Below are 57,671 nucleotides of genomic sequence, written 5' to 3'. Positions count from 1 at the left end.
CACATTAAAAATATCCGTGTATTGCCCGATCTGGAAAATAACAGGCTTCAGGTAAGTGTTGATGCGCTACCTTCGGAGGTTGTGGCAGTAGCGTTGGACGGCAAAAAAATAATTGCAGAAGCTCAGGGCAGTGCAGGGAAAACTTTTTATTTGCCAATTCCGAAACCCAGGGCCTGGTCGCCTGAAGATCCTTTTTTATATGATTTAAAAATCACTTTAAAAGCCGCCAATGGAAAAATTACCGATGAAGTAAGCAGTTATTTTGGTATGCGGGATATCAGGCTTGGAAAGGTTTCGGGGCTAGTGCGCCCGCTGCTGAATGGAAAGTTTATCATGCAGGTCGGCTTGCTCGATCAGGGCTATTGGCCAGATGGCATTTTGACTGCACCAACAGATGAGGCACTTAAATCAGATGTTGCATTTACAAAGAAAGCCGGCTTTAACCTTATCCGTAAGCACATGAAAACCGAACCTAAACGCTTTTATTACTGGGCCGATAAAATGGGGGTATTGCTTTGGCAGGACATGCCCGCAATCTGGTATCAGCATGAGGATACGGCAAGGGTACGTACGGCTTTTCGCAAGGAACTTAAGGCCATTATGGACGAACATTATAATTCGCCCTCGATCATTGCCTGGGTGCCCTTTAACGAAAACTGGGGCGCTTTTGATGTGCCCGAAATTACGGATTGGGTGAAAAAATATGATCCATCCCGGTTGATTAACGGAAATTCTGGTTTCAATAATAATCCGGGTTACCAGAAAGCTGCCGGTGACCCTGGTAATGGTGATTTTGTAGATACACACATTTATGTTGGTCCGTATGGGGCGTCAAAACCCGACAATAAACGGGCAGCATCCCTGGGCGAATATGGTGGTGTTGGTCTTTTTGTAAGAGATCACATGTGGCCGGTAGAAAATAACGCCTATGCTTACGAAGCCACCAGCGAAGCACTAACAGACCGCTATGTACTGATGATGAACCAGGTTGAGCAGCTGATGAAATATAAAGGGCTAAGTGTTTCTGTTTACACTCAAACAACCGATGTTGAGCATGAAGTGAATGGTTTGCTAACTTACGATCGCGCAGTTGAAAAGATGGATGTCAAACGCGTTAGTGAGATTAACAAAATCATCATTGAAGAAGGCAAAAAATTAAATGTGGAGTAACTCATACCACAACAATTTATTAGCAACCGTAATTGCATAAAATAATCAAAAATTACAGTTGATCTTACAGCGTGATAACCGGAATATCGGTTATCACTTTTTTTAGTGCGCCGGGCATGGCAATCGACTATAGGGTTAGAGTCCCGAACACGCTTAGCAGTAGGAAGTGTTAGCTAGAGACAAGGGTGTCGTGGGTGACTGCGGATCAGTAAAGCTGCATGGGAGCACATTGGCGATGAAAACAAAATGATTGATAAAGCGGCCTGGTCTACCCGCAGGGATCGTGAGTTTGCTGAAAAACCAAGAGAAGTAAAACGTCATCGCATGGTGCTTAAATACGATACTACTGATGGTTCGAGGGTGATCCTTTCGGGTATTAACGAACGTAAAGATTCTATTTACGTGGTGCTCGATCGTTACGACAGGCAATATGTATTACCAAAGAGCACTTTGAGTGCAGGTAAATATTAAGGCGATGAACAAAAAAACGGTTCTCATACTGGCATTTCCTGTAGCCTTGTTATTGATGTCGCTAAAAACGGCATTCGTACCCATGCAGGCTCAATTGCCCTTAACTGACAGCTTAAAGCGGCCGGCTAAATTTGGTTTTGGCCGGCCGGCTACCACTCAGGAAATCGCAGCCTGGGATATCGACGTTCGTTCGGATGGGAAGGGATTGCCGGCAGGGCAGGGCGATGTAAAAAAGGGCAAGACATTGTATGCGCTTAAATGCGCCGTATGCCATGGTGCTGAGGGTACCGAAAAGTCCGGCGTAAAACTCCCTGGGAATGCTTTGGTAGGCGATACATCGGCCACCAGCAAGTCAAAAACCATCGGCAATTACTGGCCTTATGCCACAACTTTGTTCGATTATATGCGCCGCGCCATGCCTTACAATCTTCCCGGATCCTTAAGTAATGATGAGGTTTACAGCATAACGGCCTATCTGCTCAATGCCAACAAAATTATCAAAGCAGATTTGGTGCTCGATGCCAAAAACCTGTACAAAGTAGTAATGCCAGCTAAAAAACTGTTTATTATGGACGATCGTAAAGGAGGCCCCGAAATAAAGTAATGGAAAAGAGCAGGAATAATAATCAGGAAATAGCCACTGGTAAAATCAGCAGGCGTACTTTATTGGGAGGAGTAATTGCTGCTGCAGTTTTGCCTGTACAATCGCTGTTTGCTGATGAAATACAAACTGAAACAACTACGCTGCCGGATATTGCCGACGATCCAACCAAAATCGTAGGCCCCGGGCCAAGCCCTTTGGGTAAACGCTCAACATTTGAGCAGCCGGTACGTAAACCTTCCGATATTTCTTCGCGTACCCCTTTGCAGGATCTGCACAGTACCATTACCCCGGCCGATCTTCATTTTGAACGCCATCATGCAGGTATTCCAACCATCGACCCGGCAAAACACGAACTGCTGATCCATGGTCTGGTCGATAACCCGATGAAGTTTAACCTTGCCGATATCAAAAGGTTTCCATCTGTTACCCGTACCTGTTTTATCGAATGCGCTGGTAACTTCCGTACGGGCAAAACCGAAATGACTCTGCAAGATATTTTAGGCCTAACCAGTCAAAGCGAGTGGACGGGCGTAATGCTATCAACCATATTTAACGAAGTGGGCATTAGCGATAAAGCCAAATGGTTTTTGGCCGAAGGCTCGGATGCTGCCGTAATGACCCGCACCATCCCGATTGCAAAAGCCTGGGATGATGCCATGATAGTTTATGCACAGAACGGTGAAGCCATACGGCCCGAGCAGGGTTATCCCATCAGGCTGCTTTTGCCCGGTTTTGAAGGCAATATGAACATTAAATGGCTAAGGCGTATCGAACTTTCGGAAGAACCCTACATGACCAGGGAAGAAACGTCAAAATATACTTACGCGGTAAAAGATAAAATCAGAATGTTTAGCTTTGAGCTGGATGCGCGTTCCATTATTACCTATCCATCTTACCCGCAACAGGTAAATAAGGGCTGGGTAGAAATACGTGGAATTGCATGGAGTGGCAGGGGGAAGGTAGAAAAGGTAGAAGTAAGTACCGATGCCGGAAAAACGTGGCAGTTGGCCAATTTGCAGGAGCCAGTGCTCAGTAAGGCACATACTTATTTTAGGCACCTGTGGAATTGGAAAGGCGAGGCTACTGAAATCTTAAGCCGCGTTACCGACGAAACCGGCTATTTACAGCCCACTTTAGCACAATTGGTAGAAGCCCGTGGCGTAAACCTGGGTGGTTACCACATGAATCCAATTACTGCATGGCAGATCAAAAATGACGGAACCGTTTTATTTAAACCGGAAACCATAAAATAACCAAATGAAACCAGAAAAACGGGATTATGATGCAATTGTAGTAGGATCGGGGCCAAACGGACTGGCTGCGGCTATCCTTTTGCAGCAACAGGGGCTTTCCGTTTTGATAATAGAAGGTAAAGAGGTGATTGGGGGCGGACTCAGCTCGGCCGAACTCACTTTGCCTGGCTTTACGCACGATGTATGTTCGGCTATTCACCCCATGGCGTTGGCTTCGCCCTTTTTTAAAACCCTGCCTTTGGCTGAGCATGGATTGGAATACCTGCAACCTGTTTTGGCTGCGGCCCATCCTTTTGATGATGGTAGTGCTGCCATACTGGATCATTCCATCCAAAAAACTGCTCAATACTTGGGTACTGATGCCAAAACCTATACTTCCCTGATGGAAAACATCACAGCAGCATGGCCACTGATTGATGAAGATGCTTTGGGACCTTTACATTTCCCTAAGCACCCATTGGCAATGGCAGGTTTTGGATTAAAAGCCCTGAGCAGTGCTACAGGTTTTGTAAAACGCTTTAAAGAAAAGCACGCCCGCGGACTTTTTGCCGGAATGGCTGCACATGCCATACAACCCCTAAGCAATTTAAGCACTACGGCCATTGGCTTGGTATTAATGGCCAGCGGACACCTTAAAGGCTGGCCGATTCCCAAAGGCGGATCAAAATTTATTGCGGATGCATTGGCTGGTTACTTTAAATCGCTGGGCGGAAAAATCGAAACCGGAACCTTTGTTACTGCTTTGGATCAATTGCCTTCTGCCCATGCGGTGCTTTTTGATGTAACCCCGAAACAATTGTTGCAGATCGCAGGGCATAAATTCTCCAGTATTTACAAATGGCAGCTCGAACGTTACCGTTACGGTATGGGGGTGTTTAAAGTAGATTGGGCACTGGACGGACATATTCCATTTACTGCCGAAGCATGCCGTACCGCAGGAACCATACACCTGGGCAATACTTTCGAGGAAATAGCCGAAGGCGAACTGATGACCAGTAAAGGCAGGCAGGCAGAAAAACCTTTTGTGCTTTTGGCACAGCAGAGTTTGTTCGATCCATCGCGTGCACCCGAAGGAAAACAAACGGCCTGGGCCTACTGCCATGTTCCCAACGGATCGAAACAGGATATGACAAGTCTGATCGAAAGTCAGGTAGAACGTTTTGCCCCGGGTTTTAAAGATTTAATCCTTGCAAAACACACCATGAATACCGAACAGATGGAAGCGCATAACCGAAACTATATCGGCGGGGATATAAACGGAGGAATATTAGACCTCGGACAATTGTTTACCCGTCCGGCCTTAAGGTGGTCGCCATATAAAACCTCTGCCAAAGGCTTGTACATCTGCTCGTCGTCTACCCCGCCTGGAGGAGGCGTGCATGGCATGTGTGGCTATAATGCCGCAAAAAAAGTATTAAAAGATATTTTCAACATAAAAATCAGATAACCACAAAGAAAAACTATGTCAACACAGAACAGTGCTACGGGAACTACCGGAGCTTTAACAGATGCAGGTATAACTCCCGACAAAAAAACATTTTTACAATCGCTTACCGAAGATTGGTGGGCGGTAATATTAGGAACAATCATTATTGCCACTGTACTTTATTTAACCAATAACGGTACTACAATTACTTTACCTGCCTACAAATGGGCTACTTCCGAAGACCTTTTTGGTAAAATCCTTTCAGGCCAGAATTTATTACTCATTTTAGAAACAGGCGCAGTTTTTCTGGCACTTGCTGCTATTGCCATTGGCCTTTCAGGCGGTAATGTAGCCAGGTTTGCTGCAGGTTTTTCACTCATTTACTTTTTTGCTATTATTTCATTCATTATAGGTGGCAACAAAAACGTATCTTATTTCGGATTGGAATATGTGGTGTTCGCCCTGCTTATCGGTATCTTTTTGGGCAATGTGGTAAAGCTGCCCGATTGGTTAAAAGAAGCCGTTCGCTCTGAGTTTTACATCAAAACCGGTCTGGTAATTTTGGGTACTACCATTTTATCTGCCGATTTAATTAAAGCCGGTTTACCCGGTATTGTACAGGCTGTTATCGTGGTAACAGCCGTTTGGTTTTTCTCCTTATGGTTAAGCCGTAAATTAAAAGTGGATGATGAATTCGGTGTGATTTTAGCATCTGCCGTGTCCATTTGCGGAGTTTCGGCAGCGATTGTTGCCGCAGGCGCGATTAATGGCGATAAACGTAAGCTATCTTATGTTACTACACTGGTTTTGATTATGGCCATCCCGATGATGATCATCCAACCCTGGGCTGTAAGGTATTTTCATATTCCGGATGTAATTGGCGGTGCCTGGCTGGGCGGAACATTAGATACCACTGCAACGGTTACTGCAGCTGGCGATCTGGTTGGGCCAATCGCGGTTAAAGCCGGGGTAATTGCTAAATTTTCGCAGAATGTATTTATCGGGGTAGCGGCGTTTTTTATCGCCATCTGGTGGGCCTATAAAAAACCAAAAGGCGAAAAAGGCGAGGTATTGGTTAAAGCAGAAAGCCCGGGACTTAAAATTGTATGGGAGCGATTCCCGAAATTTGTACTGGGATTTGTTGCCGCATCGCTGGTATTCTCTTTCCTGCTGTCGCCGGCAACCGCAAAAAGTGTTGCGCCAACCTTAAACGGATTGCGTACCGTTTGGTTCGCCATTGCCTTTATCTCAATCGGTATGGAAGCTAAATTTTCATCGCTGGTAAAATTACAGGGCGGCAGGCCGGCATTCACTTTCGTAACCGCGCAGATTTTTAACATCTTCTGGACATTGTTGTGGGCTTATATCCTGTTTGGCGGTTATTTGTTTCCTGTACCAGATTTCAAATAATAAATAAATAAACCTCGTGTAATATGTATAAAAGCTGCTATAAATTTTATCAGGACTTTTGACCAGAAGATTAGGCTGATCTGCTTGTTTAAACGTGTATGTTTAAAAGTTCTTAATTGCGCATAATTAAAACTACATACATTTTGATTTTTGTCAAAATGAATATGAGAATTTATTGCTGTTAAAATAGAGATTAACATTATTTTTGTTGCACATGAATTTGATTGTCTATCCAGTTCACGTAAGTAGTATTTGTCTAACTTGTGATGACTTTAGATAAAGGAAGGGTGGACATGCGAGTGTTTACCCTTTTTTATTTCAACTGGATATAGTGAGACCATTCCAGTGTTTTGGAGTGCTGGTTATGAGTTTTACATTTTAGAAAAAAATTATACATATTAATTTACAATCAGGCATTTTAAATCATGATTGAGCAAAAAATAACTAAATTTATAAAGTAAGATTAAATCAACGGGACGATTTAGAAATTACGAATTGGCCATCCTTTATGGGTGGCCTTTTTTGTATTAACTGATTTCAAGCTGTAGGATGATACATAGGAAAACGGCTCTCAGAAATTGTACTGCTAAAACCGCAGATAATAATTTATAAAGCGCTGCTATTGTCCATGTCTGGATTGAATTACAACATTAATTTCATGAATTTTAACGATTGTCTCTATAAAAAGACCACTTTTCTACATTAAACATTGTATTTTCGGGAAATAGATAGTCTAAATCTGTAGGAAAAACTTTAAAGCACTATCTTTAATCCCGAAATAAAAGGCTGAGCATGTATAAGTGTATAATAGTTGATGATGAGCCCCATGCAGTAGCAGGACTAAAGCGGTATATTGATACCATTCCTCAAATGGAGTTAGTTAAGAGTTACACAGATCCCCTTAAAGCACTTATGGAAATAACTGCTGGCGACCCTGTTGACCTTATTCTGCTGGATGTTGATATGCCTGGAATCACCGGAATCGAGCTTGCACAGGTGGTGCGACAGAAAACAACCAAACTAATCTTTACTACAGCCCATAAACAATACGCCTTTGAAGCTTTTGAAGCAGAAGCTGATGCGTTTCTGCTAAAACCATATTCCTTAGGCAAGTTCATGGTTACTTTTAACAGGTTGTTCCCTCAGAAAACAGATGGGGAGAAACCGGAGGATGATGATTTCATGTTTATCAAGAGCAAGGAAGAAAACCTCCGCCTGATTAAGGTCAACTACAGCGATATTGTTGCTGTAGAAAGTAAGCTGAATTACGTACAGGTACATACCCTGAACAAAAGTATATTAACCTATACAACGCTTAGCGAGATATCGAGGAAGCTCCTGGCACATGATGGCTTTCTGCAATTTCAGCGAAGCTTTATTCTTGCACAGGATTATATCGACTACATTGAGGGGAATACAATCCGGATGATGAATGGAACCAAAATCAGTGTGGGAGAATACTACAGGAAATACTTCAACGAATTCGTTGATAAAAAACTTTTCAGGGCAAAACGGAAGGGATAACCGATGCCCTGAAATGAAGTTTAGAAGGAAATTAGACCAGTGCCTGTAGCTGTTGTTGAGTAGGTGCTACTAGAAGTGTCGGTAGGGGTTGTTCCGAACGCTAGCTGCTGGTTTTTAACTGATTTAAAGATAAATACAGTTTTGGTTCTCAAAGTGATTTTTAGCTTTTTCATAACTTTTTTTTATGAAAGCTAGGGCTGGGAAACAGGCGTAAAAAAGAACTTATATAGTACCCGTACTATTCTATTTAGAAAGGAAAAAGCACATGAAAAAAACTATTTCAGCATGGTTTGGAGAATATTGGATGCATATTCTGATCTGGTCGATCTTTATTTCCTATGAGGTGATCGCCATCGGTTTATTGGTTGGGGACTTTGGTCACCCTGTAAACTATATTTCGCACTATATCCTCACCATTGGAATGTTTTACTTATCGGCGCTTGTAATATTGCCTGCCGGGTTAAAAGATAGAAATGCGGTGATCTGGAAATTGCCACTGGGGGTGATGTTTCTTTTTGTGAGTTTTCTGCTCACCAACTTTGCGGTTGATTTGGTAATGATTCATTATAAATTTGCCATCCGTGCTGAAGGTTTTAACCTCAGCAGAAGTTATACGGGTAAAATCCTCTATCGCTGGGTTTATGTTTTTGGCCTTTCAACTGCGTATTTCTTTTTGCGGGGTTTTATTGCCGAACGTGCCCGTACAGCGGCAATGGAAAAGCAGCGGCTCGAAAAACTAATCGAAGAAGAAAAAATGAAACGTTCTCTTTCCAAGGCACAGAACGATTTTCTGAAAGCGCAAATCAATCCACACTTTCTGTTCAATACACTCGATTTTATTTATCACAGTGTTTCAGAACTTTCACACGATGCTTCCGAAGCTGTAATGACTTTGTCGGAAATGATGCGCTATGCAGTAGACTCGGGAGAGTTAGAAGAAACAGTAGTACTGGGAGCGGAGGTTGAACAGGTAGAAAAACTGATTTACCTTTACCAGTTGCGTAAAGAAATGGGGATTCCGGTGATGACTTATTTTGCAGATGAAGTGATGGAACTGCATTTTATTCCCCTGATATTACTTACCCTGGTAGAGAACATATTTAAACACGGAAACGTGAGCCCTGATAGTGCCGAAATTCAGATCAGTGCGGTAGTGGAGAATGAGGAGCTGGTGATCGAGACCAGTAACGGTGTTAATCTGAGGCCAAAACCAGCCAGCAGTGGTGCAGGTTTGAGGAATATCAGAGACCGGCTTCGTTTTGCTTATGGAGCGGATGTAGATTTTCAGTCTAAATTAGTAGGGGATCTTTTTAAAGTACGCATTGCTATTCCGCTGCCAAGGATCGAAACCCAGGAAGAACGCAAGGAACTTTTAACTACTAACCTAAATTAATCTTTATCCCGTAAATACCCTTGTTCGTGTAGAAACCTGCAGATTTAATCCCTGAAAAATGGATAGCCGGATTTTATTGATCAAATTGGAGCATCAGTCGCCCAGTTTATCATCATATGAAAAAGGAATCGGTTTCAGTAGGGAATTTGTTTTCTACACTATTTTTTCATGTAAGTAGTGCACGCCAGGTACGTGATGAATTTGATCTGTTCTGGAGAAGAAACCCGACCAGAAGGGGAGCGGCGGGTATGGCCTATTTTATTCGCCACAGCGCTTTACTGCAATGTTTCGACTGTATGCTTTTTTTGTTTAGCTCCAAACAGGTTTGGATGGATGGCGGCTTGGGCGCTTTTGCGGCTCAAAAAGGGGTAGTTGGCCCTTTGCTACCGCTCACATCTGGAGATCAGATCGAAAAGCTCTATTATTTACTTATTGAACACGAAAGTGAAATCAAAGATATATTCAGCATGCACAACAATGCTGCTGCTACCATGTGTTTTCTGAACCATCAGTTAATGCACATCGAAAATGTGTTGCACGACTTTGGAGAGGTTATGAAGCAGGTTGAACTTATTACCGTCTAAATTAAATTATTGACGGCGCGCTCAGTTAAAAACATTGCGGGATATGAAAATATCCTGCAGGTTTTTGACGTTTCAGTCATCAGCAGAAAAATGCATAGAATCACTTTCATCTATGGCAATTGGAGGCTGACTGTTGGTCATTATTCAAACTTAAAACCAGATGTTGCAGGCTTTCTGAGGGTTATGAATAAGGGTTTAAGCAGGTTTTATTAGAAGCGCTGAATATGCATTATCTCCGGTTTTAAGGCTGCAAATTGTGCATAAATAAAATGTTTCTCGTTTCCAGCTACTTACCCTGAAGGCATTTGTAAATGGTGCCGAAGATGGTAATTTTGTGCCATGAAGGTTACGGTAAATGCTATTTTAGAGACGGAATTCAGACAAGATCCAGCGCTGGCCAGGATCATGAACAACAGGTTACAGCGTGCTGCACAAGAACTACAAGACCTTCATCTTCGTGATTTATGCGGGCTAAGGTCCACAGTGCATAACCTTATCATCCATTTAAGTTATAACCAGAAATACAAAATCCGTTACCGGATACTAAACGATGTACCTGCTGCTGTAGAGTTTATGGTTGCAGAAAGGTCGGGAAAGCTGGGTTATATCAAACACAGAAACCTGTTGCCCCAAAACCAGTAAAGATATCGTAGTGGCGGATCTGTAACCGGAAAATAATTGCCTGGTGCTGATGCTAAAAACATTATCGATGCAGTAGCTGTTTTTCATTTATGAAAGACCTCGCCAGGAGATTCCAGACTAACCCAATCTTACTACCCCAAGACATTACACCCAATGGAAAATCCCTGCAGGTTGTTTGCCTGCTCAATCCCGGTGTGTTCCGTTTTGAAGGAAAAACCTGGCTGCTGGTAAGGGTTGCAGAAAACATTGCCAGCAAAGAGGGCTTTGTCTTTTTCCCGACAATGGATGAGCAGGGAAAGCTCGAAATCGTAACGGTGCCACTTAACGACCAGGAGTTAATTGCAACTGATGCCCGGGTAATGAACTATCGGGGGCTGGATTACCTGACTACCATTTCGCACCTGAGACTGCTGAGTAGCGACGATGGGATCCATTTTTCTGAAAGCGAAGCATACCCCGGGCTGTTTGGAAAAGGTGAATTAGAACGTTTCGGGATTGAAGATTGCAGGGTAGTGGAGATAGAAGGTATCTTTTATCTCACCTACACGGCGGTTTCGGCATCAGGAGTTGGTGTTGGCCTGCGCAAAACTACTGACTGGAAGAATTTTTCGTTGCCGGTGATGATGCTCCCGCCACACAATAAAGATTGTGCGCTGTTCGACGAAAAAATAGGTGGGAAACTTTTTGCCTTACATCGTCCCAGTTCGAAAGAAATAGGCGGTAATTTCATCTGGCTTTGCAGCTCTCCCGACGGTGAACACTGGGGGAATCATAAATGCATCATCAAAACGAGACCGGGCATGTGGGACAGTGCCAGGGTTGGTGCTGGCGCGGCCCCGATAAAGACCGAAAAAGGCTGGCTGGCTATATATCACGGAGCAGACGAGGCGAACCGGTACTGTTTAGGAGCATTCCTGCTTGATTATGATAACCCGGCCATTGTTTTGGGCAGAACCATCGAGCCAATTATGGTTCCCAAAGAGCCTTATGAGTTGAGTGGATTTTTTGGAAAGGTGGTTTTTACCAACGGGCATGTAGTAGAAGGAGATAAGTTAACGGTTTATTATGGCGCGGCAGATGAATTTGTCTGTGGAGCAGTGTTTTCCATTTCAGAAATACTGGCTGTAACGGTTGCGGTTGGCTGAACGGATGATTGAGCGCATACTTTGCTTTAAACGGTAACGAATACAAGCACAAAAAAAAAAACCAGTTTTTACGAAAACAACATTCTATTTAATTAGATTTGAAATGTATCTTAAAAAATACCCCCTTTTAACAGGGAATTAGTTTTATGCCACATTCAATGACCCGGATTGCCCTATTTTTTATTTTTCTTTTTGCTTCTTTAAATGTCGTCCACGCGCAGGAGAGTTTTATCGGAGATATCAACTACCAGCTACTGGAAAAGTATGTTGATCTCGCCCTGAAAAATTATCCCAAAAGGAAAATGTATAAAGCCAGCGAACTCAGTGCAAAGGCAAAAATTGGTGTTGCAAAGGCAACCTATCTGGATGCCTTTACCGCATCTTACAATTACAGCCCAAACAATGCTGCCCGTTATAATACAGCAAACCCCTATACATTGAACGGTATACAGTTCGGGATCTATTTTAACGTAGGGATTTTATTCCGTACACCAGCGCTGGTGCGCCAGGCCAAAGAAGAACATAATGAGAAATTTTATCAGGCCCAGGAATACGATATCCTTTTGAAATCCGAAGTTAAAAAAACATATTTCGAATATCTTCGCGAGGCTGCCGATTTAAGGGTTAAGGCGCAGACCTATATAGATAACAAAGCGGCGAGCGATGGCCTTCGTTACAAATTTGAGAAGGGAGAATCGACTTTAGACGATTATACCAAAGCCAAAACCTTAACCTCCTACGCTAACTCCGAAAGATTACTGGCAGAGCTCAATCTCTTAAAAGCGAAAGAATCGCTTGAAGCATTGATTGGCGAAGTTTTGGAAAATGTGAAATAATACAGAATGAACATAAAGAAATCCTTAGAAACAATTAAAAGATACAGGTGGATTATCATCGCTATCTTCATTTTGACAACGATTGCAGGTTTTTTCTTTCTCAGAAACCTGCCAAAAGACTATAAATCCGAAGCCAAACTTTCAACTGGCCTGCTTGATCCGTCGAGGCAACTGGCGCCTGATAATGCCAGCTATACAGGGCCTGATATCATTATAAAACTTAACCAGCAGTTTTCTACCATCATGGACATCATGAGGATGCCCAAAAATATAAGTCTGCTTTCTTACCGGTTGATATTGCACGACCTGAAGGATGAAAAAGGTTCGTTTAAGCCGTGGAGTGAAGAAATTAAGGCATTAACCGATGCGCAAAGAAAAGAGGCTATTGCCATTTATGAAGGCCGCTTAGCCAAACGGCAGGTACTCACGCCACTCGATAATGGTAACATTCAGCTTTATAAGATTGTTACTTCGATGGGCTATGATGAGAAGAGCCTGAACAAAAAACTGGACATCAACCACGAACAGAACAGCGATTTTATCTCAGTAGCTTTTACCTCGAACAATACCCTGCTTTCGGTTTTTGTTGTAAATACGCTTTCCAAAGATTTTATCAATAATTATAGCCTCGAACAAATCGGTAATAAAAATACAGCTATTCTGGTACTCGATTCTTTGCTGAAGAAAAAAGAGGCAATTATGAACGACCGGATACGCCAGCTGAAAGACTACAAGATCAGTAACGGCGTGCTAAACCTGGATAAACAATCTCAGATTGTTTATCAGCAGATTACTGATAATGAAAATAAGAAAAACCAGGCACTGATTGATAAACAAGCTGCGGAGGCCGCATTAAAAAGCGTTAATGAGAAGTTGGAGAGCAGAACCAACGATAAGTACCTGGGTGCTGAAGTGATTGAGGATAACCGCGCCATTATCAGCATAAAAAATAAAATCCAGGTGGCAGAAGATCACTATTTGCGCAACGGATATAAGCCGGCAGATAAAAAAACTGTAGATTCATTACAACTCTTGCTCAGTGCAAGGCTGGTCAAATCAAATGACCAGTATGTAAGCGATCCGCTTATTGCCAAACAAAGCCTGGTTCAGCGTCGTATTTCGCTTGGGGTAGAAATTGAAAAAGCGACAGCGGGTATAGGCGATATCGATCGGGAACTGGCTAAGCTGAATGCAAAATTCACCGGTATGGTTCCTTTTGATGCGGGGGTACAAAACCATGAACAAAAAGCTGATGTAGCAACCCGGGAATACCTGGAGATACTGGCGCGTTATAACCAAACCAGCCTGGATAAGAATATCGGTTTGCGTCTGCAATTGGTGCAAGAAGGAATTCCAACACTTCCCGAATCATCAAAAAAACTCATATACCTGGCCATGAGCGCTATTGCCTGTATCGCAATCTGTTTTTGTACGCTGTTTTTGATATCTGTTCTAGATCGTTCGGTTAATAATGCTGCAGAACTAAAAGAGGCTTTACCTGCAAAGCTTATTGGAGAGTTGGATTATATCAGGCCCGATAATGATAGCATAGCTAAAATATGGGGAGGGCAGCATTCCGAAAGCGAATATCTGGCTTTTAAGAACCAGCTGCGGCCCCTGCGTTTTGAGCTCGATAACAAGCTATTTAATAGCAACCAAAAGGTATTGGGGATTACAGGCTTTGGCTCAACGCAAGCTCAGGCATTTACCGTATTAAATTTAGCATACGCTTTTGGCCAAATGAATAAAAAGGTGTTGTTGATTGGAGATCAGGAACTGATACCAGCGTTGCAGAGGTTTAAAGTTGGTGTAAATCAGTCGGTAAGAGCGGTGTTGCAGGGCGAAAATGTGATTGAAAGCGAACCTTTTTCATTTATAAAAAATGATCTTGACGGCCAGTCCTTACTCGAAATCAAAGACCGGGAAGCACTTGCTGGAGTTTTTGGGTCGATCAGGGATCGCTTCGATTTAACCATTGTAGCGCTCGATCCTTTGAATGATGTTGCCCTAAACCGCGAATGGATGTCGTTTATAGGATTATACACTGCAGTATTTGTAGCCGGATCGGCATTGGATGATAAAGAGAAAGCGGCACTTGCTGCATTAAATGAGGATGAAAAGTTTACTGGCTGGGTAATTACCGGGGTAAAACAAAAATAGGCAGTCCCGATGCTCAAAAATTTAAATGCATATATTGTTGACCATAAAAAAAAGATCATATTTTTTATAGTTTCCTTGTGCCTTTCAGTCCTGGTGGCAGCTTCTACCTATTCATTTGGAATCATGGGTCCATTGGCTGTATTGGCCATTGTAGCACTGGGCATTTTCATGGTTAGTCTTTTTCGCGATCCCCGCACGGGTGTTTGGGTATATCTGGGCTACTGTTTCATCCTGGGCTTTTTAGTAAAATATTTTCTGAATATCCCTGTTGGACTTGCGCTCGACGGAATATTGATCCTCACGTGGGCAAGCATATTGATTCATGGAAAAAGATTCGATTGGGACCGGCTGAAAAATGAGCATGTTTTGTTTTCATTGGTCTGGTTTGTGATCAGCTTTTTACAGCTCCTAAACCCCTATGGGGCCAGCTTTACCGGCTGGTTTAACGAGCTCAGGTTTGCGGCCCTTAGCTGGTTGCTGGTAGCCCCATTTGTATTTCTGTTGTTTAACAAGAAGGCCGATTTAAACCGCTTTATCATAGCCATATTGCTGTTTTCTCTTGTTGCTACGCTTTATGGTATGAAACAGCTTTATTTAGGCTTGTTAACCGGAGAGCAATTGTGGTTAAATGCAGGAAATGCAGGTACGCACATCATTAATGGTAAGCTCAGGGTATTTTCCATGTATTCGGATGCAGGCCAGTTTGGCGCCTCGCAGGCAATTATGGCCGTTATAGCCCTAACGCTGGCTGCAGGGCCTTTCCATTTCGTTAAAAAAGTAATTTTTGCACTCTGTGCACTGGTTTTTCTCTACGGTATGGCCATTTCGGGTACCAGAGGTGCTTTGTTCGCGTTGGCGGCCGGTTTGTTTTCTGCCCTTTTTTTAAGCAGGAATTTCAAGGTCTTAATTTTAGGAGCGCTATGTTGTGCGGCAGGTTTTGGCGTGTTAAAGTATACCACAATAGGCGATCATATTTTCCAGGTTAACCGCTTAAGGAGCGCACTTAACCCGAAAGATGCTTCACTGGCCGTTAGGCTCGATAACCAGCATAAATTAAAAAGCCTGCTCGATGATTTACCCTTTGGTGCAGGTCTGGGTATGAGTGGGATGAATGGTACTACCTACAATGCCGGCAAGCCCATAGCCAATATACCCCCCGATAGTTATTGGGTTAAAGTTTGGGTAATGTACGGGGTAGTGGGATTGGTTATCTGGTTTGCGCTTACCAGTTATATTATCGGCAAGTGCGGTGGTATTGCCTGGAAAATCCGCGATCCGAGGCTGAGGGTAAAAATGATTGCCCTTACTGCCGGTACCGTGGCCTGCTTTATCTGCAGCTATGGCAATGAGGTAATGAATGGGATGCCATCCTCTATAATTATGTTTATGTCCTGGTCTTTCATTTTCATAGCACCGGGACTTGATGAGCAGCAAATGCAACTGAAATCGGATGGAACTGATATATAAAATTATACACCTTTTGTTGTGGATCCTGGCTGCTTACCTGTCATTTAATTGCCTGTACCTGGCATTTTTTGCACTTGCCGGGCTTTTCCCTTTGGCGGGCGCACAAAAAGATGCTATTGACTATAAAAAAATAGCCGTGCTGTTTCCAACCTATCATGCAGATGAAGTGATTATTGAAAGTACCCGGGCAGCGCTGGCACACGATTATAAAGGGGAGTTCGAAATTGTAGTAATTGCCGATGGACTAATGCCCGAGACAATCGAACAGCTCAAAGCAATGGGAGCAGAGGTAGTGGAGGTGTTTTTTGAGAAGAGCACTAAAGGCAAAGCACTGCTGTATGCCATTGAAAAGCTTAAAGATCGCGGCTTTGATATTGCTGTAGTGCTTGATGTGGATAATTTAATGGGACCAGATTGTCTGGAAGCAGTTAATAGTTCATTTCAGCAGGGGCATAAAGTTGTTCAGTTACACCGTACAGCGAAAAACCTGGATACAAGTTTTGCTTTTCTGGATGCCTGTAACGAAGAGGTGAACAATCACATATACCGCAAGGGGCAGGCAGTGCTTGGGCTTTCACCTGCGCTTATCGGCTCAGGAATGGCCTTCGATTACAGCTATTTTCACACGCTATTAAAAAATGTTGGAGATACTGTTGGCGAAGATAAAAAAATGGATTTCCTGATTGCCGGCGACAGGATAAAAGTTGCCTATTTGAACGATATTTTCGTTTACGACGAGAAAGTGAGCAGTGCCAGTGTGTTTACCACCCAAAGAACCCGGTGGATTGCTTCGCAGATTGAGTTTTTGCGAACATATACCATGGTAGGTGTTAGGGAGCTGTTTAAAGGCAATGTAGAATTTTTTAATAAAACGGTACAAACGATGCTAATGCCACGCATATTATTGCTGGGATTACTGTTTATCATGGCGTTTCAATCTTTTTTTAACCCTTTGGGGCCCGGAAAAGGATTATGGCTAACTTTATTCATGAGTATTTGCCTAACCTTGCTGATATCGGTTCCGGGACGTTTTTACCGGGATAAGAGGCTTTATCTCGCCATCTGGCAAATACCAAGGGCAATGATTGGAATGGTTATCGCACTGTTTAGCATCGGTAAGGTTAAAAAATCAAATTTAGCAACGCCTCATCAAAATACAGGTACAGGGGGAAATAAAACTTAAGCTATGCCGATATTATTATTGATTATTACCGGTGCAATTGCCGGCATTTTCGGATTTATTAAAGGAATAAAAACACCAAAACCATAAAACACAATTCAATGGCTATTTTAAATAACAGGGATATTATCATTGTGGGGCAACAACCCTGGGATATTCCCATTGGTAGCAATTGTAAGGATTTGGCGCTCGAGTTTAGTAAAAACAACCGCGTGCTGTATGTTAATGCACCATTAGATCGAAAAACGAGTGTGTTGCAGCGCGATACAGCTGGTGTTAAAAAAAGACTGCGTGTTATAGCTGGCAAAGAAGAAGCTTTAACGGAAGTATCGGCAAACCTTTGGGTGTACAATCCCCCGGTTATTATCGAATCTGTAAACTGGATCAGGTTCAAAGGCCTGTTCAGGTGGTTAAATAAAATCAATAATGCCCGGTTCGCCAAATCAATCCGCCGTGCGGTCGATCAGCTTGCCCTTAAAAATTTCGTTCTGTTTAATGATAACGATATTTTTAGGAGCTTTCACTTAAAAGAGCTTTTGAAACCTGCTGTAAGCGTTTATTATTCCAGAGATAATGTTGTAGCCACACCATACTGGATGCGGCACGGCACTTACATGGAGCCCGAGCTGATTGCGAAAAGTGACCTTTGTGTAGCCAATTCAGTTTATCTGGCTGGCTATTGCCGCAAATATAATCCGAATTCCTTTTACGTTGGGCAAGGGTGCGATTTGCAGCTTTTCAGTAACGGCGATGCACTCGAAATACCGTCTGATCTTTCCGCTATCAAAAAGCCGGTTTTGGGCTATGTTGGGGCATTGTTATCCATAAGGCTCGACGAGAATATTCTGCTCTACCTCGCAAAAGAAAGGCCAGACTGGAATATGGTACTGGTAGGGCCGCAGGATGAAGATTTTAGCAGAAGTGAGCTGCACAAGCTAAGTAATGTGTTTTTTCTGGGACCTAAAAAGCCCGAAACTCTTGCTGCGTACATCAAAGGCTTCGATGTTTGCCTCAATCCTCAGGTGATCAATCCGCTTACCATCGGTAATTATCCCCGTAAAATTGATGAGTATCTGGCCATGGGCAAACCTACATTGGCTACCAGAACCGAAGCGATGGATATTTTTGCAGATCATGTTTACCTGGCCTCGACAAAGGAAGAATACCTGCAGTTTGCCGAAAAAGCATTAACTGAGGATAGTCCGGCACTGGCGGGCGAGCGGATTAACTTTGCCGGCTCGCATACCTGGGAGGCCAATGCCAGGGATATCTATAAAGCCATAAATGCTGTAGAAGGTGGTTTGGTAAAAGCTGCGGATGTATAAGATTGAACCACCCATATTGTTCATCAAAATTGTAAATATTTAAGTCGGATATGCCATTGACCTCAATTATCACCGTTAATTTCCATCAAACGGCAGTAACTATAGCCTTACTGGAGTCTATCAGCAGGTCGTACCATGCAGCAGATGTTGAAGTTATACTGGTTGATAATGGTGCAGATCAAGATCAGGCGCATCTATTTGCACCCTATTTTAGCAATATCCACTATATCCGTTCGGAAGAAAACCTCGGTTTTGCAGGAGGGAACAATCTGGGAATCAGGCAGGCCAAAGGCGATTACATTTTGCTGCTGAACAATGATACCGAAATACCGGCAGGTTGCCTGGAAACAATGCATGCCGAACTTGAGGCCAATGAGAAAATAGGACTGCTATCGCCCTTATTGCTTTATTTCGATCAGCAGGATCTGGTTCAGTATGCTGGTTTCACACCCTTAAATTACATCACGGGTAGAAATGCCTACATCGGTCAGTTTGAACGTAACCATGGGCAGTTCGGTCAGAGCTATAGCACGGCGTTTTGCCATGGGGCGGCGGTGATGTGCCGCAGAGAAGATCTGTTAAATGCCGGACTGATGGATGAAAATTATTTTCTCTACTACGAAGAACTCGACTGGTGTGAAAAATTCAAACGGATTGGCAAAGAAATTTGGTTTACCGGAAAAACCCATGTTTACCATAAAGAATCTGTTAGTGTGGGAAAGGAAAGTCCGGTCAAAGTATATTTTATGACCAGGAACAGGATGCTATTTATCCGGAAAAATACAGGCTGGCTTACTACTTTGCTGTTCTCACTGTATTTTTGTTTTGTGGCCTGTCCCAAAGCAGTATTGACTAATCTAGCCAGGGGAAGGCGGAATTTAGCAAAACAAGTACTCAACGGACTTTGGTGGAATTTTACGCACAAAAAGCATAGCAAAAACCTGGGGATGGTATTACCCGGTAAAATCTCATCTTAATCTTTTCAGGCTGGCAGAAACAGCGTATCTACCAAGCAGGATTGCCGATCTGAGCAAACCTATGCCTTCACTTTCCCTGAATATTTTCCAGGTATAACCAATTGCCTTGAGTTTGTTTGATGAAACCGAATTTTGCCTTACACGGTAGTAGGCGAGAGGCTGGTTAATGCCATAACCCTGACCACATTGTTTGAGCAGTTTGAGTAAAAAGATCCAGTCTTCATGACCTGCCCGGCTAAACTTTAAGTCGCCAATGGCACTTCTTAACATCAGAGAAGTCGAAAATATCACCACGTTGTGAGCAAGGAGCGCATTATAATCCACGGTATGCGGCACCGGAACCTGACCTGAAATTACTTTTCCTTGTTCGTTAATGCGCTTATAGGCACAGAATGTTAGGGGCAGGAGTTCTTTTTCCATGTAGCTTACCTGTCGGCTAAGCTTATCTTTAAGCCAGATATCATCACTATCCAGAAACGCGATATATTTGCCTTTCGCTTCTGCAAGGCCAATATTTCTGGCATTCGATACGCCTCCGTTCTCCTTTAGTACTATCAGCCGGATACCTTCGTGGCGACTGGCAAAAGTTTCAACGATCCGGCAGGTATCGTCGCCCGAGCGGTCATCTACAACAATCAGTTCCCAGTTGGTATAGCTCTGGGCAAGTACAGCATTAAGGGTTTCTGTTATAAAGGCAGCTGAATTATAGCATGGGGTAACAATTGATACAAGTGGCTCCAATCTCTTTGGGTTATGTTTTTCGTTTGACCAAAATAGCTAAAAATTTTATGATAATGCATTCGGGCACCGATGATATTCAAATAAAACCATTACTTTAGGGCACCTATTGATATGGATAGAAGACGTTTTGTTGTTAACCTGGTCTCCAATTTTTTTAGTGCACTTTCGGGCGTAGGGATTTCTTTCTTTCTTACACCTTACATTGTGGCGCACCTGGGTAAAGAGGCTTATGGTTTTTTTCCCCTTTCCAATAACTTTGTGATGTATGCAGGGATTATTACAACTGCATTAAACTCCATGTCGAGCCGGTATATCACCATCAGCCTCGAGAAAAAAGATGTAAGGGAAGTGAATGTTTATTTCAACTCCATCTTGTTTGGTAATATGCTGATATCGCTCGGTTTCATTGTATTGAGCGCGTTATTTTGTCTGTTCATTAACAATATACTCGATATTCCGCCTGGTCTTTTTGATGATGTGCGCTTACTGTTTGTATTCATTTTCTTCAGTCTGGTGATCAATGTCTCTTCAGCTGTTTTTTCTGTCGCTGCATTTGCCGTCAACCGATTCGATAAGCTCGCCTACATCAACATTATATCTAATGTGGTGAAACTTTGTGCAGTTGCGTTTCTGTTTTATCTTTTTAAGCCTAAAATCTATTTTCTGGGACTGGTTACGGTGTTAACGGCAATTTACATGTGTTTTGCAAATTACAGGCTTACCAAAAGGCTCCTCCCCGAAGTGGTAATCGACAGGTCGCTTTTCTCCTGGAGTGCACTTTCGCTGATTGCTGGCTTCGGCATGTGGAATTCTATCATTGCCCTGTCGAATGTAATCAATACCCAACTGGACTTATTAATTGCCAACCACTTTTTTGGTGCCTCGGGCATGGGTTTTCTTTCATTAACCAAATTCATACCCAACGCCATTTATATCCTGCTTGGAATTGTTGTGCCCATATTTCTACCCGAAATGCTAAAAGCCTACGCCCAGGAAGATATGGGGAAACTTAAGAGTACCCTTAACTTATCGTTTAAGGCTATTTTTATGGTTGTACTATTGCCCCTGGCTGTATTTTTTGTGTATGGTGGCGATTTTTTCAGGCTATGGCTGCCTACCCAGGATTCAAGCGCGCTTCACCTGCTTTCGGTGATAACCTTATTGCCTTTCATTGTACATGGCACAGTAGAAACAGTACATCATGTTTTTATCATCACCAATAAACTGAGGATAGCTTCGATCTGGGGCATTTTTATTGCCGTGTTAAATTTTGTACTGGTGATATTGCTTTGCCTGTACAGCAGCCTGGGGATCTATGCCATTCCGGTTGCGGCAGCAATAAGCGGTGTATTCAGTCACCTTACTTTTACACCCATTTACGCGGCACATTGTCTGAAAGAGAAAAGAAGCTATTTCTTTTTTAAGATTGTGAGGGGATTAGCAGGTTTTACATTGCTGATTGCGATAACTTATGGGTGGAGAAGCATGGGGTTGATTACGGTTACATCGTGGTTTACCTTTGTCCTCAATTGCGTGCTAATTGGTCTGATTCTGCTTGTGATTACGTTATTTATGCAGTTTGACCGGGTTACGCTAGCAGAAGGTTACAGGAAAGTCTTAAATAAAGTGAAGTTATGATACCAAAAATAATCCACTATTGCTGGTTTGGCAAAGGAGAAAAGCCTGAGCTGGTGCTTAACTGCCTGGCTTCCTGGGAAAAATACCTTCCCGATTATCGCATTGTAGAATGGAATGAGGAGAATTTTGACGTAAACAGTTACCAGTATAGCGCAGAGGCTTACCGCGAGCGTAAATTTGCTTTCGTTTCGGATGTTTGCCGCTTATATGCCTTGAAAAACATGGGCGGCATTTATTTCGATACGGATGTGGAGTTTTTAAAACCACTGGATGAGGGCATGCTTGGCAATACAGCCTTTACCGGATTTGAAGATAATCTTTTGCTTTCATCAGCAATTATGGGAAGTATGAAGGATAGCAACTGGGTGAATGATTTATTGGCTTATTACAACAACAGGAGCTTTTATCTGGCAAACGGAAAGCCCGATACCATGCCGAATACCGAAAGTATCACTGCGTTTATGAAAGCAGAAAAAGGATTGCAGTTAAATAATTCTTTTCAGCAGCTTGATGGCTATTGTACTGTTTATCCCAGTGAGTTTTTTAGCCCCAAAAGCTGGAAAACACTGAAGCTAAAAATTACAGCGAATACCTACAGCATTCATCATTTCGCAGCTTCGTGGATTTCTGATGCTGATTATAGCCTTATGGGTAAACTATCCAACCGGTTATTGGGGAAAAGAGTATCCGATTCGCTGTCTAAAATATACAGGAAGCTCCTGGGGCGCTGAGATTCCCCGGATTCCGTTTAAATTGCTCAATGTGTGTTTTGTCAGGCTTGGTTTATTGACTATTTCTGATGGCAATTTCTTCACTGAGTTCGGCCAATACCCGGTTAAGTACATCGTTTACTTCCGCTATCATTTCAGCCAGTTTAGGAGCCGGAATATTTCCCTCATCTACTGCTTCAATTTCCCTTATAGTACGCTGAAGCGGTGAAATCGCCAGGTGATCGATGGTGGATTTGAGCTTGTGGGCAAGTTTAGATAACTGTTCATGGTCACCATCGGCACTAACCTGATTAAGCTGTTTTAAGGTATCTGGTATCTGTCCGCAAAACATTTCGATCATTTTCGTTACAAAATCCTCACGCCCTTTACTGATTACACGTAACCCGTCAAGGTTATACAATGGTAAATCGATATCTGGAGCAGTAACCGGTGTAGCAGTTTTTTGAATCCAGTTATCAATCACGCCAATCAGCAGCTCTTCATTTATAGGCTTGGTAATATAGTCGTCCATTCCGGCAGCCAAACATTTCTCCCTTTCACCTTCAATGGCCGAGGCAGTAAGTGCAATGATTACGCCCGTATATCCACCTGCCCTGAGGGCTTTGGTGGTATCATAGCCGTTAAGAACAGGCATCTGTATATCCATCAGAATGATATCATAAGCCTCTTCGTTAAGCATTTTGAGGGCTATTTCGCCATTTTCGGCAATCATTACCTGCGGACCATAGCCCAGTAAAACTGTACTGGCCACCAGCCTGTTCATTTCGTTGTCGTCTACAATCAGGATTTTGCGCCCTGCAAATAAATCTTCGTTGTGGGTAACCTTAGTTTCTGCAGGTACATCGGTTGTTTTGCCTTTTTCGAGTTTAATAACAAAGGAAATTTCAGAGCCCTGGCCTTTCTCGCTTTTTACATTAAAATAGCCACCCATTTGTGCAACCAATTTTTGCGAAATGCTCATGCCCAAACCTGTGCCGCCATATTTGCGCGTTACAGATTCATATTCCTGGCTAAAATTATCGAACAGGCGGCTTAAAAATTCAGGATCCATTCCAATTCCGGTATCTTTCACCAAAACTTCAATTTCCTGGTAAGCCTCGCTATCTTCCCGTACAATAGCCGTTAACAGGACTGAACCTTTTTCGGTAAATTTTATGGCATTGGTCATTAAATTAAGTACCACCTGGGTAATCCGGTAAGGGTCGCCAATCAGTACCGACGATATTTCAATATCCGCTGGCGGAAGGTAATTGATTTCCAGGCCTCGTTTTACTGCCTTGTGGGTAACTACCTGCATTACTTCGTTAAATACCATTGGTAAGCTAAAGCCAATGTGCTCCAGGTTAAGCTTTCCTGCATCAATTTTAGAGAGGTCTAAAATATCATCAATAATAACCAGAAGGCTTTTTGAAGCCGTTTGTACTGTTTGTATATAGTAATCCTGTTCTTCGGTAAGCGTGGTTTTAGAAAGCAGGTTAGCCATGCTGATAATGGCATTCATCGGCGTTCTGATTTCGTGGCTCATATTGGCCAAAAACATAGCCTTAATAGTAGCGGTTCGTTCTGCATCTTTCTTGGCTGTAATCAGTTCCTGCTCAAAGCTTTTGTGCTCACTAACATCAAAGCAGATGCTTGTCCAGCCTGTATTTTCGTTCTTTTCATTGTAATTTACCGCACGGCCGGCCAGCCATAGTCTTTGGTTGCCCTGAGCATCGGTAAATACAATCTCGTGTAATTCAGCATCTGTTTCTTCCGAATCCTCATCTGTATAATCTGCCGCGAAAAAATCGTTGCTAAACAGCACATCCGGCATTTGCTGGTACATGCTATCGATCGCATAGCCAGACAAGGTACAGAAACGTTTATTGGCATATTTTATTCTGCCTGCAGCATCCATCTCTATAAAACCAAAGCCCATATTGCCGAGGATCCTGTCGAAATGGTGGGTGTTGGGCAAAGGAAGCGCATCCGCTGTAGCGTTGTTTTTACCGTTTATCGTGCCCAGCCCATTTTCGATATAATCTGCGCCGGCAAAAAATAATAGTTCCTGTTCTGCAGATTTTTCCCAGCTACCCTTTATTTTTCCGCCTGTATGCTTTGGGCTGATGAGAAATGTTTCTCCCAGCGGAAGCTGCCCTTTACCGTTAAATTCAGAAAGTTCAAAATAATCAAACAGGTTCCCATTCTCACAGCCGGCATAAATATTTTTCAGTTTATCGCCAATATGCAATATCTTCATATCGCTATCTAGCAAGATAAAATAAGGAAAAAGCCTGCTCAATTGGGCGTGATCAAGGGATAAGGAAAAGCTGTTCATCAAGATAGATTTAATAACAGGCTAAATTTATAAAAAAATAACCCGCTAATACAGCACCTGAACGAATTTAGTATCTAAAAGCCCGATTGTTGCTCATAATGTACGGATTACGCCGCGGTATGGCTATCCGTACAGGGTTTAACTGCTTTCTGATACAGTAAATTTGGTGCTTTTTGTAAAATATATGACTCGTTTCCAGTGTTTTATTTATTCTTTCAACGTTAGGGAAAATAATAGGGATTAATCTGATTTTTTTTTATAATTGTACAACGACATTGATATCATCAAATACAGACTACTGTCATTTAAATTTCAGTTTTCATTTTTGATTGTAAAACTGACTTTAGTGATAGTAGAGAAAACCGTTTTCGTCTAGAATTGTTTAACTATTATCTTTTCTGAATCGGTTTTATAGAAAATCAATGCGTTGCAACAAGTCCCTATCATGACCCAAACCAACAACCCTAAAACTCGCTTACTCCTGGTTGAGGATGATGAGTTTATGCAAGCAATACTCGAGGAGATCCTCACTGCAAACTACCAGATAGATATACGGCCTGATGGCCTGAGTGCGTTAACTTTCCTGCAAAGTGGCAATATTCCCGACCTAATTATTTCTGATTTGAATACGCCGAACATGAACGGCCTTGAATTGATTGAACAATTAAAAGTGAGCGATTTCTTCCATTCCCTTCCGATTATGATCTTATCGGGTGAGGAGAGCTCGGATAAAAGGATTAAATGCCTTGATGCAGGGGCAGACGATTTTGTGATTAAGCCTTTTAACCCGGCAGAACTCGAGGCAAGGATAAAAATGGTATTAAGGCGCGCAGGTAAAAATCTTTCGTAATGGAGCATGCGGTGAAGCCCGACCAAATGAATAACCCGGTAATTGCCCTCGTAGGTTTTGAAAGGGATTTTCAGTACGTTGATTTTGATGCGTGCAATTTTGGCGATATGCAGATCGTTCGTTTTGAAAATGGATTGAGGCTTGTACAGGAATGGACGGAGCAGCAGCTAAACGTTGCCGCTGTGATTTCTAATAGCGAAATTCTATCGAACGGTGGACTTTCCCTGCTCGAAACGCTTAAAAAAAGACAAATGCCTTCAGTTCCTTTTTTTCTGGTTGTAAGGTACTTTAATGCAAATTTAAGGATACTGGCCTTAACAGCTGGCGTTTCTGATGTTTTCAGAGTGCCGGTAGAAAAAGAACGCCTCGAAAAACGGCTTGTATTTCTGGTTAACAATTGGACTTCCCTTAACCGTGAGGTGAAAGTAACCAGCAGGCCGGTTTATCATATCGGCTTTGCCAAGCGCTTGTTTGATGTGTTTTTTGCCGGATTAGCCCTGGTTTTGCTGTTTCCCTTATTCTTACTCGTAGCCATATCGATATGGGTAGAATCAAAAGGTCCGGTATTTTATTACTCGTTGAGGAGTGGTACGGGTTTCAAAGTTTTTCGTTTTTATAAATTCAGGTCAATGTATGTTAATGCTGATCAAAAGATTAAAGACCTCAAACATTTGAATCAATACGATGTTGATCAGGAAAAAAAGGAAACCCGTAAAACAGAATTTGCACTTTGCAGCTCCTGCATGTCACAGGGCAAATGCCAGTATCCTGTTTATGCTGATGGAGCACAGTGGTGCGAAAAGGATGATGTGTATTTAAGTTCGCAAAAAAGCGGGTCAGCGTTTTTTAAAATCGCGAACGATCCGAGGGTAACCCGGGTTGGTAATTTTATCCGGAATACCAGTATAGATGAATTGCCGCAACTTTGGAATGTTATAAAAGGCGATATGAGTATTGTGGGGAACAGGCCATTGCCCATTTATGAGGCCGAGAAACTAACTACAGATAAATATGTGCTGAGGTTTGCTGCACCAGCCGGCATAACAGGTTTATGGCAGGTAGAAAAACGCGGAAGGGGAGAAATGAGCGAAGAAGAGCGGCTAATACTCGATAATACCTACGCATTGAAGCAGAGCTTCTGGAACGATATCAGGCTTATTTTAAAAACCATACCGGCACTTTTCCAGAAAGAAAACGTATAATGGCAAACAACTTGCGGATGGGGACAGGTAATGGGCTAACCTATCCGGTTGCAAGTAAAAATAAACCCATAAAAAGAAAACCGGATGTGCTATACCTGCTATTTTTTTCTGATATTTAAGGACTAACCACCATTGATAAACCCTGTAGGCACAAGCGCTACAGAGGCCCTGGTGCAGTTAGCCGCTGAAAGGAAAGGTTGATTAGCTGAGCTGATCTGTGGCCGTTGAACATATAAAATATTGGAATGCAAGAAGATCTAACCGCACGTTTAAGGAAAAGCTACAGTTACGAAATAATAGGGAAAGACCGGGAAAGTGATTTTGACAGGATTACCGAAATGGCCGCCTTAATCTGTGAAAGCAAGATCTCGTTAATTTCCTTTTCAGATGGCACCAAACACTGGTGTAAAGCAGTAAAGGGCCTTAATGCTAAGGAGCTTAAGGCTGTTTTGCCTTTGTGCAATTATCCTTTAGCTGCTACCGGAGCTTTGATCATTCCCGATATACTCGATGATGAATGTTTTAAGGATCATCCAGCGATAGGTAGTGAAGAGGAAATAAGATTTTATGCAGCTTACCCGCTAACAGATAATAATGGTACAGTGCTCGGATCCTTGTCGGTGATGGATACGTTACCTAAAAAAATTACCTCAACCCAGCAAAAATTACTTTCACTACTGGTCGAAGAAATCAGCTCGCTCATTCAGGAGCGTGTAAAAAAGATTGAAGACAAAAATATAGGCCTGCTTTTCGAACATTCCGACGATCTGATCTGTATTCTGGATAAGGATTTGAAATTTAAGCGGATGAACACCAGTTTCGATATCAAACTGGGATGGACAGAGCAGGAACTCAGGCAAAAAACACTGCTCGATATTGTTCCGGCAGCCGGACTCGAACAAGCGGGCAAAATCTGGAAAAATCTGATAAACCGTACGCAAGAGGAAGATCCTACCCATCAGATAGCCATAAAGGATGGCGGATTCAGGATGATTGAATGGACGGCCACTGTTGAGGAAAGGGATGGCGATGTATTCGCAATTGGCAGGGATGTAACCGCCGAGATGGAAAAGAACCATGCCTTAAAAGTTAGCGAACAAAAGTTAAAGGCATTTTTTGAAAGCTCGCAGGGGCTGATGTGTACGCACGATGTTGATGGCAACCTGATTTCGCTGAATCCTGCAGGAGCCAGATCGCTAGGCTACAGAAGATCTGAATTGATTAAAAAAAGCCTTTTCGATATCATTCCCGCCGAAAGGCATGCCAATTTACGTCAGTATTTGTTCGATATAGTTGAACGTGGACATTCTACGGGCTACATGATCATTAAGCGTAAATCGGGCGAGGAGCGCTTATGGTTGTATTCAAATATTTTGCAAAAAGACCTTCAGGGCGAACCTTATATAGTTGGGAATGCGGTTGATATTACAGATCAGAAAAAACTGGAGGCCGATCTTATCCATATCAAAGATCTGCTCGAAGAAACCAGTGGTTTGGCAAGAATTGGAGGCTGGGAGCTGAATCTTAAAGATCAGCATTTACACTGGTCAAAAATAACCTGCGAAATACATGGCGTACCCGAAGGGTTTATCCCTACGATAGACAATGCCGTGGCTTTTTACGAACCGGGTCCAAACAGAGACCGGATTTTGCAAGCCATTGATGAATGTCTGAGCACCGGGAAAGAGTGGGATGAGGAACTTCAGATTGTCGATTTTAACGGTCGTAATCTTTGGGTTCGGGCTATTGGCAAAGCCGAAATGGCAAATGGTGTTCCGGTAAGGATATACGGTACCATGCAGGATATTGATGAGCAGAAACGTGCACAGCTTCAAGTTATCGAATCTAAAAAACTGCTTGATGAGGTACTTTCGGCAGCTACGGGGGTGAGTATCATTGCAACCGACCTCGATGGAACAATTACAGTATTTAATGAGGGGTCCGAACGCATGCTGGGCTATACAGCCGAAGAAATGGTCGGAAAACAAACACCCATCATGTTTCATGACGAGCAGGAAGTTTCGGAGATCTGTGCTGATTTTAGCGCCACTACAGAAAATGAAGTAACTGGCTTCGGTTTTTATGCGCAGTGTGCCGATAGTCCGGAAAGGGAGAGGATTTTTACTTTTATTACCAAAGATGCCAAAAGGGTACGGGTTTCATTGTCTATCACCTCAATCAAAGGCAGTAACGGCGATACGATAGGTTATTTAGGAATATCAATCGATATTACCCAGAAAGAAACAATCCAGCAGGAACTTGCCCTGGAAAAAGCATTGCTGATTGCTTTTATCGAGAATGCACCGGCATCGGTGGCCATGGTAGATAATAATATGCAGTTTTTAATTGCAAGTCGCACCTGGATAAAGGCTTATACCCAGATTGAAGGCGACATAAAAGGCTATTCTTATTATGAGGTATTCCCCGAGCTTTCTCAGGAACGCAAGTCTGTGCATCAGGAAGTTTTAAAGGGCAGAACCATCAAAAAAGATGAAGATATATATGTAGATCCGATAAATAACGGCTTACAGCATATTGCCTGGGAGATGACCCCATGGTACAAAGCCGATAAGGCAATCGGTGGAATGATGATCTTTACGCACGATATTTCTGCAGCGGTACAACACCGGCAGGAACTAACTGCAGCACGGTTACGCGCCGATATTGCCAATTTTGCCAAATCCGAATTCCTGGCCAATATGAGTCATGAGATCAGAACGCCACTAAACGGTGTAATTGGCTTTACCGATCTGGTATTGAAAACTCAGCTCAATAGTACGCAGCAACAATACCTTAAAATCGTACACCAGTCGGCCAATTCCTTATTAGGGATTATCAACGATATCCTTGATTTCTCCAAAATTGAAGCCGGCAAGTTTGAACTTGATATAGATCGCTGCGATTTGTACGACCTAGCCTGGCAGGCCAGCGATATTACCAATTATCAGATCCATACCAAAAACCTGGAAATGCTACTTAATCTTCATCCCGACCTGCCGAGGTTTATATGGGCTGATGCGCTGCGGTTGAAACAGGTATTGATTAATTTGCTGGGCAATGCGGCAAAATTTACCACAGAAGGCGAAATAGAGCTTAAAATCGAAACGCTGCAGAACGATGGCGGCAATCACTTGCTGAGGTTCTCGGTCAGAGATACCGGCATCGGAATTGCCAAAAGCAAACAGGTGAAGATTTTTGAGGCATTCTCGCAGGAAGATTCCTCAACTACAAAGAAATATGGCGGCACAGGACTGGGCCTCACCATCTCGAATAAACTGCTGAATATGATGGACAGCCAGCTTCGGTTGGAGAGTGAGCCGGGTGTGGGAAGTACCTTCTATTTTGATGTGAACCTGCGGTCGGAACAAGGTGGCCTGATTGAATGGATGGGAATGGAAAGCATCAGCCGGGTACTCATTGTAGATGATAACAACAATAACCGGCAGATACTGACTGACATGCTTGCGCTGAAAAATATTGCCTCCGATCAGGCAAAAAATGGTTTCGAGGCGCTGCAATTGCTGGCAGCAGGGCAAGTTTATGATGCCATTTTACTGGATTATCACATGCAGTATATGGATGGACTGGAAACTGCGGCCAAGATCAGGGAGAATTTCCCTTCTGCTGATGAAGGCGAAATTCCGTTAATCCTTTTGCACAGCTCATCTGATGATGGAAAGATAATTAAAGCCTGTAACGATCTTCGAATCGATAACAGGTTGCTTAAGCCGATTAAAATGAACGATCTTTATCTTGCGCTGACAAGAATAAGAACACGGGAAGCATCTTATCAAAACCGGCAGGATGCAACGTTATTTGCCTTAAAAGAAAGCCATGCATACCGGTTTTTAATCGTCGAAGATAATGCAGTTAACAGGTTCCTGACCCGCTCTCTACTTGAAAAACTCTATCCAAATAGCGTGGTAACAGAGGCCGAAAATGGCGTGTTGGGCATCAGTCTTTTTCAGCATGAAACCTTCGACCTTATTTTCATGGATATACAGATGCCCGAAATGAACGGATATGAATCTGCAAGGAAAATAAGATCGCTGGAGGAAAATACTCGGATTCCTATTATTGCCCTTACCGCCGCAAACGTGATGGGCGAGCGCGAGAAAAGCATTGCAGCAGGAATGGACGATTTTATTACCAAGCCGGTTTTAGAAGAACATATAGCGGCAATACTCGATAAGTGGCTGGTACGCCCGGCAGATTCCTTTTCGAATGAAGTGGATGTTGATAACATAAATCGGGACCTTTTTGACATCAGTAAGCTGGCGATTTATTTTGAAGGCGATAGTGTGAAATTGCGCAAGATCATTCGCATAACTATCGATCAGCTTCATGCTGCCCTTCGTGAATTGGATAAGGAGATTCGGCCTGCAGATTGCGAAATGGTGATTTCGCTGGCACACCGGCTTTACGGGATGTCAACCTCTGCAGGTTTGGAAAATCTGGCCAGGATCATCGGCAAACTGCAAAGTACTGCTTGTTCTGATTTTGTCGCTTTCTCGGAAGTAGTAGCTGAATTAAGAGATGGGATTACTTCCACTATCCCTTCGTTGCAGATATATATTCAGGAGGATAAAGGGTAGCCAATTGTTGCAAACTTGCATTTAAAAAAACTGTTAAAAATGCCATTCTGATTAACTTCAGGAACAGATAATACTGGCCGGAACTAAAAACTACTATTGGTTGCCGGAATACAACAAAAAGTAGCGTAAATACAACTAAAAAGCGCCATCTTTTTACTGATTTGGAGGAATGGCCTCACTAATTTTGAGCTGTCGAAAGATTAAAAAAGAAATTAGTATGGATACAAAAATGATCGGCAATAAAATTGCCATAGCAAGAAAAAAAGTAAGCATGTCGCAAGCCGGATTGGCTGGGCATGTGTTTGTAAGCCCTCAGGCCGTAGGCAAATGGGAGCGGGGAGAATCCCTTCCGGATATCATTACATTAAACCAATTGGCAACCATCCTGGGTGTCGACCTCAACTATTTTTCTGAAGGACTTTCTTCTTCAGATTCCAATAACGAGACTGTTCAAATCGAATTAGCGGCAGAGCACAATTTGAGTACTCCACAACCTGGATTGTTGACTAATTTCAGTGGCAATGATCTGGCCAAAAGTGATTTCGCCGGCGTTAAGGCACACGGGCTAAAGTTTAACGGGAGCAATCTTTGTGGTGCCGATTTTACTGGCGCAGACCTTACCGGAAGTTCGTTTTCTGGTAGTGATGTAAAGGAAGCTGATTTTACGGAAGCTGATCTCAGCACTTGCAACTTCTCGGCCAGTGAGCTAACAGGAGCGAAATTTGACAAGGCCATTTTGAACAATACAAGCTTTTATGCATTGGGGTTGGTCAGCGTAAGATTTGCCGATGCCAAACTAACGGGCGTAAAATTTAGCAAAACGGATCTTCGGGAAACTGTTTTTACAAACTGCAGCTTTGAAGGAGTAGATTTTGACTATTCAGATTTGCGCGGACTTAAGCTGGATAATCAGGTTTTTAATGGAGTGATGTTCCATAATGCGGCCTTGAATGAGGTAAGTTTTAAAGGAGCTTCGCTTAAAAATGTCTCCTTCCGTTCAACTTTTGCATTAACCAATAAATATTATCGTGCGATAAAAACAATCTGTTTTGAAGGCGCATCAATAGATAAGTTAACCTATGCTTCGCTAAAAGGACTGGGTGCAAATTTGGGGGGAGTTAAGCTGATTTAATACTTTTATCTCATCGCTTTAATTTGCTGTAAATAAATTTATTATGCCTTTTATGTGCTAAGGTAAAAAGGGAAACCTTCAGTTTCCCTTTTTAGTGGATCTGAATAGCTGTTTTTGAATTTTATTTAGTGGTAATTATTCCAAATTATTCATCAATCCACTTCAATCATCACTTTAATTACCCCGTTTTTAGGATCGAGCCAGTTTTCAAATTCATGTGCCACCTCGTCGAATTTTGTACGATGGGTGATATATGTTTTCGGATTTACAAGACCACTTTTCATGGCTGCAATTACCTGTTCAAAATCTGCGCGGGTAGCATTGCGGCTGCTCATTAAAGTGGCTTCGCGCTTATGGAATTCTGGGTGGGCAAAAGATATATCACCTTTTTGCAGGCCGATCATTAAAAAACGGGCACCATGGGCCATATACTGAAAAGCACCGTTAATGGCTTTTTGATTTCCCGTGGCATCAATTACAACAGTAGGCATACTTCCATTTGTAATTTTCATCAAAGCTTCGGTTAAATCATCATTTAGGGCATTAATGGTATGCTTAATTTTGAATTCTTCCCTGCAAAAGCGCAAACGGTCATCATTAATATCCATTACAATTACCTGGGCTCCGGCAATGCCTGCAAACGCAAGGGTTCCCAATCCAATGGGGCCTGCACCAATTACCAGTACAAATTCGCCATGGGTAATGTTTGCCCTTCGTACCCCATGCGCCCCAATAGCCAAAGGTTCTACCAGGGCCAGTTCATCAAAACTAAGGCCTTCGCCATGTATTAAGGAAGATGATGGAACAAGCAGATATTCGGCCATGCCACCATCAATATGAACTCCGCAGACTTTAATGCGGGTACAGCAATTCGGTTTATTGTTTCTGCATGCAATGCAGCGGCCACAATTAAAATAAGGGATAAATGTTACGCTTTCTCCAATTTTGAAACCTGTCGCCCCTTCTGCTTCAACTAATTCGCCTGAAAGTTCGTGACCAAGAATGCGGGGATAGCTAAAAAATGGTTGCGTACCCTCATAAGCATGGAGATCTGTTCCGCAAATACCTATCCTTTTTATTTTGAGGATCGAACATCCCTTTTTTAATTCTGGTTTTTCTTTGTTGGTGTAATAAAACTGGCCTGGTTCTGAACAAACTAAAGCTTTCATAAATTGGTAATTGTGTGTGTTTAAATGAATTTTACATAATCAGCAATTAAGGCCTGATCTTTCATGGCCTGCCAAAATTGAGCTGGTATTTTTTCTTCGGTCATATCGATATTTTCTTTTATCCTGGCTGCATTGGAGGTACTTAATGCAATGCTGGCTACCCCTGGCGCTGCCAGGGCAAATTGTATGCAGACTGATGCAGGTTTTACATTAAACTGCTTGCATAGCGCAAAGAAATCATTACGCCATTTAATGAGTTTCAAATCTTCTTCCGAATCTTTTACCAGCTTATAATCGTAATAGTCTCCACCTGTAAGAAAACCGGCATGAAATACGGCTGAATTAATGATTTTGACCCCTTTTTGATTCAGATCTTGCATAAATTTAATGAGCTCAACCGGATGGCTTTTAATGGTCATGCTGTTGGCAAACATTACCCAATCAAGCTCTACATATTCCGCTACTTTTTTAATTGCCCTCCAGCTTTTTGCCCCCACACCGATTAAGATATTGTGCTCTTTTTTCAGGTCTTGTAAAGCCCTGTAAGCTGCTATGATATGATTATAAAGTTCTTGCTTATGTTCGGGCGATTGCGCTGTAGCGAGGTATTCATCGCAATCGTGCACAGAAACCATTTTGGGTTTGTATTTTTCCAAAAGCGAGTTGCCCTGCTCAAAACAGTCGATAATCCCCTGATAACTGATTTTTTGTACGGCATCGTGTTTCAAATCGCGCCATACACCTGGCTCAAAGGTTGGTTCAGGCGTTTGCAGCGGCGTTCTGTACCAGCCCAGTTTATTACTAATCACTACATCTGCAGGATCGATGTGCAAACCTTCCAAACATTCGGCCAGGGCTTCGAGTGCAAGCCCTGCTCCATATTTTCCTGCTGAATCAAAAATCAGCGGACGCGGGGCATGTTTGAAAATCTGATATACAATTTCTCTTTTTTGTTCGATGGTAAGCGCTGTATACAGGTTACCGAGGGAACTGGTGCCAAAAATTACTTTTGGAAAATCGAATGTCATACTACTGGATTTATATTAATGTGAAGTGCTTAGTGTAATTTTACCTGCATTCAAATTTTTAATGGCGAAATAGAAAATGATAAAGAAACAACTTGCAGGAACTAAATAAGCTTTCTGGATATTGCTGGCATCAGAAACGGCACCCATTATCACAGGAAAAATTGCACCGCCAACAATCGACATGATTAATAGGGAAGAGCCCTGCTTGGTTTTACTTCCTAAGCCCAGAATGGCCAGTGAAAATATCGTTGGAAACATGATCGACATAAAAAACTCTACCCCGATAAGCGCATAAACTGCTGTTTTACCTGTTACAAAGGCAGCGGTAATCAGTAGCAGGATATTCAGGATGCTGTAGAGTGCCAGTAATTTTGCCGGGCTTATCAAACGCATTAACGCGGTGCCAACGAATCTGCCAAGCATAAACCCCAGCAATGCACCCGAGAGAAAGTAGGCTGCAGATTTCTCTTCAATGCCTGCCACACGCTCAGAGAAGCGGATAAAAAAACTACTTACGCATACCTGGGCACCTACATAGAAAAATTGTGCAACAACGCCAAGAACCAGGTTTTTCTCCTTCAATATACTGCCATCTTTGTTCGATTCGTTTTCCTCTTCTTTTATATCCGGGAGTTTGGTTTTCCACAACAGGATTACGATCAGCGACACCACTATTCCGATTAGAATAAAGGGTAGCCTTACAGATGATGCTTCGCGGTCGAGGTAATTGTTTAATTCCGGCAGGCTCATGGCCTTTTCCTGAGCCTTGCTTAATGTTTTTCCGGAAAGAATGAATATACCACCCAACAATGGAGCCAGGAAAGCCGCAAGTCCGTTAAATGATTGTGCAAAATTGAGCCTTTGTGTTGCCGTGGCAGGGTTCCCCAAAATGGTAATATAGGGATTGGCAGCTGTTTCAAGAAAGGTAAGCCCGCTGGCTATTACGAAAATGGCAAACAGAAAGAAGCCGTACTGCCGGTTAACTGCTGCCGGATAAAATAAAAATGCGCCGGCGGCGAATAGCAGGAGTCCGACAATAATTCCGCCTTTGTAGCCATATTTCTGCATAAACTTACCGGCCGGGATAGCCAATAAAAAATAGGCAATGTATGATGCTGAATCTATCAGTGCCGATTGGCTATCTGTTAACTGACACGCTTTTTTTAGATGCGGTATCAGTATTGGGTTAAGATTTAATGCAAAACCCCATAAAAAGAACAATGAAGTGATTAGCACGAAAGCAAATTGTTGTTTGTTGGTTTGTATCATAGTGTTAAAGTTGAAAGATTAGTGCCATTGATACCCATTTTTCTCCTTCTTTGGCCCAGGGCAAGGGTTGTTGGAATTTCCACATCAGTTGTTCCCATTCCTGTACCTTGGGGTTAGCAGCATCTTGTACAGCCTTTTCTTCAATGTTGAAATCGATGCTGGTTTCCATGATCATAAACAGCCGATTACCGGTACGGTAAATCTGCATATCCAGTATTTTATTATCGATGATGCTTTTTCGGATTTCAGGCCATCCGTTTGCACTTTTATGCCAAAAATCATATTCGGCAATAAGCAATGGATCTTCTTTAAGATCAAGGGCGAAGCATTGTCTTTTATTCATATTTCGTTCCAATAGTGATTATCAGTAATTACCCTGAATAGTTTAAATAATGCCCCTGACTTTAGTCTGGGGCATGTTAATCAGGACAATTATTTGTTTTGTTATTTTACTATGGCAGATGTAAGCAACTAGTTGCCCACACCAACCTCGCTGATTGTTGCATCTTCAACTGATGTTAAAATTTGCAGTTTAACATATCTTGCACTAACTGCAGGAAAACTGGTAATTTTTAAATCCGTGGTTTTTCTCCAGCTATCGTTGGTAATCTCCCGAAAGTTCTGGTTATCAGTAGAAACAAATAACTGGTATTGGGTAATAATACCACTGTAACCTTTCAGTTGGGTAGGTAAGTAGTAAAACTTGCTGAAGGTCTTTTCAGTGCCGAGGTCGAGAATCAGGTAGCGTTCTTTTTCAGGAGCGAATTTCCAATAGGTTTGAAAAGCCGCAAAGCCGCCACGGTCGCCAACTAAATCGCTTACACCATCAATGGTAACAGAAGCGGTGTTTTGATTGAGCAGGGCACTAATTGGCGATCCGGTTTTAGCCGGACCTTCAGGCTCAATAAATGCCTTTCCGGCTGAAGATGTGATGTTTTTTATCTCGAGGTAGGAGCGTGGTACAGGTAGTTGTTGTGGCAGTGCTTGTCTTTGGGATGGTTTCCACAATTTGCCAATCGCTTTGAGGTGTGCAACAACTTCCTCATCAAAAAGACCATCGCGGTTTGGTCCGATGTTAATCATGTAATTGCAATACAATGGAACTACTCTTTGTAGTTTATCCAGGGTAAAGTTTACGCTTTTTACATTTTTTGGCGAACTCGGATGCCAGAACCATCCGTTGGTTAATGTAAGCGCCATTTGCGAGGCATAAATATTGTTTCCGAGCGGATATACGCCTTTTGGACCTTCATAGTAGATGATGTCAGTTTGTAATACACCATTGCCATTGTGCTCGCTGATCAGACAATTGGGCTGCAATTTTTTAACGTGATCATAAATACGTTGATATGAAATGGCTTTATGCCCCATTTTCCAGTTCCAGCCATCGAAAATAATAAGCGGAATTTCTCCATAATTGGTAAGGAGCTCTGTTAACTGGTTCATTACAAATTCTTCCTGTTTTGTACCTCCGTTTTCTATACCATTATGCCTGTCCCACATTGAAAAATACAAGCAAGGTTTTAATCCCTGACTGCGGAATGCCTTTACATATTCGGCCACTACATCCCGCTTTGCAGGACTATTGCCAATATCATATTCTGTATATTTTGAGTCCCACAAGCAAAAGCCATCATGATGTTTGGTAGTTAATATACCGTATGTCATACCAGCCGATTTGCATGCTTTAGCCCATTGGTTGCAATCAAGTTTTTTAGGATCGAACTTTTGGGGATCTTGATTTGGGTTTGCCCACTCTTCGTCTGTAAAAGTACCCATGTTAAAGTGCATCATTACACCAAAACGCAAGTCGACAAAGTCTGATTGAAGTTGTTGCAGGCTTTTTTGTTGGTTTTGCTGCGCTTTGACCAAGATGTTACAGGCGCAAATAGAAAGGATTATTAAAATTTTTCTCATAATTGGTTATTTATAAATCGGAGTTCAATCAAAAAATGAAGCACCAGAATCAACTGGTATTTGGTTAGTTTATTAATGTAAAGTTACTTTTGGTTACAGAAAACAGATTTGTTTGGTTGCGTGGCTATTATTTACAATGAACATTGATTAATTTGGTTATAGCCAAAATTACAACAGCAAACCCCCATAAAATTTAGCCTAATAAGACTTTTTTTTGTACAAATCCGACTTTATGCTTTGTGTGTGTTTGGTACATAGCTTCATTTTTTATAATTTGTAGCCTATATCCGATTAATTTGATAGCACAATATTACCTGTCAGGTTTTATGCATTTTGTGTTACTTTTTATAATGATCATCGTCATTTTATTTCTGTTCCGAATAAATGAACTTTGTTTTACAGCCTTTAGATTGGCTTTTTCGCAAAAGGCGCTAATAGAGAGGAGACTTTAATTCAATCATAGAATTTACCATTTAAAAAGAATTGTTATGCTAGGTGATTTAAATAAAGGGGAAATCATTTCCCTGCTGGAAAGCCAGGTGATTGGCAGATTAGGATGCCATCAGGATGGTGAAACATACATTGTTCCTATTAATTATGTGTATCGGAACAACGCTATTTACGCACATTCCGGACCCGGTAAAAAAATCGATATGCTGCGTGCAGATCCACGGGTATGTTTCCAGGTCGACCAGATTGCAGATATCTTTAAGTGGAAAAGTGTGATTTTATGGGGCACTTTTAAAGAACTGCAGGGCGAAGAAAGACAACAAGCCATGCAGGGTATTATTCACCGGATTATGCCGCTCACTTACCGGCCTTCGCAGGAAACTTCGCATGGAATTGATGCAGGAGCACATCAAAATATAATCGTGTATAAAATCAATATCAAAGAGGGAACCGGAAGGTTTGAAGAGCACACGGAGCTATAGTGTGATTTGATATTTTAAGCTTCTTTTCAGACTGATTGCTTGATAAGCTTTCAGTCTGTTTTTCTTTGTGCAGGTATTTTTATAGCTGGCTGATTTCGCTTTCACTTTTTGCTATTTGCTGGCTATAATCATAGCGCATCTTCTCGTAATTTGTTGCCATTCTTCTCAATGTAGTAATCTCAGTCATTTCTTCGCAGGAAATCTTTTGACTGCCTTTATTCATCAGCTGATTAATCCTTAATAATGCTTTTCTATAGTCTTCTACGCTTGTAATCTGGCTCATGTCGTTAATTTTAAGCTAAGATATAAATTGAAGCTAAAGGCAAGTTGAAAAAATTGTACACAGCCTGTGGAAAAAAGAAACTGTAAATGATTTTGGCCAGAGATATTTTAATATCATGCACATTTCCAGTTGCTTCAATTTTAATTTTCTTAAGTCTAAACGATCAATTTTATGAGATAAAATGGCTGATGCCAATATCGCTTAATGATTTGACGAAATAATTAAACATTCAAATCAATAAAAAAACGCTATTTGATTAACCAAATATATAGCCCTTCGGCAGCCCGATATTTCTCCGCGTAAGCAATAAATATTTTAATAGCAGCAGTACTATAAATTTATTTGAAACAACAAACAACACAACAAAATGAAACTTAGAAAATTACAAATTCTATTGTTAACGCCACTGATCTTTTGCGGTACGCAAAGGGCGTTTACACAAACTATGTCAGGCCCTGATTGGCTGGTTAAACCAATTTCGGCAAAAGCAAAGGTGACTAAAAGTACCAACGGGAAAGATATTGTTTTACAAAACGGACTTGTAAAACGCGTATTCAGGCTTTCGCCTAATCTGGCCTGTACTGATTATACCAATTTAAGCACAGGGCAGCAATTGTTACGTTCGGTGAGGGAAGAAGCACGTTTAACCATCAATGGTAAAACCTATAATATTGGTGGGTTGACCGGCCAAACCGAAAAAGCTTATTTATTGCCAGTGTGGGTAGATGGATTTAAAGCGGGTACTACCGATTTTAAATATGTATCTTATGATGTTAAGCCAATCACTTCCCGCATGAAATGGAACAGTAGCCGCTTTTGGTCATTGGCTGCCAAACCTGCAACAGGTAAAACCGTTTCTTTTTTGTACAAGCCACAAACAGAAGAGCTTAGCGGGCTGGAAGTGACTGTGGTTTACGAAATTTACGATGGTATTCCTTTAATTGTGAAATCGTTAAAAGTAGAGAATAAAGGAAACAGGCAATTTATAATAGATCAGGTGGTGAATGAGGTTTTAGGCATGGTTGAAGAAGAAAGCTCGGTAGAAGGGAGTTTCGAAATCATGAAGAAACCCAGCGGAATATATTTTGAAACCAATTACGCATTTAATAACTCCATGAATTATGCCAACAGCGATCAAACCACACACTGGAAGCCCGATTCAACTTATACTTCTCAGGTACATTACCGCTACCAAACACCAGTGCTGGTAGAAATTTACCCCGAAAAAGCCAGAGGAATTGAATTAAAAGCCGGCGCAACGCTAAACTCCATACGCACACACGAATTGCTAATGAACAAAGACGACCGGGAAAGTCGTGGCCTGGCTGTTCGTAAAATGTACCGTATAGTAGCCCCATGGACTTCTGCCAATCCGATATTTATGCATTTGGTGGCCAGGAATGAAAACCAGGTGCGCACCGCCATCGATCAATGTGCAGCAACGGGTTACGAAGCTTTAATTATTAGTTTCGGCAGCAATTTAAATATGGAAGATACTACACAGGTAAACCTTAAAAGATGGAAAACACTTGCCGATTATGCCCACAGTAAAAACATTAAAATTGGCGGTTATTCTTTATTTAGCTCACGCAGTATTAGTTCTGATAATGATGTAGTTGATCCTAAAACAGGTAAACCTGGTGGTGCCTTTTTTGGTCATGCACCTTGTTTTGGTAGTAAATGGGGACTTTGGTACAGAGATAACATCAAGAATTTCTATACCCAAACTGGTTTCGATATTTGGGAAAATGACGGCCCTTATCCTGGCGATGTTTGTGCCTCAACCACACACCCCGGGCATACAGGTTTAGACGATTCGCAATGGAAACAAATGGAGATCCAGAAAGAATTGTACACCTGGTTAAACGAAAAAGGGGTTTACATTAATGCACCCGACTGGTACTTCTTAGATGGAACCCATAAAATTGCCTTAGGTTACAGGGAGGTGAATTTTTCATTGCCAAGAGACCATCAAAAAGTGCTTAACCGCCAGAATATTTACGATGCAACCTGGATAAAAACACCATCAATGGGCTGGGGTTTTGTACCACTTACCCAATACCAGGGTGGCGGCAGCGCAGCAACATTAGAGCCGCTGGCCGAACATTTAAAAGATTACGAGCAATTAATGATGCAGTATTATGGGGCAGGAGTGCAGGCTTGTTACCGTGGTCCGCGATTGTATGATACCGAAGAAACCAAACAAACCGTTATAAATGTAATTAACTGGTACAAAAAATACCGGAATATCCTCAATTCGGATATAATCCATTTACGCCGCGCCGATGGCCGCGATTGGGATGGTATATTGCATGTTAACCCCGATCAGAAAGATAAAGGCCTGATGATGCTGTACAATCCAACAAAAGAAAAAATAGTTAGAACCATTAAAGTGCCCTTGTATTATACCGGCTTAAGCGATATTGCGAGGGTTAAAGAAAAAGAAGGCAGCTTCAAAAACTACAAGTTAAACAGGGATTACACCATTGATCTCACTTTCAGCATCGCACCCGAAAGCTATACCTGGTTTGTAATTGAAGGCCTAACCAATAGCAAACATTCTGCCCTATAACTATAATCTATGAAATTTAATACAAATCTACATAAACAAATCAGCGCCATGAAAATAACAGGGGCGCTGATTTGTGCACTATTTACAGGTACCGGAGCCTATGCTCAGGAAGAAGCAAAACTAACGGCTGCCGATACTGCCGCATTTAAAGCTGTAATTTCCGGTTTAACAATAAGCGATCAACTGGCATCGGGTACCCACCAGTTCGTATTGCCGAAACCGGCTTCAGGCTATGTGCTTTCGCTCTATGGTTCGAGCAGAAAACCTGTAATCGATTTAAAGGGGAAAGTTTATCAACCCTTAACCGATTGCGAAGTTCAGCTGGTATTAAGGTTAAGGAATACGCAAAATAACCGCGCTTACGAATTTCCGCAAACCGTTAAAGTAACAGGGAAATATCGTCCGCAAACCGGTGAAAATCCACAACCTTTTGTAATTCCATCACTGCAGGAGTGGAAGGGAGGCAGCGGACACTTCAAATTGCTGGCAAACAGCAGGATCATCATAAACCAAAAGGCTAAAAAGCTGTTAACACCAGCCGCCGAAATTTTACTGAAAGACCTGAAGCAATTAACCGGCTTTAGCGCCCTAAGTATTGCCAGTGGTAAGGCAAAAACTGGAGATATTGTGCTCAATATGGATGCGGCACAGCAAAATTTAGGAGAAGAGGGATATACACTTAATATCGATCAAACCCTTCAAATTAATGCTCCGTATTATAAAGGGGCGTTTTGGGCTACCAGAACCATTTTGCAATTGCTGGAGCAAGATCCGGCGCACAGCCAGATTGTTAAAGGTATAACACACGATTATCCCAAATACGAGGTAAGGGGCTTTGTATTGGATGTGGGACGTAAATTTTTTACGCTCGATTTCCTGAAACATTATGTCAAAATGATGGCCTATTATAAAATGGGCGATTTTCATATCCATTTGAATGATAATGGCTTTAAACAGTTTTTTGGCGACGATTGGAATAAAACCTATTCGGCATTTCGACTGGAAAGCAGCACATATCCGGCTTTAACGGCTAAGGATGGCTATTACACCAAAGCCGATTTCAGGGAGTTGCAGAAAACGGCACAATTGTACGGGATCCGCATTATACCTGAAATTGATGTGCCTGCCCACTCGCTGGCCTTCACCAAAGTATTTCCGGAAATTGGCAGTAAAGCCTACGGAATGGATCATTTAGATATCGCTAATTCCAAAACTTACGAGGTTATCGACAATGTTTTTAAAGAATACATCAGCGGAAAAGATCCTGTTTTTGTGGGTGCCGAAGTGCATATTGGCACTGATGAGTATGCTAAAAAGGAGTCAGAACGCTTCAGGGAGTTTACCGATCATTATATCCGCTATGTAAAAAGCTTTGGGAAAAGGGTACGCTTATGGGGCGCTTTAACCCATGCGCAGGGCACAACACCTGTAACTGCCGATGATGTTACCATGAATGCCTGGTACAATGGCTACGCAGAGCCTAAAGAAATGGTACGCCTGGGCTACGATCAGATCAGTACACCCGATGGATGGCTTTATATTGTGCCAGCCGCTGGTTATTATTACGATTTTCTGAATGTTAAGCGTCTTTACGATAGCTGGGAACCTAATCAGATCGGAAATGCTGTATTCCTGATGGGGCATCCCAAAATCAGGGGCGGCATGTTTGCCGTATGGAACGATCATGTAGGAAACGGAATTACCATGAAAGATGTACATCAAAGGTCTTTTCCGGCCATGCAGGTACTGGCAGAGAAAATGTGGACGGGTAAAACCAATCAATCCAACTGGACTAACTTCGCTAAAAATGCTACAGCTATTGGCGAAGGTCCTGGTTTAAATATGCGTGCTGTTGTGCGCACCGTTGGTACAGATTCATTGGTTTATCAGCATCCTTTGGCCACAAAACAAGCCAAACCTTTTCAGTTACCTTTAAAAGAAATTGGCTATCCTTATAGTGTTGCCTTCACTTTGCACACGCCGGCAACAAGTCAGGATAGTGTTTCCTTGTTTAAATCTGAAAATGCAAATGTTTACCTGCTTAATCAGGATGGTTTAAAATTGGGTTTTAGCCGCGAAAATTATACCGATGTTTTCGATTTTACTTTTGCTGCTGATAAGACTTATAAGCTTGTCATTACCGGAAATGAAAAAGGCACCTGGATTTACGTAGACGGAAAGCTGATTCAAAAAATGGAAGGTAAGAAAATCAGCTTTACCAATACCGAAGGTAAAATAAGCCGCATGCAAACGCTGGTATTTCCTTTAAATTATATTGGAGATGCAAATAAAGGCAGCTATGGTTTGGTTTCAGGGCTCAAAGTTTATAATAAGCGATTAAATGAAACAACCATTGCAGGTTTATAATAGTTAAATGCATGGTTTTCTGAGTAGATAAACAAAATAGAAAAGCCTTTAAATCGCAAGATTTAACGGCTTTTCTATTTTTAATACTTAGCAATTATACTTTGTAATATTGTTCCCATCCCTGGCGTGGTGGTGGGCCAATTAGCAATTCGTTTGCATTTTTACTGCTGGTAATTATTTTCTTTTTTCTGTCGAACACAATTTTTTCACCTGTCCATTGGGCAAGTACGCCCAGGCAAAATACCTGACTTAACGGCCCAGCAATATCGAAAGATGAACGTGTTTTCTCTTCACCTTTACAAGCTTTTAAGAAATTGGCAAAGTGGTTTGACGGACTTGGTGGCACAACTGGCAAGCTGGAAGCCATTGCTTTTGCCTTTTCTTCGGGAATGATAGACAAAGTACTGCCATGCGAACCACCTTTAAAAGTTAAATCTTTGCCATAAATAATCTTGCCCGGATTTAGTTTAGCAGTGGTAGCTGCGCCGTTGCTTGGTGGCGGGATATTTGGGTCGAGGCCTTGTACCCCATAACCTGCAGGTATAGGTGGAAGATTATCGATACCATCATACCATTTTATCTCTAAGGGAGGCATACTGCCACGTTTAGGGAATTTGAACGATAGGGTTGTAGACATCGGATAAAAGAAGTTATTGTGGCCTTCTAATTTAACCGGATCAACTTCATAAGGCAGGCCAAGATCGAGGAACTGGTGTGAAGTATCGAGGATATGTGCACCCCAATCGCCCAAAGCACCCATACCAAAATCGAACCAGCAGCGCCATTGGCCATTTACGAAATCCTTGTTAAATTCATGTCCCTGGGTTTGCATTTGCCAGATATTCCAGTCGAGTGTTGATGGCGGAGTTTCTGCCGGCGGGAAAGCCGTAATTTTGGGGTTCCAGCCGTGCCAGCGGCGTGGAGAATTCATGTGTGCGGGAATGGCGGTAACATCTTTAATAATCCCGGCATCTACCCAGGCTTTATATTGAAAATAATTGGCTTCAGAATGCCCCTGGTTACCCATTTGAGTTACCACTTTGCGGTTTTTCTTAGCGGCTTTCATCATTAATTCAACTTCGTTGAAAGTGCGGGCCATTGGTTTTTCAACATATACGTGCTTACCCAAACCTATGGCCATCATGGTAATCGGGAAATGCGAAAAATCGGGCGTACCAACAGAAACAGCTTCAATCTGGTTGCCCATTTTATCGAACATCTGTCTGAAATCTTTAAAACGGGGCACATTTGGGAACATTTTTAAGATAGGCAGCGTGTGTGGCGCTTCCATATCTACATCGCATAAAGCAACAATATTGGCTAATCCGGTGTTGTAAAGTTCACGAATAATTTCGCCACCGCGATTCCCAATGCCGATACAAGCCAGGTTTACTTTTTCTCCCGCTGCAAAACGGGGAATAGGTTGACCCTTGGCAAATAGAAAACCTGGTGCAGCCACCGCGGCCGAAGCCAGTAAGGCCTGTGTTAAAAACTTTCTTCTGGAATAATTACTATCGCTCATATTATATGTTGGTTATGGCGTTGAATATAGCAAAACGCAACTAAAATTGATAGCCACAGACTAAACCAGCTTCGTTACACAGCTTTGCAATGAAGCCATATTTTAATTTCAATCGATGGAAATTATGTTTTTACGCTATCCCGGTCTATGTAACAATTTTAAAGGTAATGGCAGAGGGAGTAAATAACCAATATGCAATACCCAATTATCAATCAAGATGTATGGTAAAAGGGATTGGCACAAATGAACCAATGAGCTAATGAACAAATCGGCCATAAACCATCAGCCATTGACCAATGAACGAATAAACAATTTTCAGTTATCAGTTTACAGTTGGGTTGGGCTATCAACCATGGACTATTGACTAATAAACCAATGACCAATGAACAAATGAACCCAATGAACAAATAAACCAACACCCCTCCATGTTTTACTTTAAAGTAACATCTAAATAAACTGAATGCCTGCCATAAGTATCATAAAATGGTTTAAAGTTTACGCCATCAATGTTGAATTGTAATTGAGCAGGATCGCCTTTTATAGATTTGCTGATGTCGCTGGCATCGAGGGTTACTTTGCGCCAGTCTTTTCTGGCCTCAGGCTCCTGGGCAGCAAGCAATACCGGTCCGTAAAATAGGCTGGCAATGTTTTGTTGATCCATTACAGGATCGAGGTGAAAGGTAAAAGGCATTTTCAGTTCAATAATATCGCCATCTTTCCAGTTGCGGTTTAAGCTTAGATAAGTACCCGGTTTAGCCTCAATTTTTTGTGCTACCCCATTTATCTTCACTAAAAAACCTTTGGTAGCCCAACCCGGTACACGTACATTCACCTCAAATTTTCCACTTCCCTGAATGCTGAGGCGGGTATGGTCTGCTCTCGGGAAATCAGTAGTTTGCGTTATTTTTACCTTACGTGAAGTCCAATCCAAAACAGAAGGGATAAACAGGTTTACATACAGTGCTTTATCATCTTTAGCTTTAAAGTAAATCGAGTTCTGCAGCTTGGTGCTGCTTTCGAGCGCGGTACCATTACAACAGGTAAAACCGGTCATATCTGCGTTGCCAAATTGTTTTACCGATCCGGGTCTTAGCGGAATATGGTAAGTGTTTGCCGGACTGTTTTCGGCTACTGATGCCAGAATATCGTTGTATAAGGCACGTTCGTAATAATCCATTAATTCGGCCCGTTGGTCGAAAAGGAAAAGATCGCCGGTTAATTTAAGCATGTTGTAGGTGGCACAGGTTTCGTTTTGACCGCCCTCCGAGAATCCGTTTTCGTACAAAGTACCCGGCTGGGCAACAAAACATTCGGCATTGGCCGGATTACGTGCGCCCGCAACACCACCAATACTGTACATGTAATCGCTAATCATTTTATGCCAGAAGTTATCAGCAATTTGATAATATTCAGGGTTATTGGATGCACGATACATTTCGATGCTGCCTACAATTTGCGGAATGTGTTGGTTGGCATGTAAGCCGCGGAAAATATCAACGTTTTTGGCTAATCCATGAATGTGTGCGGTATCACCAAAAAAGACCTTAACATTATCGAACAGCTGCGCTGTTTTAAGGTATTCGGGCTTTCCGGTAATCTGGTACAAATGGGCCATCGATTCGTTCATGCCGCCATATTCGCCGGCAATGTAGGTATTCCACATTTTAATGAGCGTTTCTTGTGGCAGCTTGCTCAAACGGGCATTTACCCAATCGCCCATGTTGGTGGCAATTTCGAGTGCTTTTTTATTGCCTGTTACTTCGTACACATCTATTAAACCTGCCAGAATTTTATGCAGGGTATAATAAGGTGCCCAAACCTGGTTTTTCTGACCTCCGTATTTAGCGCCCTGCTCCAGCATTATAAACTGATCGGGTGGGTAAGCACTGATAAATCCTTTGCCCCAGTTCCAGTAATCCGTTCTGATTCCCGCTCCGCTCAGGTCAGAATCAAAGCCGGCCTTTCCGGGCCCTGCGGGTACAGCAGCTGGATCGGCAACAAACGGACCGCCGGCTTTTTGTGCTGTTCCGGATAATTGCGATAAATCGTAAAGGGTATTTACCATGTATTCGATTTTTTTCGCAAAGTTGGCATGAAGCGCAGCATCATATCCGGTACCCGCATAAGCCTGTGCAATAGCGGTAAGGTAATGCCCAGTGGCATGCCCTCTTAATTTAGTGTCTTCACTATCCCACACGCCCAATGGCTTTGCACCCTCAGGTTGTTTTTGCCCAAAAGCATGCCTGAACATATACAGAAAGGAATTCGGATCGGTTTTCGCCAGTGTTTCAATAAACTTATCGCGGTTTTTGGTAAAATTTGTACCATGGCCTTCCACATCCGTTTTTAAAGTAACCTGGCCTAAATGGAAAGGCTCGAGCTTTAAAGCAGGCAAAACAGCTTTTCCAGCTTCCTTAACGGTAACAACTGCATTTGCTTTTAAGTTTGTGCCTGGTACCTCACCAGTTAGGGTATATTGTCCGGCTTTTAAAACAGCTGTATTATCTGTTGGAGCAGGCCATATTACCCTTACTTTTGGGCCGCTTTTTCCATTGCGGTAAGTTCCCTCAATGTAGGCTGGCAAACGTGGTAAATTCCCTAAAGTTGTAGTCACTGCTACATCCGCAACCCTGGTTAAATAGGTATTGTAGAGTTGTGGTATATTTGGCGGAAATTTCTGAAGATTATCTTCCTTTTTCGCTGTTGTATTTACGGTGCTTTCGCTACCACCTTTAAGGGCATTACGGTAAATGTAACCCACCTGTCTGTAACTCAGCGGTACACGGTAAATCCTGAAATCGTGGATCAAAGCATTTAAATAAGGATCGTTTGGTAAAAGCGATTTTCCGATGTAAAGCAGGTTTTTATCTTTTGATGTTTGCCCGAATACTGTTGTTAAATCGAGCGGAATATCTTTTGTTTCGTTAGCTATTTTGCCATTAATGTAAGTCGTGATCGATTTTGAAGGAATATCGACAACAATGGCCAGGTTTACCCACTGGTTAAGTGTTACTGCAGTTGGTGAACTCGCGTTTTTAATCCCCTTCTCGGTGCTGATAAAAGCCTGGAAGCCACCCTGTGTATTGCTGCCTGCCGGGGCTGCAGAAAAATGTTTGGCTGCATCTTGCCCAAAATCAAAAAAACGTTGCCCATGCTGGTTAGATCGTAAATAAATCCAGCCGGTGATACTAATCGATTCCATATCGGTTAATACGGCTGCCGGCAGGGCGATAAAGGTATTGGCTTCGCCCGAAAGGGATAAAACCGGACCAAACTGGTTATCATTCACAAATTTGGCTCCGGTACCAAAGAGTTTGCCATGCAGGTTATTGCGCGACCAGTCTTTGGCATCGCCGTTAAATTTATAGCGTGCACTCATGGCTGTTTCACCAACCCCATCTAATATCTGATCGCCGTTTTGTGCCTTAACACTGTTGTTATGGGCTAAAAACGCAATAAATAGCGCCGACTGGAGGAATAGCTTGTATAATTTCATTCTAATGAGTTGAGGGATGGCAAATAAACAATCTTTTTATTGGCATTTCTGCTGAATAGGATTGCTTGTAAATTTTGCTAAAATTAAAGACAAGCCCCGTGTTTTTATACTTCTTTTTTAGCTAATGGCTACAGGATATTAACAAAAGTTTCAGACCAGGGCTTTCTAGTGTGTATCGGAGGCTATATAGGTTTGGATGGAGGTAAAAAAGGGTGAAAATACGCGCTGTGTTGCTGCAGGCTTTCTGTTTCTTTTTGTTGATATTCGTGCTTAATCAAACCTTGTAAAACCAGCATAGCTAAATTATCATGATCGAATCTAATATTAAAACTCCGGGTGTTTACATCAATGAGCTAAATGCCTTTCCAAACAGTGTGGTTCAGGTAGCTACGGCAATTCCTGCATTTATAGGTTATACCCCGCAAGCCTTTTACGAAGGTAAATCGTACACTAATGTAGCGACTAAAATTAGCAGTTTTGCCGATTTTATGGCAATCTATGGCTATCCTGATCCGGCTCCTCCAGCCAGCCCGGCGGTACAATATCATCCTCAATATTATCCGGTAAAACAAAAAAATAGTACACCGGCAAACCAGGATTACCTATTCATTAACAACACCTGTTATGCCGTTTTGCCCGATCCCAATACCATTTATTATCTGTACAATAGTATCAGGCTATTTTATCAGAATGGGGGTGGCGATGCTTACATCGTATCGGTAGGTACTTATGGCAAAGAATCGGGAAAACCCATTGATGTTGGCCAACAGATTGTAAATCCAAATGTATCGTTGGCCGATTTGGAAAGCGGTCTTGCACTTTTACTTCATGAGCAGGAGCCTACCATGTATATATGTCCCGAAGCAACATTATTATCGGTACCTGAAAATGCCCGGTTAATGCAAAGCATGCTGGCACAATGCGAAATTATGCAAACCGCCATTAGTATTTTTGATCTAATTGGAGGGCGCAATCCTGATCCTGTAGCCTATACAAGCGATATTGAAACATTCAGGGAAAACACAGGGCAGCAAGGCTTAAACTATGGTGTAGCTTATTATCCTTTTATTGGTACTACGATAATGGGTAATTCAGATGTTAATTATACCAATCTTTTTGGTGGCAATGTTAAACAACTGGCACCATTACTCAATTCGCCCCAAAACCCTAACCCAACGGTGGCAAAAATCCTGCAAAGCATCGAAAATCCTGTTGGAACACCTTTAACAATAGCGCAATATCATAATGCCTTAAGCAACGCCAGTAAGGATTATGTGCAAATCCTTACACATCTGCTGGCTCAGGCTAATATGCTTCCCACCAGCGGGGCCATGGCTGGAGTAATAACCACTACCGATAATCAGGTTGGGGTGTGGCAGGCACCGGCCAATACTTCAATTGTAGGTGCCGTGTCTTTACCAATCCGTTTATCAGAAAGCCAGCAAGGACCGCTGAATGTAGATGCCATTTCAGGCAAATCGATCAATGCCATCCGTTTTTTCAATGGTTTAGGTATTTTGGTTTGGGGAGCACGTACCTTAGATGGCAACAGTATGGATTGGCGGTACATCCCGGTTAGAAGAACCTTAACCATGATTGAACAGTCGTGCAAACTGGCTTTACGAGCCTATGTTTTCTCGTCAAACGACAAAAATACCTGGGAAGCGGCAAAGGCAATGCTTGGCAGCTTTTTAACCTCATTGTGGAAAGAAGGAGCGCTGCAGGGGGCGAGTACTAATGATGCCTTTTCTGTTGATTGTGGATTGGGAACTACCATGACAGCTGATGATATTTTGAATGGATTTATGAATGTTGTCGTAAAAGTAGCAGTGGTAAGGCCGGCCGAATTTATTGTGCTTACTTTTCAGCAGCAAATGCAGAAGGATTAATTTATAAAAGAAAAATATACAATTATGGCAAATGATGGAAAAACCGGTGGCGAAGCATGGCCGCTGCCAAAATTCAGGTTTGAGGTAGATTTAGGTACCACATTAAAAGGGATAGCCTTTCAGGAAGTATCGGGCCTGGAGGCAGAAAGTCAAATTATCGAGTACCGTAAAAGCAATAGCCCGTTATTTTCAACCGAAAAAATGCCCGGACTGGTACATTATAGTAATGTAACATTGAAAAGAGGGATTTTTGTTAACGACAATGCTTTCTGGGATTGGCATTCGGCGATCAGCATGAATACAATTAAAAGAAGAACGGTATTAATTAAGCTGCTTGATGAGGCCGGCAAAATTACCATGCAGTGGCAACTGGATAAGGCGTGGCCAACAAAAATTAGCAGTACAGACCTTAAATCGGAAGGGAATGAAATAGCTGTTGAGTCGCTCGAAATTGCATTCGAACAGCTTACCATTACCAATGGCAGCTAATTCGTAATTAAAGGCGATCCAATCAGTGGGCTTACATCGGCTGATTTGATCGCCTGCCTGGCGTAAACCCGAAGGTCATCTTACTTCTTTTCAGTTCTGTTAAAATCAAGTTACATCAGGTTAATATCCATCAACGCTATGGAGGCATTTCAAATCTATCTTTGAAAACAATCAAGTCGCAGGGCTGCTATACGCTATTTTAACTTACAGAGGTGGAAAATAATAGTTGCTCCTGGCTAATTTTATTGTTTAACAAGGTGTAAAATGAAGAAGAAATATCTGTTTTTTTTAAGGTTGTTCGTGTTACTGGCTTTTGCTGCCTGCCTGTTAAAAGGCCTTGAAAAAACACAGGCGCAGCAAATGATACCGCATGCCGTTAAAACAACTTTAAATCCCTTGTTACCCGGATATTTTGCCGACCCCACCATTAAGAAATTTGGCGATACCTATTACATCTATTCCACTACTGATAATATTATGCTGGCTTCGGGGGCACCTACGGTATGGTACAGCAAAGATTTTGAGAACTGGTACAATTATACCATGGATGTGCCTTCATTTACCAGCATACCACTGGTTAACTTTTGGGCACCCGATATTATTGAGAAAGACGGACGCTATTACCTCTATTTCGGAAATTGCGAAATGGGTTGCAACATTTATGGTTATGTATCCGATACCCCGGTTGGACCCTGGAAAAAAATGGATGAAAACGATAAACCTGTAATTGCCCATAACTATCCCAGAGCAGGTTTTCCATCATTAGATGCACAGTTTTTTACCGATACCGATGGCAAAATTTATGGCTATTGGGGTACCTGGGTGCATTATAATGGCGGTTATGCGGTAGGAGAGCTCAATCCCCAAAGCATGAAAGATATGCAGCAATCGAAAAACATTCCTTTGGCACAAACGCCTGCACCTTTCGAAGCCGCGTACATGATGAAAAAGGGAAATAAATATATCCTGATGTATTCCGGTGCATCTTGTCACGATGAAACCTATAATGTGCGTTATGCCTACGCCGATACACCTTACGGGCCATTTACGCCGGGTGTCAATAACCCCATTCTGAGCACCAATGCCGATCAAAGTGTGCATGGTCCCGGGCACCACTCGGTTTTGCAGGATGGTAACGATTATTACATGGTTTACCACAAGCACGATTACCCCATGACGCGTGGCGGGCTTTCGCGGCAGGTATGTATCGATAAAATGATTTTTGAAAATGATTCAACAATCAAAGCCGTAGTTCCGGCAAATACGGGCTACATTAGCCCTTCAAAGCAGAAAGCACCACTTAACCTTGCACAGCACAAGCCAGCAAGTGCTTCGTCATCTTATCACCTGCAAGGTTTAAATGGCGATTATGAATATCAGCCTGGCTTAGCTACCGATAACAACAATGCTACCCTTTGGAAAGCAGGAAGCAACCTGCTGCCTCAGGATTTAACTATCGATCTGGGTGCAGAAAAACAGGTGAAACGTGTATTTATGCAATTCGAATTTCCTACATTTTATTATCAATATGTCCTCAGGTACTCTACTGATGGTAAGAACTGGAAAGTGTTTTCGGATAAATCTGCTAACCGTACAGCCGGGAGTCCTATGATTGATGATGGTGATGTTAAGGCCAGGTATATTAAATTAACGGTAACAGGAACCGAAAAGCAGGGCTTGTACGCAGCAGTATGGAATTTAAAAGTTTACGATTCGCTTTTCGAAATTCCACTTTCTGTAAGGAATAAAAGTGCTATAGCAGGTCCGGCGATTAATAGTAAAAGAGAAATGCTGCTGCATCTGGATGTTGCAAAAGTTGCTGCCACCAAAGCGGTTTCCAGCCTGCAAAATAAGGGTACTTTGGGTGGAGTTTTTAACAGTGTAGGGGAGGTTCCAATTCAGGAGGATGAAGAAGGGATAAAAGCGCTGAAATTTGGTAAGGGTTACTTAACATCCAATCAACCCGTTCCGCAACAATTGGCCTGGAACGGTTCGTATACGGTAGCTACCTGGGTAAAAAATCCGGAAGTGGCTAAAGATGGCGAATGCTTAATGTCGTGGTGCAACAGAAACGCCATGCGCCTGGCCAATTCCTATAATGCAATGTACTACAACAGCGCAGGCTACGGTGCAGCCGGGCATCTCGATTATCATTTCGATATGAAATACAACAAGCTGCCCAAAGCTAACCAATGGCATTACCTGGTATTAACTTTTGATGGCATGGTAGAAAAAATCTACGTAGATGGCATATTAGATAATGCACAGAATATGACCTTAAGTTCGGCAATTAAGCAGGCGAAATTTATAGTCGGCGCATCAGATGAAGGGGAGCATTATAACGGATTTATGGCTTCATTAAGGATGTATGATTATGCTTTAAGCAAAGCTGATATTCAAAAACTGCAGCAGCAAACAAGGCCCGGTAAATAACTGGTGATTTCAAAAAAATAAATGCAGTAGCCAGGCATTATCCGGCTAAGAGGGGTTCTTGCAACACCAGCGATTGAACATTTGTGGCAAACAAACCGTTATCGTCAAGTGCGATTTCAAATTCGATCAAAATTCCGGTTCGTAGGTTGCTCTGAGTATCGCTAAGATAAAACGAAATGTCCTGCTGATTTTCGTCTTCGATAAAACCTTTTCCCGATAGTAAATCGATGTGTGTAATAATGCCTTTTCTCATAGTTGTAGTTAGTTCGATGAAGATAGGTTTGGTTATCCGGAATTCAAATTTCATCCGCAAAGTAAATGTAACATATCTATTACAAATAAACAATGTATTAATCATAATTCGAAATTTCTTCATCATTTTTTCATTTTATTGCCTGAAAAACAGCCACACGGATGCTTTAGGCTTAGTTTGTAACAGTTTCCTAATCTGCCAGCTGCTTTGGAACTGTACGTTTGGAATAATGTCTCTATACTGTGAGTTATTGTTTATTTGTTTTACTTTCGCGATTTGTCAGAAATGGCTTGCCGTAATGTGCAGATAAGTCCCTGCAATAATCTACAGAAACTAAGCTTATTTTAAATCATCCCATTAAAATGCAAACCATTAAAAATATATTCCTGATTAACTTATTGCTGTAGTTTTTCTTTTCATCATCGGGTTTTTCTCAACAACAAACAAATGTGGTGCTTATCGGTATTTACCATTTTAATAATCCTGGTTTTGATGAGGGGAAAATGAAAGAGCGCAATATTTTGAGCGATGAAAACCAGCCGGGACTGGAACGGATTACGGATAAACTGATTAAAAATATCGCCCCGCTAAAGTTTTTGTAGAATACGATGCTGCGAAAAAACAATAAACTAAATGCCTTGTACGCCCTGTACAAAAATGCAAAACCATTTTACCATGCTGATACATTAAACGCTTTCTATAAAAGGTTTTACAGTGAAAACGAAACCTTTCAGCTGGGTTTTAGGTTAACGAAGAAGGCCGCGAACGATAGCATTTATGCCATGGATTATGATGAGGTGCCTATCCGGTTTGATCTGATCAAACCGAAACTGCAGGCCAGCCGCTCTTTCACATACAGCGGTTACCAGGATAAGCTTACCCAGCTGGAAGTATTTATGAATGCCTGCCTGAGTAAGCCAAAACTGGAAGATGTATTGCTCGGCCTCAACTCGCAGGAACAGTATCAGTTGAACAAAGGGCTCTACATTTCTTTTCTGAACAGGATCAATCAAGCTGACGATTTCTTTGGATCTGATTTGGTAGCTGCCTGGTATAAACGCAATCTGATCATGTACGCCAATATCCAGAATCAGGTTTCGGCCGCTGATAAAAATATCGTAATTATTGTTGGGGCAGGCCATGCGGCAATTATGGAAGATTTTATTAAAGCCGACAAAAGGTTCAATCTGGTGAAACTGGATACCATTTGGTAAACCTCAATCTATTTAATGGAGGTATTAATATAAATTTTTGAGTTGTTCCATGCCCGGTTACGTCCTTTTTTCTTTGCAAAAAGGGTGAAAATACGTTGCTCCAGGCGTATTCCTTTTTGTTTCTTTTGTTGATATTTGGTTTGACATTTAATTAAAGCAAATCAATCCCTCAATAAAATGACAACATCAGAGCGTTTCTCAGGTGATTTAGCTACCTACAGCATTAAGGTTGCAGGTAAGCTTGTTCCCGATACTGTACAAGTATATGCTATACAAATAGAGAAAAAGGTAAACCGCATTTCGCTTGCAAAAATTACCATCCTGGATGGTAACGCTGGCGAGGGAACTTTTGAAATCAGTTCTTCGGCCATTTTTGTACCCGGTAACCAGATTACCATTGAAGCAGGTTACGATAATACAAATGGGGTAATTTTTACAGGAATAATTACTGGTCAGTCGATTCGTATTGATGAAGTGATTGGTTCGGCACTTGTAATTGAATGCAGGGATGAAGCTGTAAAAATGACTGTTGGCAAAAAGAATGCTACTTTCTCACAACAAAAAGACAGCGATATTATAACCACGCTCATTAACAATTATGGGGCATTAACCGCTGATGTGAGCAAAACCAGCACAATCTGGCCAAGCCAGGTACAATATAATTTAACCGATTGGGATTTTATGGTATCACTTGCCGGGATGAATGGCTTGATTGTTACCGCATTAAACGGCATCGTATCGGTTAAAGCTCCTGATGCTTTTGCCCAGCCGGTGATGACGGTTGGATATGGCACCGGATTATTACAGTTTAATGCCAACATGAATGCCCTTACACAGTTGGAAAGCGTAAAAACCAGCAGCTGGGATTATACCACACAAAGCATTAACAGCGCAACAACAACAAGCCATTATAACGGGCCGGGTAATATTTCGCCGGCTACACTGGCACAGGTAGCTGGTTTAAACGAATATGAATTGCAAACCACGGCCCGAATTGAAAATGAATCGCTTAACAATTGGGCAAAAGCAAAGATGCAGCAGGCTGATTATGCCAGAATAAGAGGCGAAGCTAAATTTCAAGGTACGGCCCTGGTCGATCCTGGTAAATTTATTAGCCTAACCGGTCTTGGCGACAGGTTTAATGGCGATTACCTTGTTTCGGGCGTTACCCACAACATTGCTGAGGGAAACTGGATTACAGAAGTTTCAGTAGGGCTTTCTCCCGAATGGTTGATCGAAAAAACGGATCGCAGCGTTGATGCAGGTGTTCTAAGTGCAGGACGCGGCTTGTTTAACGGCACCGTAAAGCAAATTTACAATGATCCTGAATTGCAATACCGCATTTTGGTTGATGTACCGATATTTAATCAGAACGGACAGGGAATATGGGCAAGGCTGGCCAGCTTTTATGCCACCAGCGGCGCAGGTACATTTTTTATGCCCGAAGTAGGCGATGAGGTAGTACTGGGTTTCTTAAATGAAGATCCACGCAGCCCGGTAATTTTAGGCAGTATGTACAGTAATTCAAGGCAAGCCCCTGGTAATGGCCTTGGCCCGGACGAAAAAAATGCAATCAAGGCATTTGTGTCCAAATCAAATATCAGTATCAGATTTGACGATGAAAATAAGGTCTTAACCATTGCTACCCCGGCACAGAATACAATCATTTTTAATGATAAAGACAAAGAAGTTTCCATCCGCGACGAAAACAGTAACAGCATTACCATGTCGGAAGCCGGGATTAGTATCAAAAGCCCTAAAAATATCAGTATAGAAGCCGATCAGGAAGTAAGAATAGCTGGGCAACAAAAAGTAGTTGTTAAGGCCAGCGCGGGAGATGTAGACATTAGCGGCATGAACATTAAACAACAGGCAGATATTGAGTTTTCTGCAATGGGATCGATGACTGCCCAAATTAAGAGTGGAATGGAGCTGACGCTTAACAGCGCAATGATTATGATTAACTAAATAAAAAAGAACTGAAATATGCCACCAGCAGCAAGATTAACCGATTTTCACGAATGCCCGATGATGACCCCGGGCGTAGTACCTGTACCACATGTTG

General features: G+C 42.2%; 44 protein-coding genes (2 of these 44 running past the window's edge). 33 read left to right on the top strand and 11 right to left on the bottom strand.

Annotated elements, in window-relative coordinates; translation table 11 throughout:
* The 17 genes from HWV58_RS12255 to HWV58_RS12175 form a co-directional block, all read left to right on the top strand.
* A protein-coding gene (locus tag HWV58_RS12255; protein WP_175634375.1) for a glycoside hydrolase family 2 protein crosses the window boundary here: on the top strand, window positions 1-1,170 show its 3' portion. The gene continues 651 nt to the left of window position 1, outside the view; 1,170 of the gene's 1,821 nt are visible here — the last part of the coding sequence; the start codon falls outside the window, past its left edge; its stop codon occupies window positions 1,168-1,170.
* Between the two features lie 246 nt (window positions 1,171-1,416).
* A complete protein-coding gene (locus HWV58_RS12250) occupies window positions 1,417-1,641 on the top strand; it encodes a hypothetical protein (RefSeq protein WP_217706991.1) in 225 nt (74 codons plus the stop codon).
* Window positions 1,642-1,645: 4 nt separating this feature from the next.
* Window positions 1,646-2,245 carry a c-type cytochrome gene (locus tag HWV58_RS12245; protein WP_175634374.1) on the top strand — a complete coding sequence of 200 codons (600 nt, stop codon included), beginning with the start codon at window positions 1,646-1,648 and terminating at the stop codon, window positions 2,243-2,245.
* The gene (gene soxC / locus HWV58_RS12240; protein WP_175634373.1) at window positions 2,245-3,498 is read left to right on the top strand and encodes a sulfite dehydrogenase; all 1,254 of its coding nucleotides are present in this window, start codon (window positions 2,245-2,247) and stop codon (window positions 3,496-3,498) included. Before HWV58_RS12245 ends, soxC begins: the two co-directional genes overlap by 1 nt.
* Before the next feature lie 4 nt (window positions 3,499-3,502).
* Window positions 3,503-4,945 (top strand): phytoene desaturase family protein, encoded by a 1,443-nt coding sequence (locus tag HWV58_RS12235; RefSeq protein WP_175634372.1) that lies wholly within the window; start codon window positions 3,503-3,505, stop codon window positions 4,943-4,945.
* Window positions 4,946-4,960: 15 nt separating this feature from the next.
* Window positions 4,961-6,334, top strand: a complete 1,374-nt coding sequence (locus tag HWV58_RS12230; protein WP_175634371.1) for a YeiH family protein — start codon at window positions 4,961-4,963, stop codon at window positions 6,332-6,334.
* Between the two features lie 792 nt (window positions 6,335-7,126).
* Window positions 7,127-7,858: a LytR/AlgR family response regulator transcription factor gene (locus HWV58_RS12225; protein WP_175634370.1), complete on the top strand. Its 732-nt coding sequence runs from the start codon at window positions 7,127-7,129 to the stop codon at window positions 7,856-7,858.
* A 265-nt stretch (window positions 7,859-8,123) separates the two neighbouring features.
* The gene (locus HWV58_RS12220; RefSeq protein WP_175634369.1) at window positions 8,124-9,251 is read left to right on the top strand and encodes a sensor histidine kinase; all 1,128 of its coding nucleotides are present in this window, start codon (window positions 8,124-8,126) and stop codon (window positions 9,249-9,251) included.
* A gap of 116 nt (window positions 9,252-9,367) precedes the next feature.
* The gene (locus HWV58_RS12215) at window positions 9,368-9,835 is read left to right on the top strand and encodes a hypothetical protein (protein WP_175634368.1); all 468 of its coding nucleotides are present in this window, start codon (window positions 9,368-9,370) and stop codon (window positions 9,833-9,835) included.
* A gap of 339 nt (window positions 9,836-10,174) precedes the next feature.
* Window positions 10,175-10,477, top strand: a complete 303-nt coding sequence (locus tag HWV58_RS12210; protein WP_175634367.1) for a hypothetical protein — start codon at window positions 10,175-10,177, stop codon at window positions 10,475-10,477.
* 89 nt (window positions 10,478-10,566) lie between these two features.
* Complete coding sequence (locus HWV58_RS12205; protein WP_175634366.1) at window positions 10,567-11,622, top strand: glycoside hydrolase family 130 protein; 1,056 nt, start codon at window positions 10,567-10,569, stop codon at window positions 11,620-11,622.
* A 146-nt stretch (window positions 11,623-11,768) separates the two neighbouring features.
* Window positions 11,769-12,458, top strand: a complete 690-nt coding sequence (locus HWV58_RS12200; protein WP_175634365.1) for a TolC family protein — start codon at window positions 11,769-11,771, stop codon at window positions 12,456-12,458.
* 6 nt (window positions 12,459-12,464) lie between these two features.
* Complete coding sequence (locus tag HWV58_RS12195; RefSeq protein WP_175634364.1) at window positions 12,465-14,618, top strand: GumC family protein; 2,154 nt, start codon at window positions 12,465-12,467, stop codon at window positions 14,616-14,618.
* A gap of 9 nt (window positions 14,619-14,627) precedes the next feature.
* Entirely contained in the window at window positions 14,628-16,085 is a 1,458-nt protein-coding gene (locus HWV58_RS12190) for an O-antigen ligase family protein (RefSeq protein WP_175634363.1), read from the top strand.
* Window positions 16,069-17,268 (top strand): glycosyltransferase, encoded by a 1,200-nt coding sequence (locus tag HWV58_RS12185; RefSeq protein WP_175634362.1) that lies wholly within the window; start codon window positions 16,069-16,071, stop codon window positions 17,266-17,268. The genes HWV58_RS12190 and HWV58_RS12185 overlap by 17 nt, the downstream gene beginning before the upstream one ends.
* 98 nt (window positions 17,269-17,366) lie before the next feature.
* On the top strand, window positions 17,367-18,590 hold the full coding sequence (locus HWV58_RS12180; RefSeq protein ID WP_175634361.1) for a glycosyltransferase: 1,224 nt from the start codon (window positions 17,367-17,369) through the stop codon (window positions 18,588-18,590).
* A gap of 50 nt (window positions 18,591-18,640) precedes the next feature.
* Window positions 18,641-19,567: a glycosyltransferase family 2 protein gene (locus HWV58_RS12175; protein ID WP_175634360.1), complete on the top strand. Its 927-nt coding sequence runs from the start codon at window positions 18,641-18,643 to the stop codon at window positions 19,565-19,567.
* Here the strand turns inward: HWV58_RS12175 and HWV58_RS12170 are convergent.
* A complete protein-coding gene (locus HWV58_RS12170) occupies window positions 19,559-20,308 on the bottom strand; it encodes a glycosyltransferase family 2 protein (protein WP_175634359.1) in 750 nt (249 codons plus the stop codon). The genes HWV58_RS12175 and HWV58_RS12170 overlap by 9 nt on opposite strands.
* Before the next feature lie 111 nt (window positions 20,309-20,419).
* Here HWV58_RS12170 and HWV58_RS12165 point away from each other — a divergent pair, with 111 nt between their 5' ends.
* Window positions 20,420-21,946 carry a lipopolysaccharide biosynthesis protein gene (locus HWV58_RS12165; RefSeq protein WP_175634358.1) on the top strand — a complete coding sequence of 509 codons (1,527 nt, stop codon included), beginning with the start codon at window positions 20,420-20,422 and terminating at the stop codon, window positions 21,944-21,946.
* Entirely contained in the window at window positions 21,943-22,677 is a 735-nt protein-coding gene (locus HWV58_RS12160; RefSeq protein WP_175634357.1) for a glycosyltransferase family 32 protein, read from the top strand. Before HWV58_RS12165 ends, HWV58_RS12160 begins: the two co-directional genes overlap by 4 nt.
* Window positions 22,678-22,729: 52 nt before the next feature.
* Here HWV58_RS12160 and HWV58_RS12155 read toward each other — a convergent pair whose 3' ends face one another.
* On the bottom strand, window positions 22,730-24,994 hold the full coding sequence (locus HWV58_RS12155) for an ATP-binding protein (RefSeq protein WP_175634356.1): 2,265 nt from the start codon (window positions 24,992-24,994) through the stop codon (window positions 22,730-22,732).
* A gap of 445 nt (window positions 24,995-25,439) precedes the next feature.
* Between HWV58_RS12155 and HWV58_RS12150 the strand changes: the two genes are divergently transcribed.
* The 4 genes from HWV58_RS12150 (at window position 25,440) to HWV58_RS12135 (ending at window position 32,773) form a co-directional block, all read left to right on the top strand.
* Window positions 25,440-25,844, top strand: a complete 405-nt coding sequence (locus HWV58_RS12150; RefSeq protein WP_175634355.1) for a response regulator transcription factor — start codon at window positions 25,440-25,442, stop codon at window positions 25,842-25,844.
* Complete coding sequence (locus HWV58_RS12145) at window positions 25,844-27,046, top strand: sugar transferase (protein ID WP_217706990.1); 1,203 nt, start codon at window positions 25,844-25,846, stop codon at window positions 27,044-27,046. The genes HWV58_RS12150 and HWV58_RS12145 overlap by 1 nt, the downstream gene beginning before the upstream one ends.
* A gap of 245 nt (window positions 27,047-27,291) precedes the next feature.
* Complete coding sequence (locus tag HWV58_RS12140) at window positions 27,292-31,641, top strand: PAS domain S-box protein (RefSeq protein WP_175634354.1); 4,350 nt, start codon at window positions 27,292-27,294, stop codon at window positions 31,639-31,641.
* A gap of 217 nt (window positions 31,642-31,858) precedes the next feature.
* On the top strand, window positions 31,859-32,773 hold the full coding sequence (locus tag HWV58_RS12135; RefSeq protein ID WP_175634353.1) for a pentapeptide repeat-containing protein: 915 nt from the start codon (window positions 31,859-31,861) through the stop codon (window positions 32,771-32,773).
* A 152-nt stretch (window positions 32,774-32,925) separates the two neighbouring features.
* Here HWV58_RS12135 and HWV58_RS12130 read toward each other — a convergent pair whose 3' ends face one another.
* The 5 genes from HWV58_RS12130 to HWV58_RS12110 form a co-directional block, all read right to left on the bottom strand.
* Window positions 32,926-33,942: a zinc-binding alcohol dehydrogenase family protein gene (locus HWV58_RS12130; RefSeq protein ID WP_175634352.1), complete on the bottom strand. Its 1,017-nt coding sequence runs from the start codon at window positions 33,940-33,942 to the stop codon at window positions 32,926-32,928.
* A 20-nt stretch (window positions 33,943-33,962) separates the two neighbouring features.
* Window positions 33,963-34,970 carry an aldo/keto reductase gene (locus HWV58_RS12125; protein WP_175634351.1) on the bottom strand — a complete coding sequence of 336 codons (1,008 nt, stop codon included), beginning with the start codon at window positions 34,968-34,970 and terminating at the stop codon, window positions 33,963-33,965.
* A 15-nt stretch (window positions 34,971-34,985) separates the two neighbouring features.
* Complete coding sequence (gene fucP, locus HWV58_RS12120; RefSeq protein WP_175634350.1) at window positions 34,986-36,239, bottom strand: L-fucose:H+ symporter permease; 1,254 nt, start codon at window positions 36,237-36,239, stop codon at window positions 34,986-34,988.
* A 4-nt stretch (window positions 36,240-36,243) separates the two neighbouring features.
* A complete protein-coding gene (locus HWV58_RS12115) occupies window positions 36,244-36,582 on the bottom strand; it encodes an L-rhamnose mutarotase (RefSeq protein WP_175634349.1) in 339 nt (112 codons plus the stop codon).
* Between the two features lie 128 nt (window positions 36,583-36,710).
* Complete coding sequence (locus tag HWV58_RS12110) at window positions 36,711-38,156, bottom strand: alpha-L-fucosidase (protein ID WP_175634348.1); 1,446 nt, start codon at window positions 38,154-38,156, stop codon at window positions 36,711-36,713.
* A 488-nt stretch (window positions 38,157-38,644) separates the two neighbouring features.
* On the opposite strand from HWV58_RS12110, the gene HWV58_RS12105 reads away from it, so the two are divergent.
* On the top strand, window positions 38,645-39,088 hold the full coding sequence (locus tag HWV58_RS12105) for a pyridoxamine 5'-phosphate oxidase family protein (protein WP_175634347.1): 444 nt from the start codon (window positions 38,645-38,647) through the stop codon (window positions 39,086-39,088).
* Window positions 39,089-39,167: 79 nt separating this feature from the next.
* On the opposite strand, the gene HWV58_RS12100 is transcribed toward HWV58_RS12105, so the two are convergent.
* Window positions 39,168-39,371: a hypothetical protein gene (locus HWV58_RS12100; RefSeq protein WP_175634346.1), complete on the bottom strand. Its 204-nt coding sequence runs from the start codon at window positions 39,369-39,371 to the stop codon at window positions 39,168-39,170.
* A 367-nt stretch (window positions 39,372-39,738) separates the two neighbouring features.
* Here HWV58_RS12100 and HWV58_RS12095 point away from each other — a divergent pair, with 367 nt between their 5' ends.
* Together HWV58_RS12095 and HWV58_RS12090 are read left to right on the top strand one after the other, a co-directional pair.
* A complete protein-coding gene (locus HWV58_RS12095; protein ID WP_175634345.1) occupies window positions 39,739-41,943 on the top strand; it encodes an alpha-galactosidase in 2,205 nt (734 codons plus the stop codon).
* A 9-nt stretch (window positions 41,944-41,952) separates the two neighbouring features.
* On the top strand, window positions 41,953-44,310 hold the full coding sequence (locus tag HWV58_RS12090; RefSeq protein WP_217706989.1) for a family 20 glycosylhydrolase: 2,358 nt from the start codon (window positions 41,953-41,955) through the stop codon (window positions 44,308-44,310).
* A gap of 94 nt (window positions 44,311-44,404) precedes the next feature.
* Here HWV58_RS12090 and HWV58_RS12085 read toward each other — a convergent pair whose 3' ends face one another.
* Together HWV58_RS12085 and HWV58_RS12080 are read right to left on the bottom strand one after the other, a co-directional pair.
* The gene (locus HWV58_RS12085; RefSeq protein WP_175634344.1) at window positions 44,405-45,832 is read right to left on the bottom strand and encodes a Gfo/Idh/MocA family protein; all 1,428 of its coding nucleotides are present in this window, start codon (window positions 45,830-45,832) and stop codon (window positions 44,405-44,407) included.
* A 430-nt stretch (window positions 45,833-46,262) separates the two neighbouring features.
* A complete protein-coding gene (locus tag HWV58_RS12080) occupies window positions 46,263-49,328 on the bottom strand; it encodes a beta-L-arabinofuranosidase domain-containing protein (RefSeq protein WP_175634343.1) in 3,066 nt (1,021 codons plus the stop codon).
* Window positions 49,329-49,636: 308 nt separating this feature from the next.
* On the opposite strand from HWV58_RS12080, the gene HWV58_RS12075 reads away from it, so the two are divergent.
* The 3 genes from HWV58_RS12075 (at window position 49,637) to HWV58_RS12065 (ending at window position 54,139) form a co-directional block, all read left to right on the top strand.
* Window positions 49,637-51,217: a phage tail sheath family protein gene (locus tag HWV58_RS12075; RefSeq protein WP_217706988.1), complete on the top strand. Its 1,581-nt coding sequence runs from the start codon at window positions 49,637-49,639 to the stop codon at window positions 51,215-51,217.
* Window positions 51,218-51,241: 24 nt separating this feature from the next.
* Window positions 51,242-51,706 (top strand): phage tail protein, encoded by a 465-nt coding sequence (locus tag HWV58_RS12070; RefSeq protein ID WP_175634342.1) that lies wholly within the window; start codon window positions 51,242-51,244, stop codon window positions 51,704-51,706.
* A 264-nt stretch (window positions 51,707-51,970) separates the two neighbouring features.
* Window positions 51,971-54,139: a family 43 glycosylhydrolase gene (locus HWV58_RS12065; protein ID WP_217706987.1), complete on the top strand. Its 2,169-nt coding sequence runs from the start codon at window positions 51,971-51,973 to the stop codon at window positions 54,137-54,139.
* Between the two features lie 37 nt (window positions 54,140-54,176).
* Here the strand turns inward: HWV58_RS12065 and HWV58_RS12060 are convergent, their stop codons facing one another.
* Window positions 54,177-54,392 (bottom strand): cold-shock protein, encoded by a 216-nt coding sequence (locus tag HWV58_RS12060; protein WP_175634341.1) that lies wholly within the window; start codon window positions 54,390-54,392, stop codon window positions 54,177-54,179.
* A gap of 452 nt (window positions 54,393-54,844) precedes the next feature.
* Here HWV58_RS12060 and HWV58_RS12055 point away from each other — a divergent pair, with 452 nt between their 5' ends.
* From HWV58_RS12055 to HWV58_RS12040, 4 genes are all read left to right on the top strand, one after another.
* A complete protein-coding gene (locus HWV58_RS12055) occupies window positions 54,845-54,994 on the top strand; it encodes a hypothetical protein (protein WP_175634340.1) in 150 nt (49 codons plus the stop codon).
* 6 nt (window positions 54,995-55,000) lie between these two features.
* Complete coding sequence (locus HWV58_RS12050) at window positions 55,001-55,606, top strand: DUF5694 domain-containing protein (protein ID WP_175634339.1); 606 nt, start codon at window positions 55,001-55,003, stop codon at window positions 55,604-55,606.
* 177 nt (window positions 55,607-55,783) lie between these two features.
* The gene (vgrG, locus tag HWV58_RS12045) at window positions 55,784-57,574 is read left to right on the top strand and encodes a type VI secretion system tip protein VgrG (protein WP_175634338.1); all 1,791 of its coding nucleotides are present in this window, start codon (window positions 55,784-55,786) and stop codon (window positions 57,572-57,574) included.
* A gap of 18 nt (window positions 57,575-57,592) precedes the next feature.
* Window positions 57,593-57,671: the beginning of a PAAR domain-containing protein gene (locus HWV58_RS12040; RefSeq protein ID WP_175634337.1), read on the top strand. Its footprint extends 221 nt past the window's final position; 79 of the gene's 300 nt are visible here — the first part of the coding sequence; its start codon is at window positions 57,593-57,595; the stop codon falls past the right edge of the window.

Origin of the sequence: Pedobacter ghigonis, from assembly GCF_903166585.1 — a bacterium.
GTDB lineage: Bacteria > Bacteroidota > Bacteroidia > Sphingobacteriales > Sphingobacteriaceae > Pedobacter > Pedobacter ghigonis.
This window is presented reverse-complemented; position numbering and strand designations above follow the sequence as displayed.

Excerpts from the sequence above, each read along its gene's own strand:
- HWV58_RS12200 (WP_175634365.1), top strand. The coding sequence starts at position 11,769 with ATGCCACATTCAATGACCCGGATTGCCCTATTTTTTATTTTTCTTTTT.
- HWV58_RS12150 (WP_175634355.1), top strand. The coding sequence starts at position 25,440 with ATGACCCAAACCAACAACCCTAAAACTCGCTTACTCCTGGTTGAGGAT.
- HWV58_RS12135 (WP_175634353.1), top strand. The coding sequence starts at position 31,859 with ATGGATACAAAAATGATCGGCAATAAAATTGCCATAGCAAGAAAAAAA.
- soxC (WP_175634373.1), top strand. The coding sequence starts at position 2,245 with ATGGAAAAGAGCAGGAATAATAATCAGGAAATAGCCACTGGTAAAATC.
- HWV58_RS12140 (WP_175634354.1), top strand. The coding sequence starts at position 27,292 with ATGCAAGAAGATCTAACCGCACGTTTAAGGAAAAGCTACAGTTACGAA.
- HWV58_RS12235 (WP_175634372.1), top strand. The coding sequence starts at position 3,503 with ATGAAACCAGAAAAACGGGATTATGATGCAATTGTAGTAGGATCGGGG.
- HWV58_RS12095 (WP_175634345.1), top strand. The coding sequence starts at position 39,739 with ATGAAACTTAGAAAATTACAAATTCTATTGTTAACGCCACTGATCTTT.
- HWV58_RS12060 (WP_175634341.1), bottom strand. The coding sequence starts at position 54,392 with ATGAGAAAAGGCATTATTACACACATCGATTTACTATCGGGAAAAGGT.
- HWV58_RS12075 (WP_217706988.1), top strand. The coding sequence starts at position 49,637 with ATGATCGAATCTAATATTAAAACTCCGGGTGTTTACATCAATGAGCTA.
- HWV58_RS12155 (WP_175634356.1), bottom strand. The coding sequence starts at position 24,994 with ATGAACAGCTTTTCCTTATCCCTTGATCACGCCCAATTGAGCAGGCTT.
- HWV58_RS12050 (WP_175634339.1), top strand. The coding sequence starts at position 55,001 with ATGCTGCGAAAAAACAATAAACTAAATGCCTTGTACGCCCTGTACAAA.
- HWV58_RS12115 (WP_175634349.1), bottom strand. The coding sequence starts at position 36,582 with ATGAATAAAAGACAATGCTTCGCCCTTGATCTTAAAGAAGATCCATTG.
- HWV58_RS12125 (WP_175634351.1), bottom strand. The coding sequence starts at position 34,970 with ATGACATTCGATTTTCCAAAAGTAATTTTTGGCACCAGTTCCCTCGGT.
- HWV58_RS12080 (WP_175634343.1), bottom strand. The coding sequence starts at position 49,328 with ATGAAATTATACAAGCTATTCCTCCAGTCGGCGCTATTTATTGCGTTT.
- HWV58_RS12245 (WP_175634374.1), top strand. The coding sequence starts at position 1,646 with ATGAACAAAAAAACGGTTCTCATACTGGCATTTCCTGTAGCCTTGTTA.
- HWV58_RS12250 (WP_217706991.1), top strand. The coding sequence starts at position 1,417 with ATGATTGATAAAGCGGCCTGGTCTACCCGCAGGGATCGTGAGTTTGCT.
- HWV58_RS12110 (WP_175634348.1), bottom strand. The coding sequence starts at position 38,156 with ATGAGAAAAATTTTAATAATCCTTTCTATTTGCGCCTGTAACATCTTG.
- HWV58_RS12175 (WP_175634360.1), top strand. The coding sequence starts at position 18,641 with ATGCCATTGACCTCAATTATCACCGTTAATTTCCATCAAACGGCAGTA.
- HWV58_RS12230 (WP_175634371.1), top strand. The coding sequence starts at position 4,961 with ATGTCAACACAGAACAGTGCTACGGGAACTACCGGAGCTTTAACAGAT.
- HWV58_RS12100 (WP_175634346.1), bottom strand. The coding sequence starts at position 39,371 with ATGAGCCAGATTACAAGCGTAGAAGACTATAGAAAAGCATTATTAAGG.
- HWV58_RS12185 (WP_175634362.1), top strand. The coding sequence starts at position 16,069 with ATGGAACTGATATATAAAATTATACACCTTTTGTTGTGGATCCTGGCT.
- HWV58_RS12205 (WP_175634366.1), top strand. The coding sequence starts at position 10,567 with ATGAAAGACCTCGCCAGGAGATTCCAGACTAACCCAATCTTACTACCC.
- HWV58_RS12210 (WP_175634367.1), top strand. The coding sequence starts at position 10,175 with ATGAAGGTTACGGTAAATGCTATTTTAGAGACGGAATTCAGACAAGAT.
- fucP (WP_175634350.1), bottom strand. The coding sequence starts at position 36,239 with ATGATACAAACCAACAAACAACAATTTGCTTTCGTGCTAATCACTTCA.
- HWV58_RS12180 (WP_175634361.1), top strand. The coding sequence starts at position 17,367 with ATGGCTATTTTAAATAACAGGGATATTATCATTGTGGGGCAACAACCC.
- HWV58_RS12215 (WP_175634368.1), top strand. The coding sequence starts at position 9,368 with ATGAAAAAGGAATCGGTTTCAGTAGGGAATTTGTTTTCTACACTATTT.
- HWV58_RS12160 (WP_175634357.1), top strand. The coding sequence starts at position 21,943 with ATGATACCAAAAATAATCCACTATTGCTGGTTTGGCAAAGGAGAAAAG.
- HWV58_RS12065 (WP_217706987.1), top strand. The coding sequence starts at position 51,971 with ATGAAGAAGAAATATCTGTTTTTTTTAAGGTTGTTCGTGTTACTGGCT.
- HWV58_RS12220 (WP_175634369.1), top strand. The coding sequence starts at position 8,124 with ATGAAAAAAACTATTTCAGCATGGTTTGGAGAATATTGGATGCATATT.
- HWV58_RS12145 (WP_217706990.1), top strand. The coding sequence starts at position 25,844 with ATGGAGCATGCGGTGAAGCCCGACCAAATGAATAACCCGGTAATTGCC.
- HWV58_RS12165 (WP_175634358.1), top strand. The coding sequence starts at position 20,420 with ATGGATAGAAGACGTTTTGTTGTTAACCTGGTCTCCAATTTTTTTAGT.
- HWV58_RS12070 (WP_175634342.1), top strand. The coding sequence starts at position 51,242 with ATGGCAAATGATGGAAAAACCGGTGGCGAAGCATGGCCGCTGCCAAAA.
- HWV58_RS12225 (WP_175634370.1), top strand. The coding sequence starts at position 7,127 with ATGTATAAGTGTATAATAGTTGATGATGAGCCCCATGCAGTAGCAGGA.
- HWV58_RS12190 (WP_175634363.1), top strand. The coding sequence starts at position 14,628 with ATGCTCAAAAATTTAAATGCATATATTGTTGACCATAAAAAAAAGATC.
- HWV58_RS12195 (WP_175634364.1), top strand. The coding sequence starts at position 12,465 with ATGAACATAAAGAAATCCTTAGAAACAATTAAAAGATACAGGTGGATT.
- HWV58_RS12090 (WP_217706989.1), top strand. The coding sequence starts at position 41,953 with ATGAAATTTAATACAAATCTACATAAACAAATCAGCGCCATGAAAATA.
- HWV58_RS12130 (WP_175634352.1), bottom strand. The coding sequence starts at position 33,942 with ATGAAAGCTTTAGTTTGTTCAGAACCAGGCCAGTTTTATTACACCAAC.
- vgrG (WP_175634338.1), top strand. The coding sequence starts at position 55,784 with ATGACAACATCAGAGCGTTTCTCAGGTGATTTAGCTACCTACAGCATT.
- HWV58_RS12085 (WP_175634344.1), bottom strand. The coding sequence starts at position 45,832 with ATGAGCGATAGTAATTATTCCAGAAGAAAGTTTTTAACACAGGCCTTA.
- HWV58_RS12105 (WP_175634347.1), top strand. The coding sequence starts at position 38,645 with ATGCTAGGTGATTTAAATAAAGGGGAAATCATTTCCCTGCTGGAAAGC.